The sequence below is a fragment of the Rhodoligotrophos appendicifer genome (genome assembly GCF_007474605.1).
GTDB classification, from domain to species: Bacteria; Pseudomonadota; Alphaproteobacteria; order Rhizobiales; family Im1; genus Rhodoligotrophos; species Rhodoligotrophos appendicifer.
The window spans coordinates 1-54486 of the sequence record NZ_VHKL01000015.1; the positions used below are offsets into that span (position 1 = coordinate 1).

59 protein-coding genes, 6 pseudogenes and 1 riboswitch (1 of these 66 only partly in view) are annotated in these 54486 nt (G+C 60.1%); of the genes and pseudogenes, 47 read left to right on the top strand and 18 right to left on the bottom strand.

All coding sequences use genetic code 11. The features are described from left to right. The 3 genes and pseudogenes from FKM97_RS23975 to FKM97_RS27290 form a co-directional block, all read right to left on the bottom strand. The coding region (locus FKM97_RS23975; protein WP_144295001.1) for a PRC-barrel domain-containing protein at window positions 1-529 on the bottom strand (529 nt) is incomplete at its 3' end. Window positions 530-627: 98 nt separating this feature from the next. After that, on the bottom strand, window positions 628-771 hold the full coding sequence (locus FKM97_RS26805) for a hypothetical protein (RefSeq protein ID WP_246105247.1): 144 nt from the start codon (window positions 769-771) through the stop codon (window positions 628-630). 306 nt (window positions 772-1077) lie between these two features. Further along, window positions 1078-1248 (bottom strand): annotated as a pseudogene (locus FKM97_RS27290) (hypothetical protein); the annotation flags it as partial. 510 nt (window positions 1249-1758) lie between these two features. On the opposite strand from FKM97_RS27290, the gene FKM97_RS23985 reads away from it, so the two are divergent. The 3 genes from FKM97_RS23985 to FKM97_RS23995 all read left to right on the top strand — a co-directional run bounded on the left by FKM97_RS23985 (window position 1759) and on the right by FKM97_RS23995 (window position 3836). After that, on the top strand, window positions 1759-2460 hold the full coding sequence (locus FKM97_RS23985) for a lytic transglycosylase domain-containing protein (protein WP_170241117.1): 702 nt from the start codon (window positions 1759-1761) through the stop codon (window positions 2458-2460). A 70-nt stretch (window positions 2461-2530) separates the two neighbouring features. After that, the gene (locus FKM97_RS23990) at window positions 2531-2971 is read left to right on the top strand and encodes an MgtC/SapB family protein (protein WP_144295004.1); all 441 of its coding nucleotides are present in this window, start codon (window positions 2531-2533) and stop codon (window positions 2969-2971) included. Window positions 2972-3140: 169 nt separating this feature from the next. Further along, window positions 3141-3836, top strand: coding sequence for a TVP38/TMEM64 family protein (locus tag FKM97_RS23995; RefSeq protein ID WP_144295005.1), 696 nt, complete (start codon window positions 3141-3143; stop codon window positions 3834-3836). On the opposite strand, the gene FKM97_RS24000 is transcribed toward FKM97_RS23995, so the two are convergent. Both FKM97_RS24000 and FKM97_RS24005 read right to left on the bottom strand, forming a co-directional pair. Next, window positions 3817-5988, bottom strand: a complete 2172-nt coding sequence (locus tag FKM97_RS24000; RefSeq protein WP_144295006.1) for a pyrroloquinoline quinone-dependent dehydrogenase — start codon at window positions 5986-5988, stop codon at window positions 3817-3819. The two genes, FKM97_RS23995 and FKM97_RS24000, sit on opposite strands and share 20 nt — an antisense overlap. A 31-nt stretch (window positions 5989-6019) precedes the next feature. Next, window positions 6020-6409 carry a glucose dehydrogenase gene (locus FKM97_RS24005; protein ID WP_144295007.1) on the bottom strand — a complete coding sequence of 130 codons (390 nt, stop codon included), beginning with the start codon at window positions 6407-6409 and terminating at the stop codon, window positions 6020-6022. Window positions 6410-6762: 353 nt separating this feature from the next. Here FKM97_RS24005 and FKM97_RS24010 point away from each other — a divergent pair, with 353 nt between their 5' ends. The 6 genes from FKM97_RS24010 to FKM97_RS24035 are packed head-to-tail and all read left to right on the top strand — an operon-like array spanning window position 6763 to window position 13419. Beyond that, the gene (locus FKM97_RS24010; protein ID WP_144295008.1) at window positions 6763-7317 is read left to right on the top strand and encodes a cytochrome c oxidase assembly protein; all 555 of its coding nucleotides are present in this window, start codon (window positions 6763-6765) and stop codon (window positions 7315-7317) included. Then, window positions 7301-8428: a c-type cytochrome gene (locus FKM97_RS26815; protein ID WP_246105248.1), complete on the top strand. Its 1128-nt coding sequence runs from the start codon at window positions 7301-7303 to the stop codon at window positions 8426-8428. Before FKM97_RS24010 ends, FKM97_RS26815 begins: the two co-directional genes overlap by 17 nt. Then, entirely contained in the window at window positions 8425-9420 is a 996-nt protein-coding gene (gene coxB / locus FKM97_RS24020; protein ID WP_428977939.1) for a cytochrome c oxidase subunit II, read from the top strand. Before FKM97_RS26815 ends, coxB (FKM97_RS24020) begins: the two co-directional genes overlap by 4 nt. 8 nt (window positions 9421-9428) lie before the next feature. Next, window positions 9429-10493, top strand: coding sequence for a sodium:calcium antiporter (locus tag FKM97_RS24025; RefSeq protein ID WP_144295011.1), 1065 nt, complete (start codon window positions 9429-9431; stop codon window positions 10491-10493). 14 nt (window positions 10494-10507) lie between these two features. Then, window positions 10508-13039, top strand: a complete 2532-nt coding sequence (gene ctaD / locus FKM97_RS24030; RefSeq protein ID WP_144295012.1) for a cytochrome c oxidase subunit I — start codon at window positions 10508-10510, stop codon at window positions 13037-13039. Further along, entirely contained in the window at window positions 13036-13419 is a 384-nt protein-coding gene (locus FKM97_RS24035) for a hypothetical protein (protein WP_144295013.1), read from the top strand. The genes ctaD and FKM97_RS24035 overlap by 4 nt, the downstream gene beginning before the upstream one ends. 12 nt (window positions 13420-13431) lie before the next feature. Here FKM97_RS24035 and FKM97_RS24040 read toward each other — a convergent pair whose 3' ends face one another. Beyond that, window positions 13432-14472: an AI-2E family transporter gene (locus tag FKM97_RS24040; protein WP_170241118.1), complete on the bottom strand. Its 1041-nt coding sequence runs from the start codon at window positions 14470-14472 to the stop codon at window positions 13432-13434. A gap of 436 nt (window positions 14473-14908) precedes the next feature. Between FKM97_RS24040 and FKM97_RS24045 the strand changes: the two genes are divergently transcribed. The 12 genes from FKM97_RS24045 to FKM97_RS24100 are packed head-to-tail and all read left to right on the top strand — an operon-like array spanning window position 14909 to window position 26715. After that, window positions 14909-15577 carry a cytochrome c3 family protein gene (locus FKM97_RS24045; protein ID WP_144295015.1) on the top strand — a complete coding sequence of 223 codons (669 nt, stop codon included), beginning with the start codon at window positions 14909-14911 and terminating at the stop codon, window positions 15575-15577. A gap of 5 nt (window positions 15578-15582) precedes the next feature. Next, window positions 15583-18555 (top strand): TAT-variant-translocated molybdopterin oxidoreductase, encoded by a 2973-nt coding sequence (locus FKM97_RS24050; RefSeq protein ID WP_144295016.1) that lies wholly within the window; start codon window positions 15583-15585, stop codon window positions 18553-18555. Further along, window positions 18552-19904 (top strand): NrfD/PsrC family molybdoenzyme membrane anchor subunit, encoded by a 1353-nt coding sequence (gene nrfD, locus FKM97_RS24055; protein WP_144295017.1) that lies wholly within the window; start codon window positions 18552-18554, stop codon window positions 19902-19904. The genes FKM97_RS24050 and nrfD overlap by 4 nt, the downstream gene beginning before the upstream one ends. Then, window positions 19897-20457, top strand: a complete 561-nt coding sequence (locus FKM97_RS24060) for a DUF3341 domain-containing protein (protein ID WP_144295018.1) — start codon at window positions 19897-19899, stop codon at window positions 20455-20457. The genes nrfD and FKM97_RS24060 overlap by 8 nt, the downstream gene beginning before the upstream one ends. Beyond that, entirely contained in the window at window positions 20454-20987 is a 534-nt protein-coding gene (locus FKM97_RS24065; protein ID WP_144295019.1) for a c-type cytochrome, read from the top strand. The genes FKM97_RS24060 and FKM97_RS24065 overlap by 4 nt, the downstream gene beginning before the upstream one ends. Continuing rightward, window positions 20984-22048, top strand: a complete 1065-nt coding sequence (locus tag FKM97_RS24070; RefSeq protein ID WP_144295020.1) for a hypothetical protein — start codon at window positions 20984-20986, stop codon at window positions 22046-22048. Before FKM97_RS24065 ends, FKM97_RS24070 begins: the two co-directional genes overlap by 4 nt. After that, on the top strand, window positions 22045-22416 hold the full coding sequence (locus tag FKM97_RS24075) for a hypothetical protein (RefSeq protein ID WP_144295021.1): 372 nt from the start codon (window positions 22045-22047) through the stop codon (window positions 22414-22416). The genes FKM97_RS24070 and FKM97_RS24075 overlap by 4 nt, the downstream gene beginning before the upstream one ends. After that, window positions 22413-23201 (top strand): SCO family protein, encoded by a 789-nt coding sequence (locus FKM97_RS24080; RefSeq protein WP_144295022.1) that lies wholly within the window; start codon window positions 22413-22415, stop codon window positions 23199-23201. Before FKM97_RS24075 ends, FKM97_RS24080 begins: the two co-directional genes overlap by 4 nt. Continuing rightward, on the top strand, window positions 23198-24142 hold the full coding sequence (coxB, locus tag FKM97_RS24085) for a cytochrome c oxidase subunit II (protein ID WP_144295023.1): 945 nt from the start codon (window positions 23198-23200) through the stop codon (window positions 24140-24142). The genes FKM97_RS24080 and coxB (FKM97_RS24085) overlap by 4 nt, the downstream gene beginning before the upstream one ends. Continuing rightward, window positions 24139-25809 (top strand): cytochrome c oxidase subunit I, encoded by a 1671-nt coding sequence (locus FKM97_RS24090; protein ID WP_144295024.1) that lies wholly within the window; start codon window positions 24139-24141, stop codon window positions 25807-25809. Before coxB (FKM97_RS24085) ends, FKM97_RS24090 begins: the two co-directional genes overlap by 4 nt. Then, the gene (locus FKM97_RS24095; RefSeq protein ID WP_144295025.1) at window positions 25802-26437 is read left to right on the top strand and encodes a cytochrome c oxidase subunit 3; all 636 of its coding nucleotides are present in this window, start codon (window positions 25802-25804) and stop codon (window positions 26435-26437) included. Before FKM97_RS24090 ends, FKM97_RS24095 begins: the two co-directional genes overlap by 8 nt. 5 nt (window positions 26438-26442) lie before the next feature. After that, window positions 26443-26715 (top strand): cytochrome C oxidase subunit IV family protein, encoded by a 273-nt coding sequence (locus FKM97_RS24100; protein WP_170241119.1) that lies wholly within the window; start codon window positions 26443-26445, stop codon window positions 26713-26715. Between the two features lie 76 nt (window positions 26716-26791). On the opposite strand, the gene FKM97_RS24105 is transcribed toward FKM97_RS24100, so the two are convergent. The 3 genes and pseudogenes from FKM97_RS24105 to FKM97_RS24115 form a co-directional block, all read right to left on the bottom strand. Next, on the bottom strand, window positions 26792-28060 hold the full coding sequence (locus FKM97_RS24105; protein WP_144295027.1) for a cation:proton antiporter: 1269 nt from the start codon (window positions 28058-28060) through the stop codon (window positions 26792-26794). Window positions 28061-28547: 487 nt separating this feature from the next. Continuing rightward, window positions 28548-29060 (bottom strand): DUF305 domain-containing protein, encoded by a 513-nt coding sequence (locus FKM97_RS24110; protein WP_144295028.1) that lies wholly within the window; start codon window positions 29058-29060, stop codon window positions 28548-28550. A 21-nt stretch (window positions 29061-29081) separates the two neighbouring features. Continuing rightward, a pseudogene (locus FKM97_RS24115) lies at window positions 29082-29452 on the bottom strand (MauE/DoxX family redox-associated membrane protein); the annotation flags it as partial. On the opposite strand from FKM97_RS24115, the gene FKM97_RS24120 reads away from it, so the two are divergent. The 5 genes from FKM97_RS24120 to FKM97_RS24135 all read left to right on the top strand — a co-directional run bounded on the left by FKM97_RS24120 (window position 29418) and on the right by FKM97_RS24135 (window position 33724). After that, on the top strand, window positions 29418-29882 hold the full coding sequence (locus FKM97_RS24120; RefSeq protein ID WP_428977940.1) for a hypothetical protein: 465 nt from the start codon (window positions 29418-29420) through the stop codon (window positions 29880-29882). The pseudogene FKM97_RS24115 and the gene FKM97_RS24120 sit on opposite strands and share 35 nt — an antisense overlap. Window positions 29883-30123: 241 nt before the next feature. Then, entirely contained in the window at window positions 30124-32421 is a 2298-nt protein-coding gene (locus tag FKM97_RS24125; RefSeq protein ID WP_144295029.1) for an AAA family ATPase, read from the top strand. A gap of 67 nt (window positions 32422-32488) precedes the next feature. Continuing rightward, window positions 32489-32620, top strand: a complete 132-nt coding sequence (locus FKM97_RS26995) for a hypothetical protein (protein WP_281290140.1) — start codon at window positions 32489-32491, stop codon at window positions 32618-32620. A 20-nt stretch (window positions 32621-32640) separates the two neighbouring features. Then, window positions 32641-33288, top strand: a complete 648-nt coding sequence (locus FKM97_RS24130; protein ID WP_205015297.1) for a hypothetical protein — start codon at window positions 32641-32643, stop codon at window positions 33286-33288. Continuing rightward, window positions 33275-33724 carry a hypothetical protein gene (locus FKM97_RS24135; protein WP_144295031.1) on the top strand — a complete coding sequence of 150 codons (450 nt, stop codon included), beginning with the start codon at window positions 33275-33277 and terminating at the stop codon, window positions 33722-33724. The genes FKM97_RS24130 and FKM97_RS24135 overlap by 14 nt, the downstream gene beginning before the upstream one ends. On the opposite strand, the gene FKM97_RS26450 is transcribed toward FKM97_RS24135, so the two are convergent. Beyond that, a complete protein-coding gene (locus FKM97_RS26450; RefSeq protein ID WP_170241120.1) occupies window positions 33721-33876 on the bottom strand; it encodes a hypothetical protein in 156 nt (51 codons plus the stop codon). The genes FKM97_RS24135 and FKM97_RS26450 overlap by 4 nt on opposite strands. Window positions 33877-33940: 64 nt before the next feature. On the opposite strand from FKM97_RS26450, the gene FKM97_RS24140 reads away from it, so the two are divergent. Together FKM97_RS24140 and FKM97_RS24145 are read left to right on the top strand one after the other, a co-directional pair. Next, a complete protein-coding gene (locus tag FKM97_RS24140; protein ID WP_170241121.1) occupies window positions 33941-35938 on the top strand; it encodes a DEAD/DEAH box helicase in 1998 nt (665 codons plus the stop codon). Beyond that, on the top strand, window positions 35914-36498 hold the full coding sequence (locus tag FKM97_RS24145; protein WP_170241122.1) for a hypothetical protein: 585 nt from the start codon (window positions 35914-35916) through the stop codon (window positions 36496-36498). The genes FKM97_RS24140 and FKM97_RS24145 overlap by 25 nt, the downstream gene beginning before the upstream one ends. 191 nt (window positions 36499-36689) lie before the next feature. Here the strand turns inward: FKM97_RS24145 and FKM97_RS24150 are convergent, their stop codons facing one another. The 4 genes and pseudogenes from FKM97_RS24150 to FKM97_RS24160 form a co-directional block, all read right to left on the bottom strand. Next, window positions 36690-36935 (bottom strand): hypothetical protein, encoded by a 246-nt coding sequence (locus tag FKM97_RS24150; protein WP_144295034.1) that lies wholly within the window; start codon window positions 36933-36935, stop codon window positions 36690-36692. After that, window positions 36898-37713 (bottom strand): hypothetical protein, encoded by an 816-nt coding sequence (locus FKM97_RS24155; protein ID WP_246105249.1) that lies wholly within the window; start codon window positions 37711-37713, stop codon window positions 36898-36900. Before FKM97_RS24155 ends, FKM97_RS24150 begins: the two co-directional genes overlap by 38 nt. Window positions 37714-37806: 93 nt before the next feature. Beyond that, a pseudogene (locus FKM97_RS27295) lies at window positions 37807-37902 on the bottom strand (peptidoglycan-binding domain-containing protein); the annotation flags it as partial. 266 nt (window positions 37903-38168) lie between these two features. Then, window positions 38169-39035 (bottom strand): hypothetical protein, encoded by an 867-nt coding sequence (locus FKM97_RS24160; RefSeq protein ID WP_144295035.1) that lies wholly within the window; start codon window positions 39033-39035, stop codon window positions 38169-38171. A 474-nt stretch (window positions 39036-39509) separates the two neighbouring features. Between FKM97_RS24160 and FKM97_RS24165 the strand changes: the two genes are divergently transcribed. From FKM97_RS24165 to terL, 10 genes are all read left to right on the top strand, one after another. After that, the gene (locus FKM97_RS24165; RefSeq protein ID WP_144295036.1) at window positions 39510-40184 is read left to right on the top strand and encodes a S24 family peptidase; all 675 of its coding nucleotides are present in this window, start codon (window positions 39510-39512) and stop codon (window positions 40182-40184) included. A gap of 441 nt (window positions 40185-40625) precedes the next feature. Further along, window positions 40626-40898, top strand: a complete 273-nt coding sequence (locus tag FKM97_RS24175; RefSeq protein WP_144295037.1) for a hypothetical protein — start codon at window positions 40626-40628, stop codon at window positions 40896-40898. Further along, the gene (locus FKM97_RS24180; RefSeq protein WP_144295038.1) at window positions 40895-41080 is read left to right on the top strand and encodes a hypothetical protein; all 186 of its coding nucleotides are present in this window, start codon (window positions 40895-40897) and stop codon (window positions 41078-41080) included. The genes FKM97_RS24175 and FKM97_RS24180 overlap by 4 nt, the downstream gene beginning before the upstream one ends. After that, on the top strand, window positions 41080-41559 hold the full coding sequence (gene ssb / locus FKM97_RS24185; protein WP_144295039.1) for a single-stranded DNA-binding protein: 480 nt from the start codon (window positions 41080-41082) through the stop codon (window positions 41557-41559). The genes FKM97_RS24180 and ssb overlap by 1 nt, the downstream gene beginning before the upstream one ends. After that, a complete protein-coding gene (locus FKM97_RS26455) occupies window positions 41559-41720 on the top strand; it encodes a hypothetical protein (protein WP_170241123.1) in 162 nt (53 codons plus the stop codon). Before ssb ends, FKM97_RS26455 begins: the two co-directional genes overlap by 1 nt. Window positions 41721-41776: 56 nt before the next feature. Then, complete coding sequence (locus FKM97_RS24190) at window positions 41777-42031, top strand: helix-turn-helix transcriptional regulator (RefSeq protein WP_144295040.1); 255 nt, start codon at window positions 41777-41779, stop codon at window positions 42029-42031. Window positions 42032-42040: 9 nt separating this feature from the next. Next, the gene (locus tag FKM97_RS24195; protein WP_144295041.1) at window positions 42041-43111 is read left to right on the top strand and encodes a tyrosine-type recombinase/integrase; all 1071 of its coding nucleotides are present in this window, start codon (window positions 42041-42043) and stop codon (window positions 43109-43111) included. A 452-nt stretch (window positions 43112-43563) separates the two neighbouring features. Beyond that, window positions 43564-44964: a site-specific DNA-methyltransferase gene (locus tag FKM97_RS24200; protein ID WP_144295042.1), complete on the top strand. Its 1401-nt coding sequence runs from the start codon at window positions 43564-43566 to the stop codon at window positions 44962-44964. A gap of 5 nt (window positions 44965-44969) precedes the next feature. After that, the gene (locus FKM97_RS24205) at window positions 44970-45383 is read left to right on the top strand and encodes a DUF5681 domain-containing protein (RefSeq protein ID WP_144295043.1); all 414 of its coding nucleotides are present in this window, start codon (window positions 44970-44972) and stop codon (window positions 45381-45383) included. Continuing rightward, window positions 45380-46861 carry a phage terminase large subunit gene (gene terL / locus FKM97_RS24210; protein WP_144295044.1) on the top strand — a complete coding sequence of 494 codons (1482 nt, stop codon included), beginning with the start codon at window positions 45380-45382 and terminating at the stop codon, window positions 46859-46861. Before FKM97_RS24205 ends, terL begins: the two co-directional genes overlap by 4 nt. A gap of 40 nt (window positions 46862-46901) precedes the next feature. Here the strand turns inward: terL and FKM97_RS24215 are convergent, their stop codons facing one another. Continuing rightward, window positions 46902-47513 carry a hypothetical protein gene (locus tag FKM97_RS24215; protein WP_144295045.1) on the bottom strand — a complete coding sequence of 204 codons (612 nt, stop codon included), beginning with the start codon at window positions 47511-47513 and terminating at the stop codon, window positions 46902-46904. Between the two features lie 260 nt (window positions 47514-47773). Between FKM97_RS24215 and FKM97_RS24220 the strand changes: the two are divergent. Further along, window positions 47774-48058 (top strand): annotated as a pseudogene (locus FKM97_RS24220) (transposase); the annotation flags it as partial. 17 nt (window positions 48059-48075) lie between these two features. Further along, a complete protein-coding gene (locus tag FKM97_RS27300; RefSeq protein WP_144295046.1) occupies window positions 48076-48225 on the top strand; it encodes a transposase in 150 nt (49 codons plus the stop codon). Between the two features lie 448 nt (window positions 48226-48673). Here the strand turns inward: FKM97_RS27300 and FKM97_RS24230 are convergent, their stop codons facing one another. From FKM97_RS24230 to cueR, 3 genes and pseudogenes are all read right to left on the bottom strand, one after another. Further along, the gene (locus tag FKM97_RS24230) at window positions 48674-49072 is read right to left on the bottom strand and encodes an invasion associated locus B family protein (protein ID WP_144295047.1); all 399 of its coding nucleotides are present in this window, start codon (window positions 49070-49072) and stop codon (window positions 48674-48676) included. Between the two features lie 138 nt (window positions 49073-49210). After that, window positions 49211-50204, bottom strand: a pseudogene (locus FKM97_RS24235) (cation:proton antiporter); the annotation flags it as partial. Between the two features lie 626 nt (window positions 50205-50830). Continuing rightward, window positions 50831-51223 carry a Cu(I)-responsive transcriptional regulator gene (cueR, locus tag FKM97_RS24240; RefSeq protein ID WP_144295048.1) on the bottom strand — a complete coding sequence of 131 codons (393 nt, stop codon included), beginning with the start codon at window positions 51221-51223 and terminating at the stop codon, window positions 50831-50833. A 122-nt stretch (window positions 51224-51345) separates the two neighbouring features. Here cueR and FKM97_RS26825 point away from each other — a divergent pair, with 122 nt between their 5' ends. From FKM97_RS26825 to FKM97_RS24275, 7 genes and pseudogenes are all read left to right on the top strand, one after another. Next, entirely contained in the window at window positions 51346-51576 is a 231-nt protein-coding gene (locus FKM97_RS26825; protein WP_144295049.1) for a hypothetical protein, read from the top strand. Window positions 51577-51606: 30 nt separating this feature from the next. Then, the gene (locus FKM97_RS26830; protein WP_144295050.1) at window positions 51607-51768 is read left to right on the top strand and encodes a DUF305 domain-containing protein; all 162 of its coding nucleotides are present in this window, start codon (window positions 51607-51609) and stop codon (window positions 51766-51768) included. Between the two features lie 129 nt (window positions 51769-51897). Next, a riboswitch (Fluoride riboswitch) is annotated at window positions 51898-51959 on the top strand. Window positions 51960-52128: 169 nt separating this feature from the next. Then, window positions 52129-52416 carry a CrcB family protein gene (locus FKM97_RS24255; protein WP_342783576.1) on the top strand — a complete coding sequence of 96 codons (288 nt, stop codon included), beginning with the start codon at window positions 52129-52131 and terminating at the stop codon, window positions 52414-52416. Next, window positions 52416-52849, top strand: a pseudogene (locus FKM97_RS24260) (EamA family transporter). The gene FKM97_RS24255 and the pseudogene FKM97_RS24260 overlap by 1 nt, the downstream one beginning before the upstream one ends. Window positions 52850-53065: 216 nt before the next feature. After that, window positions 53066-53329 (top strand): hypothetical protein, encoded by a 264-nt coding sequence (locus tag FKM97_RS24265; RefSeq protein ID WP_144295051.1) that lies wholly within the window; start codon window positions 53066-53068, stop codon window positions 53327-53329. A gap of 15 nt (window positions 53330-53344) precedes the next feature. After that, a complete protein-coding gene (locus FKM97_RS24270; protein WP_246105250.1) occupies window positions 53345-54160 on the top strand; it encodes a COG4705 family protein in 816 nt (271 codons plus the stop codon). Between the two features lie 140 nt (window positions 54161-54300). Beyond that, a protein-coding gene (locus FKM97_RS24275; RefSeq protein ID WP_144295052.1) for an SAM-dependent methyltransferase crosses the window boundary here: on the top strand, window positions 54301-54486 show its 5' end (the start). It continues 720 nt past the right edge of the window; only the first 186 of its 906 coding nucleotides appear in the window; the start codon lies at window positions 54301-54303; its stop codon lies off the right edge, out of view.

A 54486-nucleotide genomic window follows, 5' to 3' on the forward strand; every position in this document is an offset into this window, starting at 1 on the left:
ACAGGCGAATGGACGGAGCCCGTTGCTGCACGATGATGCTGCCATCTTCGGCTTGGCGGTTCTCCGCACTCCGCTCGCGATACTGGCCGAGAGAAACCTGCTGCTCATCGCTTGCATCGCTCATGCCTTGCTGATTTTCGTCATAGGCAGCAAGATTTCTGATCTGGTTCGGCTCTGTGCGGAACATGTAGACATAGTCGTTCTGCAGGCCGAGTTGGTTGAGCGCGACCAGCCGCGGCTCCTCGCCAAGGCCGAGGGAGTTCCTGAACACGATGACAGCCTGGGGCTGGTTTCTGTTGTTGACGATGACGCCGTCGATCCGTCCGATTGTCTCGCCATCGGGATCATAGACCATCTGGCCTCTCAGATCCGAAACGCGGGCCTGTCGTTCCCAGCTGGCGGTGTTGTTGTTGGCGTTTGCGTTCTGCTCCGTGCGCTGAGCCTGGCTCGTGTCATTGGCCGTCTGTGCCATGGCCCCGACGGGAAGCAGCATTGTCGAGGTTAGGAGAAGGACTGGAAAGATCTTCATTGAGATGACTCCCGTTAGATTTATGTATTTTGAAGCGTTTCGATGAACGCCTTGCGGTGATCAGCGGTCGATCGCTGTATCCATTCTTCAGCATCCGCTCAGTTGGCGGCGCTGGCCGAATTTGAGCTGCCGGATCCGGACTTGTTCCGCTGCTGCTCGATCACATCGGATGCGCGTTGATCCGGTGCCTGTTGGCAGGCCACGACGGTCTCCTTCACAGGGATCTCGAAATAGCCGCTCATGGCCGCGATCTGAGGAGATGCACTGCCGCTCGAGGCTGAGCCTGTGGTCCCTGCTGAGGAGGAGTTCGCCGCCGCGTTGGGTTTGGACGTATCCGAGGAGCTCGCCTGGGAGCCCGTCGATGCGCCCGAAGAGCCGCTCTGTGAGCCTGTGGCTGACGAGCCCGTGGCTGAAGAACTCGTTTGCGTATTCGTCGGGCCTTTACTGGACTGATTGTCGCCAGTGGAGCCCGACATGGATCCCGACGAGCGCTTCCCTTCGTTATATCCACTCACGAAATACAACACGCCCGCCACGGTTCTTGTGTCCATGGCGGTGATTTCCCGGCATGTGATGTCGCTCGCTTGACGCTCCGTGGACGCCGCTGAGCTCGTTGTTGAGCTGGATCCTGAGGCACCGGAGTTCGAGCTTTGGGCGAAGGCTGCCGGCATGCTAGCCACCAGCGCGGCAGCAGATATAGCAAAAAGGTACCGTGACATGGCATTTCTCTCCTAATAATTGAGGTTTTTTTGAGCCTGCATTGGGGCGACTCAATGGTTCAACAGGAGAACTCCTCCTCCGTTCCAATTTCACGAGAAAAATCTGATGTCAAAAAAATGTTACCTCATATTTATATTAGATAATTCTTGTTATTATCTTTATGTTATTTGTTTTTTGGTCAGTAACTTATACTTTTATGCACGTATTGATTATAATCAGTTAAAAAGACTATCTTATACTAATCTCTAATTTATGTTACTTTAGTGAACCGACGGCGCAGCGATGCCCAGAGCCAGGTTAGAACGTTCCGCTCGGTCGCTCAGGCTTGCAATTTCTTCCGGATGTTTCAGCGACGGGTACGTTTCGCCTCGCCCGTAATCGGCGCCGATGGTGGTGCATCTCCCGGTTATACTTTGATGTCCTTCGCTTCGACCTGGAACCAGCATCGGCAAAGTCTCTTCTGTCTATGACGGGGGTGACGGAAACCAAAATTGAAAGAAGGAATGAGGATGACGGCTCGACGGATACTCTTACCCTCGCTGCTGACGGGACTGGCTTTGCTGGCGCCGATCCCTGCGCAGGCGAACTCGTGCGGCGCTCAGACGAAGGCGGCCGCAGGTGAAACAATCCAGGCGATTGCTGTGCGCTGCGACGTGGCGCTGGACGACCTGCAAGGCGCCAATCCGAATCTGCAGAGTGGCCCATTGGCAGCGGGCATGGTCGTGGACATGCCGGGGTTCCTCGGCGGCTCCCTGTCCGAGAACGCGCGCAACGCCGTGCGCGAGGCCGGCGATCAAATCAAGGGTGCGGCAGGCCGCGCGGGAAAGTCGGTGTCGGATTTCTTGCGCGATGAGCCCGATCTCAACCGTGACATTCTGGAGTTCGGCGAGAGCCTGGGCTTGCCCGGTGTGAAGGCGCCCCCTCCGGAGACGGGAGCCGAGGCGAGGGTCACCCCGCAGTCAGGACGGCCTGGCGATCAGGTCGAGATCCGTGCGTCCGGATTTCGCGCCGACGTGGCGGTGAAGATCTACGCGACCTCCGCCGCGGGGCAACAGGAGCTCCTCGGCAGCGCCGTTGCCGATGCCGCAGGCCGCGTGGAGCAGAAGGTGACGGTTCCCAACCGCCCGGTCGGCGATAAGCTGTCGTTTGCAGTCGAGACGGAACGGATGCGGCTGTCGACGGAGCCTTTCGCCGTGACCGCGGCGCCTTGAGGAAGAAGCCCGCCGCCGTACGAAGCCCTTTGGATGATCAGGCAAGCGGTCCGTTTGTTTGGAGGCCAATATGGATCTTTTTGATTTGCAGTGGCACCGGCTCCTGGAGGATCTGGTCACCGTCGCCGTCGCCTTCGTTCTCGCACTGCCGCTAGGCTGGCATCGCGAGGGGGGCAAGATTCGCGCAGGCTTGCGCACCTTTCCAGTGGTGGCCATGGCCGCCTGTGGATTTGCGCTCATTGCCCGCTACGATCCAACCTCGAGCGCCGAGACTCGTGCGCGGATTCTTCAGGGGATCATTACCGGGGTGGGTTTCATCGGTGGAGGCGCGATCCTGAAACGGGGCGACAACGTGCAAGGAGTGGTGACCGCGGCCAGCATCTGGAACACCGGCGCCATCGGCGTCGCCGTTGCCTATGCCCGGCTCGAGATTGCCATCGTGCTCAGCCTCATCAACTTTGTCTCCCTGATCCTTCTCACCCCCATGATCGACGACGACACCTCGACCTGACCGCTCCTCGCGCGGAGGGCGCGCGGGTGATCGAACGGCTTGCAGTGTAATGGCTCGATTTCATCGGACAAGCGGAACCAAAAATCCTCGAGTCCTTTAGCAGTCGCGAGGACACATCGCCCGAGGGGCGGAGCTTAGATCGTTGCCTGGTCGCGCTGAAGGAGGAGAAGTGTCCACGAGCAACAAGACGATACTGAAGTGGACCGTTCCGGTGATCGCCATCTGCTGTCTTGCATTGGCTTGGTACTTTGTCCCGCTGAGGGAATGGGCGATCGCCTTCAGCAATTGGGCCGAGGACATGGGAGTCGCAGGGATCGCCCTTCTGAGTATCGCCTATGTGATTTGCACGCTCCTTCTCGTCCCCGGCGTTCCCCTCACCCTCGCCGTGGCTTTCGTCTATGGCTGGTGGTCGCTGGCGATCTGTTTTCTCGGCGGCATGACGGCCGCCCTGATTGCATTCTTAGCCGGCAGGTATCTGGTTCGTGATCTGATTACGCGTTTCATCCGACGCCATCCCATGCTCAAGGCAGTGGACGCGGTGGCGCGCGAGGAAAGTTTCAAAACGATCCTCCTCGCCCGGCTGACGCCGGTCACGCCCTTTGCGATGGAGAACTACGCGTTTGGGATCACCGGCGTGCGTCTGGTTCCCTATTTGGCGGCAACGGCAGTCGGCATCATCCCCGGCACCATCCTGAATGTCTGGGTGGGGGTCATCGGCCGAACTGCGGCGCGCGGCGGCGCCAGCGTCCTGGGTTGGAGCCTGCTGGGAATCGGATTGCTCGCCAGCATCGTCCTTGTCGTCTGGATCACCCGAAAAGCCAGGCGGAAGGTCCACCAGCAGAAGATCACGGAAGCGCGTAGCTGATCACATAATCGCCGATAGGCGTTTCCATGAAGTGATGGCCGCCCGCCATGAAGCCGATATACTGCTTGCCGTCCACCTCGTAGCTGATGGGATTGGCCTGCCCGCCGGCGGGCAAGACATCCTCCCACACCACCTCTCCGGTCTTGATGTCCATGGCCCGGATCAGGTCGTCGGTCGCTGCCGCGATGAAGACCAGTCCTCCCGCTGTGATCAGGGGCCCGCCATTATTGGGCGTTCCGATCTGCACGTTGATATAAGTCGGCAGGCCGAAGGGACCGTTTCTGCGGGCTGTGCCGAGAGGGTGGTTCCACAATGTTTCGCCCGTCTTGAGATCGATGGCGCGGATGCCTCCATAAGGGGGTTCGGTGCACGGCATGCCCGTGAACGGCGCGCGCCAGCCGGCATTCACGTCGATGGCGTAGGGCGCACCTATCTGGGGATCTCCTTCGCCTTCGGCGCGGCCTTCCTCATCTGAGCGATCGTTGCGCTCATAGATCGGCGAAAGGTTTCGCCTCTCGGCCTCCTCCCGGGGCAACAGCCGGTTGAAGTTGGGGATGTTATTGTAGTTGGAGATGATGATGCCGCGCTCACGGTCGATGGCGATGCTGCCCCAATCCGCCCCGCCATTATAGCTAGGATATTGGATGTAATGGCGATCCGCCGTTGGCGGCGTGTAGATACCGTCATAGGACGCGCGCCGGAACTGAATCCGGCACCAGAGCTGATCGAGCGGCGTCATCCCCCACATGTCCTTCTCCTCCAGCCGGGGGAAGGCCAGGCTGTGATAGCGGGAGCGGGGCTGGGTCTTGGAGATCCAATCGGCTTCGACGCCGCCCGATGGGGCTTCGACTTCATCAACGGGGAAAAGCGACTCGCCGGTTCGCCGATCGAGCACGTAGATGTCCCCCTGCTTGCTCGCGAGGACGAGGGCCGGGACCGGTCCGCCATCTGCGGGGAAGTCCAACAGGGTGGGTTGCGATCCGAGATCGTAATCCCAGACATCGCGGTGGACGGTCTGGAAGTGCCAAACCGGCTTGCCGGTGGTGACGTCTATCGCCACCAGGGAGGTCGCGTATTCGTTCTCGGCCTCGCTCCTGTTGCCGCCCCAATAGTCGACCGAGGAGTTCCCCATGGGGAGATAAACGTAGCCGAGCTGTTCGTCTCCGGCCGCCACCGTCCACATGTTGGGTGTGCCGCGGGTATAAGTTTCACCTTCAGGCGGCAGGCCGGTGAGCGCCGGATTGCCGAGGTCCCATGCCCAGGCCAGCGCGCCGGTCATGGCGTCGAAGCCCCGAATCACGCCCGAGGGAGCGTCCTCCGCCTCGCCGTCCTTCACTTGCGCGCCCGTGACGATGATGCCGCGCACGATCGTGGGCGGCGCCGTGACGGCATACCAGCCCGGCACCTTTTTTCCGATGCCCTGCCACAAATCGACGGTTCCGTTCGGTCCGAAGTCGGCGCAGGGTTCGCCGCTTTCCGCATCGACGGCGATCAGCCTGGCGTCGAGGGTCGCCTCGATGATCCTCGTACCGCAGGCCTGACCTGCTGATGCATCGGGGGCACGATAGTAGCTGACGCCGCGACAGCTGGCCCCATAGGGAATGGCTGCATTGTCGACCTGAGGATCATAGCGCCACTGCTCCTGTCCGGTGGCGGCATCGAGGGAGATCAGGATGTTCATGGCCGAGCAGAGGTACAGACGGTTCCCCACCTTCAGAGGAGTGGTCTCGGGTGCATATTTGCCTTCAGCCGAGCCCGTGGGCATGTCGCCGGTACGGTAGGTCCACACCTTTCTGAGCTGGCCGACATTGTCGCGCGTGATCTGGCTGAGAGGGGAATACCGGGTGGCGTGTTCATCGCCTCCATAGAAGGGCCAGTCCGCACCGACTTCGGGCTGCACGGCCGGAGGACGTGCTGCTGCGGCGGTTGGGATTTGCACCCCTGGACTTGGGGTTTGCACCCCTGGCGCCGCGTCCTGCTGTTCGATCGGGGGTGCCGCTTCGGGCGCGGCCCCGGGGGCCTGCAGCGGTGGTGCTGCGGGGGCGTTCTGGGCGGGCGGAACTGCAGGAGCATCTTGGGCGCTCACAGGGGGACCGAAAACCAGCACGCAGGCGATTGCTCCGAGAGGGATGATTTTGGTTGCCTTGAGCATAGGCGTCTCCTCAGGCCGTGTTCCAGGATGATTACAATCTGCCGTCGCGTTTGTGTCTCGAGCACCGCCTCAGGATCGGAAGGCAGATCAACACGAGCAAGAGAACGACCGTGGGAGCGACCAACCGTGGAACCTGAGCCCACCAATCGAATCCCTTTTCCCACAGCGCCCACACCACTGTGCCTGCATAGGTAACGAGATAGACCCAGAGCGCGGCCATCGATGGGCGAAAGAGGAAGTAGGCAGTCAGCAGCAGGCCGAGCCCGGCAAAGCCGTAATACCAGGAGCCACCGAGCCCGATCAGCCAGAGTCCGCCGAGAAAGATCGGGAGGCCGAAGGCGATGACGAGAAGACCCAGCGCGAACAGCCAGAGATAACCCGATGACCCTCCTGCCGCATGGTCCCGTTGGATGGGCGGCATCGGCACCTCCTATGTAGTTCCTCACCAGCAGATTTTTCTGCGTCTTGTATTGGCTAACTTTCCAGGCAGGGAACCGTTCCGGCCGAAACGCAAATCATCGCGGAGTCGTTTTTATTTGAGGGTCTGCGACACAGCCTTTTCCGAACCTCCCTGCCTCGGTTGACCTGCGAGCAGACACTGGGCGGAAGGAGGTCAACAGGAATCGCGGATGTTGCCCGTTGGCTCCGCTGCAGGAATTCGTTCCGGGGGCCAGGGAACTCCGGCACTGAAAATGCGTTCGCTGGAGGTGAGGGAACGCGGCTCCTTGCCAGAGACACCGCGCACATCGATAGGCAACGACCGGGAGAGTCGGGATGGCGGGAGGCCTTGGCCCGTTTGCAATCCACATGCTGCAGCACATCCTGGCGATGAATGTTGCTGCACCCTTGATCATTCTCGCGCTGCATCGCCGCCTGCCGACGGACCTTTGGCGCTTCTGGCCCGTGGCGACGATCTGCCAGATCGGTCTCCTATGGGGCTGGCATGCGCCGCCCGTCATGGCGTCTGCCATGGCGCATCCGGGCCTGCTGTTTGCCATGCATGGCTCCCTGTTCGTGTCTGCGCTGCTCTTCTGGGGCGCGCTGGCGACCATGCCGCAAGACAACCAGTGGCGGTCGATTTTCGCCTTGCTGGTCACAGGCAAGCTTTTCTGTCTCCTGGCTGTGCTTCTGGCGTTTTCGCCCCGGCTCCTGTTCGGGCATCTGCACGCTATTGGTGGAGATGGCGCGATGCTGGCGGACCAGCAGCTGGCCGGCCTTTGGATGCTGGTCGCCTGTCCTCTGACATATGTTTTGGCGGGAATCATCATTTCGTGGCGGTGGCTGCGGGATCTCGAGACGCGATACGAGAGCGATGGCGGAACAGCCTGATCATGTCACTCGACTGACGCGATGGCAGCGGATCGGGATCGCGGCCCTCGGTCTGCTCTGCGCGGGGTTGGTCGGTGCCGTGCTCTTCATCTGGTCCGGCTATTACAACGTGGCCGCCGGTCGCGAGCATCTATCGTTGACGACGTGGATCCTTGAGCAGGTTCGGGATCAGTCGATCAAATCCCACAGCGACGACATCGAAGTCCCGGAGCTGGATGATCCGAATCTCATCCGTCTCGGCGCCGCTCATTATCAAGGGGCCTGCGTGTTCTGCCATGGGAGCCCCGATCAGCCGCGCAATCCCATCGTAGCGAACATGCTGCCGGCGCCGCCGGATCTGTCGGCCTCCAGCGAATATTCACCGGCGGAAGTCTACTGGATTGTCCTGAATGGCTTGAAATATACCGGAATGCCGGCTTGGCCCGCCGAGGGCCGCGGCGATGAGGTTTGGGCGCTCGTTGCTCTAATCGAGAGCTTCAAGACCTCTGCCGGCGGATCTGGCCATGGGCTGGCGAATGACGACCGGCCGGCGGCGAAGCCGGGGCACGCACTTGCGGAAGGCAGTGAGCCGCCGGTTCTGACCGATTGCGTTCGCTGTCATGGCGACGAGACGGCCGCACCGATCAGTAATCTGGTGCCCAGCCTGTCCGGGCTGTCGAAAGACTACATCATGCGCTCACTTGAGGAATACCGCAGCAATCGCCGGCAGAGCGGGATTATGGAGCCCGTGGCCTTCGCGCTGACGCCTGAGGTCATGGAGAAGCTCGCAACCTATTACGCATCTCTCACGCCGCTGCCGCTGCCTGAGATCAACGCGCCGGAAGCGATCGACAATGGCAGAAGGATTGCCGCAGAGGGTGTGCCTGAGGCGGATGTCCCTGCCTGCCTCGCCTGTCATGGTGCCAGTCGGAGCAATAATTTCCCCGCGCTGGATGGCCAGCCCGCGGCCTATCTGGAGGCGCAGCTACGACTATGGCACAGCGGCGGTCGCGCCTTGACCGGCTACGGTGCGATCATGGCGCCGGTGGCTCGGCGCATGACCGCGCAGCAGATCCGCGATGTGAGCCTTTATTTCCAGGCACGCTCGGTACAGGGAGGGTCGTCGCCGTGAGCCTGCGCCGATGGCTTGCCACCAGCCCTGTGGTTGTCGCCCTTGCAGCGAGCGGATGCGCCGGCAACCAGTCTGCCTTCGCCCCGACGGGAATAGATGCCGATCGCATCAACCTGTTGTTCTGGATCATGACCTTGGCGGGGGGCGTCATCCTGCTCGCTGTCATGATTTTGACGGCCCTTGTCATCGCCCGGCCCGCGTGGTTTCGCCGGCGCATTGCAAATGACCGCTTCGTCATCGGCGCAGGAATCGTCTTCCCCATGGTGACTCTGACCGTCCTGCTCACCTACGGGCTTCTGATGATGCGCGCCGGCGCTCCCCTCGCCGCAGGACAGGAGACACTGCGGATCGCGGTGAGCGGCGAACAGTGGTGGTGGCGGGTCACCTATCGGGATTCCCGGGGGCAGCAGATGGAGAGTGCCAACGAAATTCGCATCCCCGTGGGTCGCCCCGTCGCTCTCGAACTGACGACGGCGGATGTCATTCACAGCTTCTGGGTTCCGAACCTCGCCGGCAAGCTCGACATGATCCCGGGTCGCACCAACGTGCTGACCCTCCAGGCGACCGAGAAAGGGATCAGCCGCGGTCAATGTGCCGAATATTGCGGCGGTGCCCACGCGATGATGTCCCTTCACGTGGTGGCCTTGCCGGAGAACGAGTTCCAGGATTGGTGGCTGCGGGAGGCAGCCCCCGCATCCGGCCCCGATTACGCGGAACAGCAATGGGGTCGGCAGGTCTTCCTGGAGAGCGGCTGCGGCAGCTGCCACACGGTTCGGGGCACGCCGGCGCAAGGCAAGATTGGTCCGGATCTCACCCATGTCGGCAGCCGCCTGTCGCTGGCGGCCGCCACGCTCCCGAATGATGCGGAAGCTTTCGCGCGCTGGATCAGGGACAACCAGCACATCAAGCCGGAGAACAGGATGCCGGGCTACACCATCTTCTCCGTTGAGCAGCTCGCGGTTCTCGCCGCCTATCTCGAGGGGCTGAAATAGCGAAGCCGATGCTCGATTTCACTCAGCTCAATCTCGTCATCAATCTGCTGATCTTCGCATCGGCGGGCGTTGCGGTGTGGATGGCGGGAGCGCGGATCACGTCCTATGCGAACTCGTTCAGTGTCAAGACCGGCATCGGACAGGCGACTGTGGGATTGCTTCTCCTCGGCGGGATCACCTCGCTGCCGGAAATCGGCGCCACTGTCACGTCCGCGTCCATCGGCGCAGCCAACCTCGCCCTGAACAATCTGTTCGGCAGCATTGCCTTTCAAGTCGTCATTCTGGTCATCGTGGATTTTGCTATAGGCCGGCAGGCTCTCACAGCGGTGGTGCCGGACCCCATGGTGATGCTGCAGGGCGGCCTGAACATTCTTCTGCTCACCCTCATGACGGCAGGAATGATCACTGGCGACATTGCCGTCCTCGGGATCGGCGCCTGGGCCTGGGCAGGTCTTCTCGCCTATGTCTTCAGCGTCTATCTGCTGGCACAGTCTCAAGACCGCAGGTCCTGGTTGGCGGCAGACCGGGGGCAGCTCAACCGAAGTCTCCAACGAAAGCAGGACGATGCACAGAAAACCGCCGATGAGGCGCATCAGGCCATCAGCCTCCGCAGAACGATCGCCTGGATCGTCGGCCTTGGCGCAGTCATCCTCGTCGCTGGTTATTTTCTCTCCTTGACCGGCGATGCCATGGCAAAGCAGACAGGACTGGGCGGCAGTTTCGTGGGCTTCGTGCTCCTCGCCGGGGCCACCTCCCTTCCGGAGTTTAGCACCGCGCTGGCGGCGGGGCGGCAAGGGCTCTACACCCTCGCGATCTCCGACATTCTCGGCACCAATCTCATCAATATTGGGCTCGTCTTCCTCGTCGATGCGATCGCAGATGGAGAACCGGTTCTCAACAGCGCTGGTCCTTTTGCGGCCTTCGGCGCTTTGCTCGGGATCGCCGTCACCACTTTGTTCGTGATCGGGATGGCCGAGAGGGGCGATAAGACCATCGCTCGGATGGGGCTCGACTCCCTAGCGGTGCTGATCACCTACGGGACCGGGCTCGTCATTTTGTTTTTCCTGCGCTGAGGGAGGAGAAGCTCATGGCCCTACCCAATGTCGGCCCCCGCCCCGAAGGTGAGTTGGAAGAACTCAAGCGCATCTGGGCTACTCCGCGGGGTTGGCGCATCCTCACGGCCGTCAACAATACTGTGATCGGCATCCTCTATATCGGTGCCGCCTTCGCCTTCTTTTTGGCGGCGGGCGTTCTGGCCCTGCTCATGCGCACTCAGTTGGCGGTCGGGGACAATGATTTTCTGAGCCAGGATGTCTACAACCAGATCTTCACCATGCATGGAACCACCATGATGTTCCTGTTCGCGGTGCCGGCCGTCGAGGCTCTGGGCGTCATGCTTCTGCCGCAGATGCTGGCGGCGCGCGATCTGCCCTTCCCGCGGCTCAGCGCATATGCCATCTGGGCCTACATCATCGGCGGCACGGTTTTCTTCTCCACGGTCTTCTATGGGCTTGCCCCAAAAGGCGGTTGGTTCATGTATCCGCCGCTCACCACGCTCGAGTACTCGCCCGGCGATAATGCCGATTTCTGGCTCCTCGGGATCGGCTTCATCGAGATCTCCGCCATCGCCGGCGCCATCGAGATCATCGTCGGCACGCTGCGCACCCGACCGCCGGGGATGACGCTGGCGCGGATGCCGATCTTCGCCTGGGCCATGCTCATCTTTGCCGCCATGATCGTCTTCGCCTTTCCGGCCGTAATCCTGGCGACGATGCTCCTTGAGCTGGAGCGTGCCTTCGGCTGGCCCTTCTTCTCGTCAGACAAGGGCGGCGACGCCCTGCTCTGGCAGCACCTGTTCTGGTTCTTCGGCCACCCGGAAGTCTACATCATCTTTTTGCCGGCTGCGGGGCTGGTCTCCATGATGATCCCGACCATGGCGCAGACTCCCCTCATCGGCTATCGGCTGATCGTGGTGGCCCTTGTCGGCACCGGCTTTTTCAGCTTCGGCCTGTGGGTCCACCATATGTTCACCACCGGCATCCCGGCCCTGAGTCTGGCCTTCTTCTCGGCCGCCAGCATGGCGGTCGCCGTGCCCTCCGGAATCCAGGTCTTTTCGTGGATCGCCACCATGGCGGCGGGCCGAGAGCGCTTCCGGATCACCGTGCCGTCGCTGTTCATTCTCGGCTTCCTGTTCATCTTCGTTCTGGGCGGGCTCACCGGCGTCATGGTCGCCATGGTCCCTTTCGACTACCAGGCGCACGACACCTATTTCGTCGTCGCCCATTTCCATTATGTGCTGGTGGGCGGGATGGTGTTCCCCCTCTTTGCCACCTTCTATTACTGGGCGCCCATGGTGAGCCGAAACATGCTCTCCGAGCGTTTGGGGCGCTGGGCCTTCTGGCTCATGTTCTCGGGCTTCAACATCGCCTTCCTGCCCATGCACATCACCGGTCTGGCGGGAATGCCGCGACGGGTCTGGACCTATTCCAGTGGTATGGGTTGGGACACGCTGAATTCGATTTCCACTGCCGGCGCCTTCATCATGGCAAGTGGCGTTCTCGTCTTCGTCCTGGATTTGATCCTGAACTTCCGCACCGGTGAGGGGGGTCCGGACAATCCTTGGAACGCCGGCACATTGGAGTTCCTGCCGAACGACGTCTACTCCACCCGCAGCATTCCTCACGTCACCAGCCGGGAGCCCTTGTGGGACAACCCGGACTTGGCGCGCGAGGTGAAGGAAGGGCTTCACTACCTTCCCAACGCCCCCACCGGCGGCCGCGAGACGATCGTCACCTCGGTGGTGGATGCCAAGCCGCAATACATCATCCAGATGCCTGGTCCCAGTTGGACCCATCTGAGCGCGGCCGTCTTTACCGCCGCCTTCTTTCTCCTTCTGACCGTGAAGATGGTGACGCTGGCAGTCAGTTGCGGTGTTCTCGCGGTCCTGTCCTGCATCGTTTGGGCCTGGCAGCTCGACAAGCCGTCACAGGGCGATGTCGAGATCGGCTCCGGTATCAGGATCCCCACCTATATGACCGGGCCGCAATCCCATAGCTGGTGGGCCATGGTCGTGCTGATGCTCGTCGCGGCCTCGCTCTACCTCGCCTATGTCTTCTCCTATTTCTACCTGTGGGTCGTCTCGCCCGAAGTCTGGGCTCCGGCCGGATCCCCCGCCCCTCCGTCACTGGGATTTCCCTTGGGTTCGGCAGCTCTGCTCCTGGGTGGCTGCCTTGTCTTGTTCTTGACCGACAAGGCGTTGCCGCCGTCGGGCCGGCGCAGCGGACCGGTCGTGGGCGGCCTCATGATTGCGGCAGTCGCCCTCGGAGCGGCCGTGGTCCTGGAGATCTGGGGACACTGGACGACGGGATTGCGCCCGGATGCGAGTGCCTACGGCGCCATGGTCTACCTAGCCGCCGCGCTCACCGGCCAGGCCGCCGCTGCGGTGATCATCATGTGTCTGTTCGCCTGCGGCCGCATGGTCGCCGGGCAGCTCGATAAGGAGCGCAGGATTACCTTCGACAATGCGAAGCTGTTCTACGTTTACACCGCGGCACAAGGCCTCGTTGGTCTGCTCCTCATTCACGGCTTCCCGCGCTTGGTTGCTGAGGCCACGCCATGACCGAGGATCTGCGCGGCGAGCGCCCGATGATGGGAGTGTTCGTCTATCTGCTATGGGGACCGCTTCTGTGGTCGCTGCACTTGCTCTTGGTTTATGCGAGTCATACCGGGCTGTGCCGGATGGAGCTTGCCGACTGGCATGGTCTCCCTCTCGTTCAGGGCATCATCATTGGGGTTACGGTTGCCCTGGCTGCGGCGGCGACAGCGCTTCTGATTTGGCCGAAGACCTTTTTTCGAGCCTTCGTGGGCAGCCAGCCTGGGGCCGATCTCGACACCTTCATCATGCGCACCATGCGCCTCCTTGCGGTTCTGTCGATCGGCGGCATTCTCTGGTCCGGGATGGCAGCCATTGTCCTGCCCTCGTGTCTGCAGCTGCGATGATCCGGCCGGCCTTCACTCCGCATCATCCCCCGGAACGTCTACCGGCTCCTCGAGCACCTCTCTCACATAGAGAAGTTTCACCATCACGAAGATGACAACGGTCAAGGGCATGCCGAACAGGAACCCCAGGGGACCGAACAGCAGGCCCAACGCCAGGACGACGAACAGGCCCAGCACCGGCGGCAGGTCCACCGTCTGCCTCTGGACCAGCGGAACGACCACGTTGTTCTCGATTTGCTGGATGAGAAGATAGAGGCCCATCACCCAGTACACGGTCGTATCTCCCACGGACAGCGCCACGAGGATCGCCGGAATCGCGCTGAGGATAGGACCAAAATAGGGGATGAATTCGAGCAGCCCCGCCAGGATCCCCAGCGTGAGCGCGGAAGGGACGCCGATGATGAAGAGCCCGATGGTCGTCGCCACCCCGACGAACAGCATCGTCAGCAATTGGCCCAGGAGCCAGAGCTTCAGCGCCTCCCCGGAATGGTCGAGTGCAGCACGGGCGTGCTTCCGGCTTTCGCGCGGAAACAGGGTGACGAAACCACGTTTGTAAAGGTCTGGATCCACGGCCAGATAGGCGCCCGCCACCAGGATCAGGATACCGCCCGACAGCGCGGTGACGACGTTGGATGTGTATCCCGCGATGCTCCCGAAGACCCCGCCGCGGTTGAGGATCTGGGTTGCCTGCTCGCCCAGCCTGTCCCAGAGATCGGGAATTCCAACTTGGTGTCCTACGGACGAAATCATGCTTGGAAAGGTCTGGATCAGAGCCATGACCTGGGCCTGAATCTGGCTGCCGAAGACAAACAGGAATCCGCCGATGCTGACGGCGACGAGGATGAGGACGATAGCCAGCCCCGCCATCCGCCCGATCGGCGTGTACTTCTCCAGGAACTGTGACGCAGCCACCAGCAGCGATGCGAAGATGATGGATCCGAAAACCAGCAGCAGCAGCTGCGACAATTGGTAGATCAGCAGGATGGCGACGAGCGCCAGAGCGGTCCCCAGGGTCTGCGTGATAAACCGCCTCGAGGGCTGGAGATGGTCCACTGTGTATCCGCCGCGATCTGACTGCCATGGCAATGAGGGTGATGGTCGAACTCCTCGGCGACGCTGCCTGAACTCTCCCAAGGCTTAAAAAAGCAGTTCCGGGAACTTCTACAAGACAGGAAACGTGTCAAGAAAGCAGATATTGTTGTGATCTCCTCTTTCGCGAGCTCGTTATCCGACTGCCGATAACGCCGCTCCATCCGGCGGGGTGAACGGTTCCGACCATGAGCAGGCGAGCATCTCGGGCAGTATTCAGCAATCGCGTCGTCCTCGATTGTTCACTGTGGATGTTGAGCCTGAAGCCTTTGCTCTGGATGCTGCGATCGTTCTGTGGTGTCCGCCTCACCGCGCGGGGCGCAATGATCGACCCGGCGGTGCAACCATTCTGCCGCGTCTCTGTTTCAAAAGGGCAGTGTACGAACGCGAAAGCCCTTCCATGCCGCAGATCTTCACGGCGTCGGCGGATACGTGGCTCCGAGCCATGCTCCTGCTGGCCGTGCTTGTGATCTGTGCAGGGATCCTGCTCATCGGCGGCTACATGGACTCGAGCTACGCCACGCTGGTGGGGTGGGTACGCGATCAGCCGGTGCCCTTCAGTCACGAACACCATGTGCGCGGCCTTGGCATCGATTGTCGCTACTGCCACACCTCAGTCGAGATTGGGCCGCAAGCCGGACTGCCCGCGACCCATATCTGCATGACCTGCCACTCACAGGTCTGGACGGGCGCTCCCATGCTTGCACCGGTGCGCGAAAGCCTAGCCAAGGACACGCCCTTGCAATGGCATCGAGTCGCGCGTGTGCCCGACTACGTCTATTTCAACCACTCGATCCACATCGCCCGCGGCGTCCCCTGCGTCACCTGTCATGGCCGTGTCGATCAGATGCCTCTGCTCGCCCGTGCGGAACCCTTTCAGATGCAATGGTGTCTTGATTGTCACCGTAACCCCGCACCCAATCTGCGCCCGCCCGATCAGGTGACGCGGATGGACTGGAGTGATTGGGACAATCATCCCGAACAGCACAAGGAGTATGGTGCACTCATGGTGAAGGCATATGGAATTGAGCCCTCGAAGCTCGATGACTGTAGCATCTGCCATCGATGAAACGGATGCCGCATAGGGATGCCGGGACATCTGTTCACCGCCTGCGCGACACTCGGGGGGAGCGGACCGGCCCGCGGTTCTGGCGTAGCCCCGATGAGTTGGCGCAGTCACCTGATTTCCGAGCCTTCCTCGAAGCCGAGTTTCCATCCTCGGCTCCGGCAGGCGCGGACGTCGATCGTCGTGCGGTCCTCAAGGCGATGGCTGCGTCCTTAGCGCTCACCGGTCTCGCCGGCTGCTCGGCCGAGGCCGATGACAATGCCTTGCCCTATGTAAATGCGCCTGAATTTGTGATCCCCGGGGTGCCCAGGATGTACGCGACGGCCGTCACTCTGTCAGGATATGCCCAGCCGGCAATTGGCAAAACCTATGTGGGGCGTCCCGTGAAGCTCGAGGGGAACGACGAGCATCCCGCCACCCGCGGCGCGACCGACCCCTTCCTGCAGGCAGCGATCCTTGGTCTTTACGATCCGGAACGGTCTCAGTCTCCCCTTTTTCTGGGACGCGCTACCGCCTGGGAGGCCTTCGATGCAACCATGATGGCGCAGGCGGGGGCGCACGATGGTCGCCGGGGCGAAGGATTTCGCCTGCTGACGGGAGCCGTCACCTCCCCGACCATGCTTCGGCAGATCGATGAATTGATGGCGCGCTGGCCCATGGCACGGTGGCATGTCACGGAGCCGGTGAACCAGGCTTCGGCTCTTGCGGCGACGCGAGAGGTGTTCGGGCGGCCGTTGGATCACCATCTCCAGCTTGATCGCGCCGAGCTCGTGATCAGCTTCGATCATGACGTCTTGGGCCCCGGACCCTGCCAGGCAGTCCACGGCAGGCGCTGGTCCGACCGCAGGCTCGCTGCCCAGCAGGGTCATGGAGGATCGCGGCTGTTCGTGGCCGAGCCGAGCTTGTCGATCACGGGATCGCGTGCCGAAGACCATCTGATCACGCGCTTCGAGCACACGGGTAAGCTCGTATACGCGCTTGCCGCGGCAGTGGGCGTCGCTGGCGCCAAGATGCCGGAATTGACTCCGCCGGAGCGCGTCTGGCTTGAGCGGATAGCCGATGCCCTTGATGGCCAGGCTGGGCGCGCTCTGGTAACCGTCGGCCCACAGCATTCAACGGAGATCCATGCCTGGGCCATCCTGATCAATGAGCGGATCGGAGCCCTGGGCAAGACGCTTCTGTACACCGATCCCATCGCCACCGCGCCCCCTGACGGAGAGCGATCGCTGGAGGCATTGGTCTCCGAAATGGCTGCCGGCCGGGTGACGACCCTGGCCATGATCGACGTCAATCCAGTCTATGCCACCCCGGCCGATCTCGGCTTCGCCGCCGCCTTGGACAAAGTCGGGCTGCGCATCCATGCCGGTCTCCATGCCGATGAAACGGCGGCCCTTTGTCATTGGCACCTGCCGCTGCAGCATGAATTGGAGAGCTGGAGCGATGCTCGGGCAGTGGACGGTACAGTCAGCATCATTCAACCGTTGGTGCGCCCCTTCTATGCCGTCCGCTCGCTTCATTCGGTTCTGCAAAACCTGAGCGGCTCCGGCAGCGGCGATCGCGACATCGTCACGAGCACCTGGCGTGCTGAATGGGGGCAGCAATTCGAGGCAAACTGGGCGGAAGCCCTGGTGCGGGGCTTCGTGCCCGACAGCGCGGCACCTTTAATCGCGCCCGACATCGCGACACGCTCGATCAATCCTCCTTCACAGGTCGAGGAAAGAGGGCTCGCGCTTGTGATCCGGCCGGATCCCACCATCTGGGACGGTCGCTTTGCCACCAATGCCTGGCTGCAGGAAACGCCGAAACCACTGACCAAGATCACCTGGGGCAATGCTATTCTGATCAGTCCGCAGCTGGCGACTGCCCGGGGCATTACCAACGGAGACGAGCTTTGCGTCGAGGCGGATGGTCAGACTGTGACGGGCGGTGCCTGGGTCATGCCCGGCCAGGAGCCGAACACGGTGCTCGTGACGCTGGGATACGGTCGCAGCCGCGCCACGCTGGCGAACGATCTGGGCGTCAACGCCTATGCGCTGTGCCGGCAGACAATGCCTTGGTACGTCGGCGGCGTCACCCTGACAGCGACGGGCGAGAGGCAAGTGATCGCCAGCACACAGCTGCACCAGGCTATGGACGGCTTCGACTTCGTACGTGTGGTGGATCGCGCTCGACCCGATGCCACAAAGCAACGCACCGTACCCGGTCCTGAAGACGCCCATCAGAACGGAGCGTGGGCACCCACCTTCTATCCGGTGCGAGAGTGGGACAGCCCTTCCTGGGGCATGTCCATCGATCTTGATCTCTGTATCGGCTGCAATGCCTGCGTCGTTGCTTGCGTCGCCGAGAACAATGTTCCCGTGGTCGGCAAGGAGCTCGTGGCCCAGGGGCGGGAGATGCACTGGCTCCGCGTCGATCATTATTTCGAGGGCGACCCCGAGGCCCCACGCTCGCATTTCCAACCTGTGCCCTGCATGCATTGCGAGCAGGCGCCTTGCGAAATGGGCTGTCCCGTGAACGCCACGGTTCACAGTTCGGACGGATTGAACCTGCAGGTCTACAACCGCTGCATCGGGACCCGTACCTGTTCGTCCTATTGTCCCTACAAGGTGCGCCGCTTCAACTGGTTCGACTTCACGGGCGATGACCCGGAATCGATGCGCGCCATGCGCAACCCGGACGTGACGGTGCGCAGCCGCGGGGTAATGGAGAAGTGCACCTACTGTGTTCAACGGATCAGCGAGGCGCGCATCGCCGCAAAGAAGGAAGGCCGCGAGTTCACCGGCGGAGAGGTGACGACTGCCTGCCAGCAGGCCTGCCCCACAAAAGCGATCGTGTTTGGCAACGTCGAGGATCCCGCATCGGAAGTGAGCGGACGTAAGGCGAGCCCGCGCGATTACAGCCTGCTCGAAGAAGCGAACACCTGGCCTCGCACCACCTATTTGGCGCGGATCGAGGACAGGGGTGGGAGCGGCACGCAATGACCGAGAGGCCAGCCGACGCGCGCCAGGACCATTACGCCGCCGTGACCGATGAGATTACCCGCCTCCCCCTCGCCTATCCCGATCCGCGCGGCTGGTGGATCTGCTTCGGATTGTCTCTTTGTCTGCTGCTGTTGTTTGCGGTCTCCGCCGGAGTGCTGTTCTGGTACGGCGTCGGCATGTGGGGCAACAACATTCCCGTGAATTGGGGGCTGGCGATTTCCAATTACATCTGGTTTCTCGGCATCGGCCACGCGGGAACCTTGATTTCAGCGCTGCTCTTGCTGCTCAATGCCCATTGGCGCAATTCTCTCAACCGTTTTGCCGAGGCAATGACGCTCTTCGCCGTCATCTGCGCCGGGCTGTATCCGATCCTTCATCTCGGACGACCGTGGCGCTTCTACTGGATGGCGCCCTATCCCAACACCATGGACATCTGGCCGCAGTTCAAGAGCCCGCTCACCTGGGATTTCTTTGCAGTGCTGACCTATCTCATCGTGTCGGTCTTGTTCTGGTATATCGGGATCGTTCCCGACCTTGCAGCCACCCGCGACCGGGCGCGCAAACGGTGGCAGCAGGTCTTCTACGGCCTTTTCTCGTTGGGCTGGCGGGGTTCGGCCCGGCATTGGGCGCGCTGGCGCCAATCCTACCGCCTGACCGCCGCCATTGCGGTGCCGCTCGTTGTCTCCGTGCATTCCGAGATCTCGCTCCTGTTTGCCGCCGGCCCTATCCCCGGGTGGAACTCGACCGTCTTTCCCCCCTATTTCGTCCTTGGTGCGGCTTTTTCCGGGTTTGCGATCGTCTCCATGATCGCGGTCATCCTGCGTGACGTTCTGCACCTTCGGGATCTGGTGACGCCGCGCCATCTCGATCTGCTCGGCAAGCTGCTCCTCGCCACCGGGCTCATGACCGCCTACGGCTATTTCGCCGAAGTCTTCGATGGCCTTTATGCCGGCGGCAAGCAGGAACTGGGCACACTTTCGGACAGGATGACCGGTGTCTACGCCTGGAGCTACTGGGGTGCCATCATCGCCAACTTCGTGCCCTTGCAGCTTCTCTGGTGGCGCTGGGCGCGGACGGCTCCCCTCGTGCTCTTCCTGATCGGCGTCTCGGTCGCCATCGGCATGTGGTTCGAGCGCTACATGCTGCTCGTGACGTCACTCTATCGCGATTATCTGGTCTCCTCCTGGGGTGAATATCACGCGTCCTTCTGGGAATGGAGCCTGTTTGCCGGCATGATCGGCGTCTTCCTTGTGCCTTTTCTTCTGTTTGTCCGCTTTCTGCCGGTGATTTCCTCCTTCGAAGTGAAAGAGGCCTTCTTCGAGGAGCAGCAGGAGCGCCGCCATGCGTGAACCGACGCCGCACGAAGAGGTCTTTGGCCTCCTGGCAGAGTTCGATGATCCCGATGCCCTCAAGAAAGCCGTCCACAAAAGCTGCGATGCAGGCTACCGGTGCATAGACGCCTATACGCCGTTTCCGATCGAGGGTTTGGCGGAAGCGATGGGCTTCAAGGATCGGCGCGTCGCCTGGCTGACACTCGCCGGTGGTTTCTTGGGCGCGGCGACCGGCTATGGGCTGCAGGTCTATACCAATCTGGATTTCCCGATCGACATCGGCGGCCGCCCGTTGATCGCCTGGCCGGCCTTCATGCTGATCACCTTCGAGGTCACCGTGCTGTTTGCGGTCCTGTTCTCGATATTCGGCATGTTGGCGCTCAATCACCTCCCGCGGCTCCATCATCCGATCTTCGACATTCCCGAATTTCACCTCGCCAGTTACGACAAGTTCTTCCTCGTGCTGTTCAGCACTGATGAGAAGTTCGACCGGGAGAGCACGCGCGGCTTCCTCGAAGGTTTGGATCCGGTGACCATCGTTCCGGTCGAGCATACGGAGGAGCCGGAATGAAGCTCCACCTGCTGGTCCTGCTGGCGGCGCTTGCTGTTTCTGCCTGCGATGAAATGAGCGACCAGCCGCGCTATGACGAATATGCGCCGAGCACCCTCTTTCCCGACGGCAAATCGATGCAGTCACCGCCCGCCGGCACCATGGCACGCGGTGACCCTGAACCGCTCACATCGCTGCGCGAACGGCCACCCATGAGTTTGGCACTGCTCAAGCGCGGCCAGGAACGCTTCGGCATCTACTGCACGCCATGCCATGACGCTGCTGGAACGGGGCATGGAACGGTCCCGTCGCGCGGCTTTCCAAACCCGCCGAGCTTTCATATCCAGCGTCTGGTCGATGCCCCCTCGCGCTATTTTGTCGATGTCATCACCCATGGCCATGGCGTGATGTACTCTTATGCGGATCGGGTGGTGCCCGCTGACCGGTGGGCGATTACGGCTTATATTCGCGCGCTGCAACTGAGTGCGAATACACCCGTCGCGGCTCTGAGCCGCGCGGAGCGGACACGGCTTCGCGAGGCTTCGCCATGAGAGCCTTCAGGATGCAGGGGCCACGACTTCAGCGGCTTACAGCCTTCGGGTCATGTGCTCTGCTGTTCGCACTAGTTCTCATGCTGGTCTCGCCCAAAGCGGCAGTGGCCGGGTGGCTCTCCGGCTTTGTCCTCGTCGGCAGCATACCGATGGGGGGGCTGGTCCTCACCATGATGATCCGCCTGATTCCTGGCGCGTGGGCGGCTGATCTTGCGCCGGACGCCGAGGCCACGCTCCTGTCTCTGCCACTGGCCTTCCTGGCCGCGCTGCCGCTTCTGTGGGGACTTCATGCGCTCTATCCTTGGGCGCAGGCTGCTCCCCAGAAGGCGTTTCAAGCGATCTATCTCACGCCGCTGTTCTTCGCCCTGCGGACGGTTGCCTTCTTTCTCGTCACGATTGCACTCGCCTATCTGCTGGTGTCCCGCCGCGATTGGTCGGTTCCCCTGGCATCGGGCGGTCTCATCGCCATTGTACTCATCGACACGCTGATCGTCACGGACTGGCTGATGTCGTTGGAGCCGAATTTCCATTCATCCGGGTTCGGCCTCTACATCCTGTCGATCCAGGTGACCATTGCGCTTGCCTCGCTCATCCTGTTCCGCCTCGCCCAAGGGCGACCGCCAGCGCGAACGGGAATACTGGGCGCGCTGTTGCTGACGGCCATCCTGGTCTGGGCCTATCTTGCCTTCATGCAATATTTCATTCTCTGGTCGGGCAACCTGCCCGACGGGGTGCTCTGGTATCAAAGCCGCAACGAAGGCATCTGGACAGTCACCGCCTATGCCATCGCCATTCTTCAGTTGGGCCCGGGTTTCCTGCTGTTGTTTCCCCCGATCCGCGCGGGCCGCTGGTGGGTGCTGATGCTCGCCGGCTCAGTGCTGGTCAGCAAATGCTTGGAGATTGCCTGGCTGGTATTCCCAGCGGTTGCGGCACCTCTTGGCACCGGCTTCTTGGTCATGATCCTGACCTCTGCTGGGCTCGTTCTGACCGGAGCGGCGTGGATCGGGATGGTCAGCCAATCTCCTGTGGCGCCTGTTTACAACAAGGCGGTGCATCGATGACCGAACGAGAAAATCCGTGCTTCGAACCGCGTGACATGCCGGCGCGGGGCGTGGTCTACGCTCTTGGTGGGTTATTCGCGGGCATTGGACTTGCGATCGCGCTGGTCGGAGGCTTGTCGACGGTGCTGACGCCTGGGGATCGCAGCCCATCCACACGGCTCGAGCGGCAACGCATCGTTCCTCCCCCGCCGCGGCTGCAGACCGATCCGCAGGCGGATCTCGTTCGCCAAGGGACCATGCAAGCTAAGCAGCTCGAGCGCTATGGCTGGACTGACAGGCTGGCGGGCCGGGCACGCATCCCCATAGAGCGCGCCATGGACCTGCTCGCCGAGAGCGGTTGGCCTGACTTCGACAGGAACCGCCCATGAGCCGGTTTCTCGCCTTGCTCATTCTGGTGCTTGCCGTCTGCCCTGCTGCCGCTTTCGACCCCTTTGATCGGGCCGGAATCGATCAGCGCCCCGGAGTTCAGGTCCCGCTTGACCTCACATTCCAGGACGAGAGCGGGAAGACGGTCACCTTGCGCGAAGTGGCTGGCGGAAAGCCGATCCTCCTTGCTCCGGTGCTGCATCAATGTCCCAATATCTGCGGCGTCACACTTGCGGGCCTCGCCCAGGCCATCGAGGCGCAGACATTCGTGCCCGGGCAGGACTTCGCACTCGTCGCCTTCGGCATTGATCCTAAGGAGGGCCCTCCGCAAGCAGTGGCGTCACTGGCCCGACTGCAGCAAGCATTCCCCTCGCTTTCTGGCGGGGTCGTGCACGCTGTCACCGGCATCAAGCCCAATATTGCCGCCGTGACGGACGCGCTGGGGTACAGCTATGCCTGGGACCCGCAGATCGGGCAATATGCTCACGTGGCGGCTGTCGCCGTGCTCACCGCGCAGGGCAAGCTGACACGCTGGCTCTATGGCGTTTCGCCTGGCCCTACGGACGTCAAGCTCGCATTGACGGAAGCCGGTGAAGGCAAGCTCGGCCGATGGAGCGATCAACTTCTCCTGCTCTGCTATCACTATGATCCACAAACGGGACGTTACGGCCCCGTCATCTGGGGAACACTCCGTGTTGCAGGAGCCGCCACCGTTGCCGTCGGCCTCGGGTTCATCGGCTTCTCCCTCCTGAGGGAACGGCGCAAGAATGGGCGGAGCGCGCCATGAGCGGTTTCGTCGCCATTTGGCCGGGTCAGGCCTCCGCCTATAGTGGTCAAGTCGACACGCTGATCCTGGCCTTCACGATTCTCATCATCGCGCTGTCCGCACCCGTATTCATCCTGATGCTGGTCTTCGCAATCAAGTATCGCCGCGGAAAACCCGCCGACCGCAAGCACCCGGTCAATCAGCGTGTCGGTCTCGAAATCTCCTGGGCCTTAATTCCCTTCGTGCTGATCCTCGTCTTTTTCGTCTGGTCAACGGACCTCTTCTTCGAACTCCACACCAATCCAGTCGATGCCCTGGAGATCGACGTCATCGCCAAGCAATGGATGTGGAAGTTCCAGCATCCGGGAGGCCAGCGTGAGATCGACGAAGTGCATGTGCCCGCAGGGGAACCGGTGAAGCTCACCATGGCCTCTCAGGACGTGATCCACAGCCTGTTCATTCCTGCCTTGCGCATCAAGCAGGACCTCGTGCCTGGCCGCTACACGAGCTTGTGGTTCACCGCCGACAAGCCCGGCAGCTATGCGCTCGCCTGTGCGGAGTTTTGCGGGGCGGAGCACTCCTCCATGGGAGGCAGGTTCATCGTTATGACGCCGACCGATTATTCCGCTTGGCTCGAGCAGTCGACGGTCGACTCGTCACTTGCCGAGCAAGGCGCCGCGTTGTTCCGCAGCCGTGGCTGCAGCGGCTGCCACGGTCCTTCCGCGACCGTCCACGCACCGTCCCTGGAGGGGCTCTATGGCAGTCCCGTGCCGCTGGAGGATGGTCAGGTGGTCACCGCGGATGAGCAATACCTTCGCGACAGCATCCTCCTGCCGCAGTCCCAGATTGCGGCAGGCTATCCACACATCATGCCAACATTTAAGAGTGTCCTGTCGGAGGAGGAGGTCCTGAAGCTCCTGGCCTACATCAAATCCCGAGCCGGCAAAGGGGGCCCGCAATGAGCGATCTGGCAACCTCCGATCATTATGGCCGGACCGCTGACGATGGCGGGGTATCGGAGACTGGCACACAGCGGCAAAGCTATCTACGCGCTGGCCACACCTTGCGCTCATGGCTCTTCACCACCGACCATAAGCGCATCGCCATCCTCTATTTGATTTCGATCACGACCTTCTTCTTCATCGGCGGCGCGGCGGCAGCCCTGATGCGCGCCGACCTGCTGACCCCGCAAGGCGATCTTCTGTCTGACGAGGGATACAACCGGGCCTTCACGCTGCACGGCGTGATCATGGTGTGGTTCTTCCTGATCCCCTCCATTCCGAACACCTTCGGCAATTTCCTGATTCCGCTGATGATTGGCGCCCGCGATCTGGCCTTTCCGCGCCTCAACCTGCTGAGCTGGTACATCTACATGCTCGGCGGGCTGTTCACCGTATATGTGCTGATCACCGGCGGGGTCGACACCGGCTGGACATTTTACACGCCGCTTTCTTCGATGTTTTCAAACGGCAATGTGGTGATAGCCGCGACAGCGGTCTTCGTCGTCGGCTTTTCCTCGATCCTCACCGGCCTCAACTTCATCGTCACCGTGCACAAGCTGCGTTGCCCGGGCATGACTTGGGGCCGCCTGCCGTTGTTCGTGTGGTCGCATTACGCCACCTCAATCATCCTTGTCCTGGCGACACCCGTGCTGTCGATCACACTCGTTCTGATCGCTGCCGAGCGCCTGTTTGGCCTCGGCATCTTCGATCCCAAGCTGGGAGGCGATCCGCTGCTCTATCAGCACCTGTTCTGGTTCTACAGTCACCCGGCCGTTTACATCATGGTGCTGCCGGCTCTTGGTGTCGTCAGCGAGTTGATTGCAGCCGCCGCCCACAAGCCGATCTTCGGCTACTGGTTCGTCGCCGGATCCTCGATTGCCATCGCGATCATCGGGTTTCTGGTCTGGGGCCATCATATGTTTGTTTCGGGCCAATCCATGTATGCGAGCGCGATCTTTTCCCTGCTCAGCCTCGTGGTGGCGGTCCCTTCCGGGATCAAGGTCTATAATTGGACAGCGACGCTCTACAAGGGCCATATCTCGCTCGATCCGCCGTTCCTTTTCGCGATGGGGTTCGTCGGGCTGTTCGTCGTTGGTGGCCTCACCGGCCTAATCCTCGCGATGCTGGCCATCGACGTGCATGTCCACGACACCTATTTCGTCGTAGCGCATTTCCACTACATCATGGTTGGTGGCACGGTTTCAGCGTTCTTTGGTGCTCTGCACTTCTGGTGGCCCAAGATGATCGGCCGCACCTATTCGCTTGTTTGGGGAAGAATCTCGGCCGCACTGATCTTCCTCGGCTTCAATCTCACCTTTTTTCCGCAGTTCATTCTTGGTTATCTCGGCATGCCGCGCCGGTATCACAGCTATGATCCCAGCTTTCAGGTCTTGCACGTATTCTCGTCGAGCGGGGCGGTCATCCTCGGTGCAGCTTATCTGCTGCCCTTCGCGTATCTTTTCTATTCGATGCGCTGCGGTGCGCCGGCGGAGGCAAACCCCTGGGATGCGCGCGGCCTCGAATGGACTGTTCCCTCACCCCCGCCGAGAGAGAATTTCGAGACGATCCCTGTCGTCACTCGTCCACCCTACGATTATCCTGTCGAGCGAGAGGGCGGAGATGACTGACCGAGTTCAGTTGCACGAGCCCTATAGTGACTCAGGTCAGCAGCACGAAGCCGACATGATGGGAATGTCGGTCTTCCTGGCCAGTGAGATCATGCTGTTCGGGGGGCTCGTGATTGCGATCCTGGTGATCCGGTACCTGCATCCGGCTGAGACGGTAGAAGCCTCGAAAAGCCTGCATCTGTGGATCGGCGCACTTAATACGGTTGTACTGCTGACTTCGAGCCTCCTGGTCGCCTTGGGCGTGACCGCCGCGCGCGCGGCCTCTGCGTGGTGGACGACGCGCTGTCTGTTCGGGGTCGCCATCCTCGGGCTGGTCTTTCTCGGCCTTAAAACCTATGAATATTCTCTGGAATATGCCGACGGCGTGTTGCCTGTGCTCAGCGATCCGCCCCGCTTTTCCGGTTCGATCGAGCACCTCTTCATGAACGTCTACCTGATGGCCACCGGACTACATGCTGTTCACGTCAGCATTGGCATCGCGCTGTTGGCGGGGCTCGCCTGGCGCGTCGGCCGCGGTGGTCTGCAACTGCCGCAAGAAACTGTGACGATTGAAGTTTCTGGCCTCTATTGGCATCTGGTCGACGTGATTTGGGTGTTTCTCTATCCCATCCTCTATCTTGCGCGATGAGGCTGATGAAACAGATCAGACCAATACTACTGACTTGGGCAGCGCTGCTGGGTTTGCTTGCCGCCACGGTCGGCGCCAGCTTCGTTCTGACGGGGCCGCTCAGCCTGGCCGCGGGTCTGGTGATTGCGGCAGCCAAGGCCGCATTGATCTACTGGGTCTTCATGCATCTGCGTGAGGAGAGCGGCCTCGTGAGGATCTTCGCCATGGGTGCCGGCGCGTGGCTGATGATTCTCTGCCTTCTCTCGATGAGTGACTACGTCACCCGCAGCACAGGATGATAATGCGAAACAATGTCTGGTTTGCCGATCCAAGCAGCGAAGTACCGTGCATCAAAAAAGATGCGGATCCAGGAGTTCAGCCGCCATTCCCGGTAGAGGCACTCACTCCGCGCCTTTTGACGAAGCGACCGAGGCTCAAGCCTTGGACGATGATCGTGAACAGCACAACCGCGTAAGTGCCGGCAAGGATCAGAGGGCGGGCCTCGGTGTCCGGCAAGGACAGTGCGAGGGCGACTGAGATGCCGCCTCTGAGTCCGCCCCAGGTGAGCACGGAGATCGTTCCCGGAACGAAGCGCTGCCAGCAGCTCAGGATGGTGACCGCAGAGGCGACGGAGATGAAGCGGGCCGCGGTGACGAGAGGAATAACGATCAACGCGATCCAGCCAAAGGAAGGATCGAAGCGCAAGACCAGCACCTCAAGGCCAATCAATAGGAACAGCACGGCATTGAGCATCTCGTCGATCAGAGTCCAGAAGCCAAAGACATATCGCCTCGTGACGTCGCTCATCGCATGCGACGCCCCGCGATTGCCGATCAGCACGCCAGCGACGACGACGGAGATCGGGCCGCTCATATGCAGCTGGTCGGCAATCGCGTAAGTGGCCGTTACGAGTGCGAGCGAGATCATCACTTCGACTGAGAAATCGTCAATAGCCCGCATGGCCTGATAGGCGACGATCCCGGTCACCAAGCCAAGCGCTGCACCACCCCCTGCTTCCAGGAGGAGAAGGCGAGCGATGGTGCTTGCGCCGAGGTCGTCTCCCCCAGCCGTTGCTGCCTGCAGAGCAATCGTGAACAGGACGACAGCCACGCCGTCGTTAAACAGAGACTCGCCCGAAATATCAGTCTCAAGCGATTCCGGCACCTTCACAGCCCTTATGGTCGAAAGCACGGCGACCGGATCCGTCGGGGCGATCAGCGTGCCGAACACGAGGCACCAGGCAAATCCGATCGGCAGGTTCAAGCCTCTCGCGGCCAGCCAAAGCCCGGTCGCAACGATGAACATTGAGATGACGACGCCCCCTGTCGCGAGGAGGCCGACCGCGGCAGCCCGAGAGCGCAATCGTCCCAGGTCTACATGAAGAGCACCCGCAAACAGCAGGAAGGCTAGCATTCCGTGCATGACGGCTTCGTAGAAATCGATCTGTTGCAAAGCGTTGGTGAGTACATTGTAAACTGGTGTGTTGGGGAAGAGCACTTCGATCGCAATCAGCACCAGGGAACTGCCGAGGCCCATCAATAAAAGCCCGATATTGGCCGGCAGGCTCAGAAACCGCTCGTTCAACCAGGCAAAGATGGCAGTCAGCGTCAAGAGGGCGGCGCTCAACTGAAAGAGCGTAAGCATAATCGGCCTCTGCGAGTGCCTCTCAAATGAGAGATCGCAATGTTTTCATCTGTGACTTCGTAGTCGATGAGCCCACCTCAGTCAAAGCCACAGGCGGTTGCTTTGACTTCGGAGATCGCCTCAGCAGGTCGACGGCAGCATTTAGACGCGGCCACACTGCGTGTACACACGGCGATAGATGTTGAACAGGCTCATTAGGACCCTCGACGCTCTCGATCAGCGCGATGGTGATCAGCGCGAAGGGAACATGACGGTCATAGCGCTTCACACTTCACACGGAGGCAGTGGTCATCGACAGGATGCACCCACAATCTCCAGAATCTGAGTGTTCGCTCGCGTATAGGTACGCTGCAGCGTTGATGCCTCCCGGCTGTAGTCCGCCCATTTTCCGATGCATTTTCGACTCAAGTCGCTTGAGCCTCTGCATGCATGGTGGTCCGCTTTGCAGCCTGCTTCACGAGCAGGAAAGCGATCGGCTCTGGGTTTCTCATTGCGCGGTCGCCGGTGCGCTGCGTTCGCGATAAGAGGGAAGGTCCGACGCATCATCGGGAAGGGGATGTGCCTCAAGATCCGCGATCAGCGATTCCATCTCCCCGATTTCGCGGACCTGCGTTTCAATAATTCCGTCGGCCAGCTTTCGCACGCGCGGATCCCTGATATGCGCGCGCTCGCTGGTCATGATTGCTATTGAGTGATGAGGGATCATCGCTTTCATGTAGCTGACATCGTAAACCGTATTCTGACTGCGCACGAGCCATAGCGACGTGGCAAAGATCACAATGCTCGTTGCGATAATGGCTGCGTTCAACGCCTTGTTCTTATACATCGACCACATGAACCCGATCATGATAATGGCCATTACGGCGCCCATCAGCAAAGCCATCCATGTCCTGGTCTGGCTGTAGGTCACGTGATCGAGAGCATAGGTATTCAAGTACATCAGTCCGAACATGACCACAGTCGAGGCGACGATCATGGCGGCGAAACGGCCGTAAGTCATAGCTGTCTTCCTTCTGTTATTTTACGAGCATCCAACGGCCACTGCGATCATCATCAGGTCTTCGGTCAGTGAGATGAAGCCCAGCGGGCCGTTGCTGTTGCCGCCAACGCAGGCGCATTTAAGCTCACGCCGGTCAATGTAGACGGCCTTGAACATTGAGACGGCACCGATCGTGGCGATCACGAGTGTGACAGGAATGGCGAGCCACAGAAGTACCCCGGCGATCATCAGGACGCCTGCCAGTGCTTCTCCAAAGGGATAGAGATAGGAATATCGCATCCCATCACTGGCAAGCAGATCATATCCGAGAAACATATTGGAGAAGCTCTCGACGTCGCAAGCTTCAAGATCGCCAAGATGCACATCGATATAGCGATAAGCCATTCAGTCGCTCAGATTGTCAGTAGATTTCCAAATGCTGCCCAAGCAAAGGCCAGGACGCCCGACATCCCAGCCGCCGACTACGTAGACGATCCGCGAGCGCAGGTGATCGCCGCTGCGGTGGCGCGGCTGAACGAGCTGTGCGAGAATTGGCTGAACCCTGCCGACCTGGCAATTCGGGAGCCCGAACCGGTCTCCGGCTGCCCCAATCGTGTCCTGCCGAAGGATGAGGGGGCTGCGAAGGAGCTAAAGAAGCGAACGCTCCCTAACCTCTACAACGCTCTCCCGCAATGGCTGGTGAACGCGTACGCCGCGCTCGATGCGGCAGTCGCTGATGCCTACAGCTGGGGAGAGGACTGTCGCACCGGCCGACTGGATGACGACGAAAGCCTCTCCCGCCTGTTCGCGCTCAACCAGGCCCGTTCCGCTGAAAGATGTTGATGTCGGCTGTTGCCCAGATACCAGTTTAGTTTGATCCGAAGCAGACATTCGGCGAGCCTATAAGGTAGAGGATCTTAAGTCAGAAGCCCCCGATTTGGACTGGAGTTGGCCCATTCCATCCTCATGGAAATAAACGACGTTCATTCAATATTTGGCAGAACGTAGGATTTCCAGTTCAATTCTAGCACGTACGGCTGGGATCGTCGTTGACAACGCCTCAGTTAGGCTGTGAATTTTCTACATGGGGATCATCACCAACATCCGGTCGATGCAGGGCATGGGCATCCATGCTGACCGGAATGCTCGATCTCCTTCACTTAACCTGCGCCAGTACAATCTCATCTACGGTTTCAACGGATCGGGTAAAAGCACCCTGTCGCGCCTGTTCTCGAGTTTTCAGGCGGGAGAGCGGCACGCGAAGTTGCCCGAAGGGTGTTCGTTCGAGGTGACACTGGATGACGGTGCCACGCATGGGTGCCCGACAAATCCGCGCGGCCTCGAACAGCGCCTGCTGGTCTTCAACAACGATTACATCGAGCAGAATTTGCAGTGGACCGCCGGCCTCGCGAATCCGGTTTTCTACATCGGTGCCGATCAAGCGGATGCGGCCACTGAGCTAATCAAAATCGAAGCTGCGATCGCGAAGGCCGAAACTGCCAAGGCTCTGGCGCTCGCGGCAGAGAAGGTTGCCGACAAATCCTTCGCGACCTTCAAGCGGGAGCGCGCCAAGTCAGTCGCGTCGCGTCTTCATCTGGGCAGCCGCAAATATGAGGCACCCGCTCTCGTCAAGGATTTCGAAGCATGGAAAGACGAAGTTGGCGCTGCGTTGACCGATGACGAACTTAGAGCGGCCGAAGATTCTCGGCGGCTGGATGAACCGATGCCGCGAGTCGGGCCGATCGCCTTCGATGCATCCAGTATCGGTACCGCTTACCGATTTATCGTCGACATCTGCAACCAGTCACTCACCACGGTCGCACTCGATGAGGTGCAGCGCTATCCCGACATGCTGCTGTGGCTAAAGCACGGCCAGGAATTCCATCATGCGAACGAGGTCGCCGACTGCCTTTATTGCGGCAACGCGATTTCGGACAAACGACGTGCCCAACTAACCGCCGCGCTCGACGACCAGGTCGACCAGTTCGTTGCGCGCCTCGCCAAGACTGCCGAACGCCTCGACGCTGTGATCGCGACACTCTCCGATATCGAAGAACGTGCGCCATTGAGGGATACGTTTGTCGCTGAGCTGCGGGAAAGCTCCGGCGAGCTAAGGAAGTTAGTCTCACAAGAAGTAGGAAACACGATCGCGCATCTTTCCGGCCTGCAGCAGGTTCTCGGTGCCAAGCGCGCGCGCCCCGCATCACCCGCGGATACTGGCAAACTTTCAGCCGAGGCCGACGTTGTCGCAACCGCGAACGAGTTGGCCAAGGCAATTGCGTCGATCAACGAGATGATAACGGCCCACAATGGCGTCGTGGACAATTTCGCCAAGCATAAGGACGACGCCGAGACGGAGATCCGTCGCCATTTCCTGCTCGAGTGCCGGAGCGATTTTGCCCAGCTGGCACAGGACTTGGCTGACGCGACCGCCAATGTCGTCAAGGAAAGCGATGCGCTGGATTCGTTGAAGTTGACCGCGACCGACCTGCGGCAGAAGATCAGGGTTCATGGCCCGGCCGCGACGGCGATTAATAAGCTCGTTGCAGCCTACCTCGGACATGCTGAGCTGACAATTCACCCGATGGAGGACGGCTACAAGCTTCATCGCCACGGAACGCCTATTACCGGAGTGCCGAGTGAGGGAGAGAAGACCGCGATTGCGATCTCGTACTTCCTGTCCTCGATCGAGGCGGACAATCGCAAGCTAAAGGACGTTATTGTCGTCATCGACGACCCCGTATCGAGTCTCGATACCAAGGCGCTCAACTTCGCGTGCTCGCTTGTGCGCGGCAGGCTCGACAAGGCCGGTCAGGTGATCGTGCTCACTCACAATCTCCAGTGCATGAACGAGTTTCGGAAGGCGTGGAAAGTCAAGGCACGTCCTCCCGAAGGCAAGGATCCGACAGCGACTTTCTTGTTCATCGACGTCGCCATTCCGGAAGGACAAATCAAACGATCATCGACGATCGTCGAGATGTCGAAGTTGCTGCGGGAATATGATTCCGAATATCATTTCCTCTTCAGCCATGTCCTTCGCTTCATCGAGAAGACCGACGCTTATGATGATCACGGTTATATAGTTCCCAACCTCATGCGTCGTGTGCTCGATGTCTTTCTCGCCTTCAAATGCCCCGGGAGCTCCGGTTTGGCAGGTCAAATGGCCAAACTCTACGCCGACTATCCAGAGCTCGATCGCGACAAGCTGATGGCGCTTGAACGGCTCGCACAAGTCGAATCGCATTCCGACAATTTGGACGACCTGCTGTCCTTTTCGTCAATGACACTGGAGGAAACTCGAGCCGCCGCAGGCGCGCTCGTCGAGATGATGGATCATGTTGATGCCAAGCATCTGGCGAGTTTGAAGCAGCTCTGTCGGTGAACAACAACGTCCTTATCCCTGCAACTGTCGCCAAGCGCAAACAGCAGCCCGCCGACAAGGTCGACGAATGACCCTAAGCGTTCTGCCCACCGCGACCCCGCCACAATGTCTCGGCGCGGACTGGACCGTAGCCGACGACGATGCGCTCGCCGAGGTCTGTGCGCAAATCATGATCGGTCGCGCGCTCCATGCAGCATGATTCTCGACGGCTCCCACCCCGTGGGCACACCGCCGATCATCAGCGCCGCGCTCAAGGAGAAATTGCGGATCGAACTTCATCCCACGAGCAGTCCCAAGATCTACCATCGCGACGGCCTGCTTTTCGAGATTATCAGCTGGGTCGCGGCACGCCTGACCGCGACGCCGAGTGATGCCATTTCCGATCCCCATCTGAAGGCGACCAACCAGGGCACCGATTGCGTCAAGGTGACCGTTGATCTGGTGACGCGAACCCTCACCCGGGCCACCGTCTACGAATATAAATGCACCACCAACTGGCGGCAGCTATTCTCCCAAGACGTGCTAACGGCGTTCCGAGAATATGTCTCGGGCGAACGCGACAACCAGCTCGCCCAAGCGGCCATCACCCTCCTGATCGAACTCGGCTTCACTCGTGACGAGCGCAATGCCGCCTATGATGAGTTGGTTCGCGCCCGGCCTCTTGCTTTCCAGGCGTCGCTGACCGTGGCGCCGAGTGGTTTTGGCGCCGCCGAGCGGCCTGCGCTTTTCGCAGGCTATGACGCGATCGCAGGCGACATCACCACACGCGGCGGCAATACGATGCCGCTAGACGATGTCCGCGGCTGGTTCACGGTCTTCGCCGCCCTCGTATGGATGAAGATCGAGGCGTTCGATGTTCGACGCTGAAACCGCTGCGCTGATCCGCTCGGCACCGCCGCTGCGCGGCGTCGATCCGGAAACCCTGCCGCAAGAACTCACCGCCATTTATGCCGAGCTCGCGGGCCTCCGCCTACGCGCCGCACAACTCGCTGATGCGCCCGAGTATCTTGCCCAGATTGAGCGCCTCGCCCGCATCGCAGCGGTTTGCGAGGCACAGGTCGACGACACGATCGATGGCGAGGCCCGTCGCGCCGCCGCTTTCGTCGCGGGCACCGCTTACCAAATCCTCGGCCGGGTCATGCCGATTGCGCCGGATCGTGCGGCTTTCTTGAGCGCCGGCGCCATCCATCCGCGCATCGCAGCACCTTTGCTGTTCCTAATCGCCGAGCAGAGCCCCGACGCCCGAGAAGCGGCGCGCGGACTTGGTGTCGGACGTCTCGGGGATATCCATCGGACGCCCTAGTCGAAAGTATCCGGGATCTGGCGCAGGAAAGGTTCACCTTGATTCTCGAACGCGCCGAGCGCCTCGCCCGACTCCAGCCGTCTCCCGACGATGATCTGACCGAACAGGCGACCCAGGGGCTTTACGGTCTCTGCTGGGCAGGGCTCACTCATCTTGTGGCGCGTCTGCTCGATCAGCCGCCGCCGGAGCTCGCCTATCCATTGCGGGAGACACCAATTGGCGATCGCCGACGTTGCCCCAGCCGCGGCCGGGGCCAGGTTGGTCTCGGCCTATGCCGGACCGCGCCACCTCGCGCGCTTGCTGCGCCATGTCGCCGACGGCCTCGAAGGAGCTGGCATCGCGAACCTGCCGGCACCGGCTGGAGCTGCGGAACCCGTCTGGCGGCGCTGGCTCCGTCACCGCGCCGATACCAAGCCCACCCTCTGGCCCAACCACCGGAAGGCAGTGGCGACCGGCCTACTCGACGCCGGAACGTCGGCGGTGCTGGAACTCCCGACAGGAGCGGGTAAGACCACTCTGTCCGAACTCAAGATCGCCGCGACGCTTAGCGCTGGCCGCAAGGTGATCTTCCTCGTGCCGACGCTCGCGCTGGTCGACCAGCTTCGACGATCTTCCGATAATTTCCCCAAGAGCCTCGCCAATTACGAGATCTCGGCCGATGGCGACCTTGTTGCCTTTATCTCTGGCCCCGAATTCGGTGCAATCGAGGTGATGACGCCCGAGCGCCTGCTCGCAGTGCTCAGCTTCGCCGACGCTGACGTCGCCGAGCTCGGCCTCATCGTCTTTGATGAATGCCACCTGTTGAGCCCGGCGGGCGGCGGCGCGCGCAGCGTCGATGCCATGTTGTGTCTGCTCCATGCGCTTCGTCGCGCTCCCCAGGCCGACTATCTGCTCCTCTCTGCGATGTTGCAGAACGCTCCGGATGTCGCTGAGTGGCTCGAACAGCTTTCCGGACGGCGCTGCATCAGCTTCGTCGATCCGTGGAAGCCAAGCCGTCAGGCGCGCGGCGTCGTGATCTACGCCAAGAATCAGCTCGACTGGGCCCACACGACTGTCCGCGCCGCAAACTTTGCGAAGCGGACCGACCAACCGGCCCACAAGCCGCCGCTTAATCTGACGCCGTTTGCCTTGTTCGGGCTGAATAATGCCTGGGCACGAAACGCGCCTCAGGATCGGCGGATCATTCGGCTCTCCGATGGCACTGTGTCGCTTAATTATGGCGTCACTGGCGCAACGCCAAATTCCAACGAGGTTGGCGCTTCCTTTGCCGCGTGCGCGGCGCGGGCCGGTCTTAAGACGATCATTTTCGTCAACCAGGCCGATCACGCACCGACGACCGCGAAAAAGATCAAGGCCCGCGTCCCGGCTGTCGGCGCACTGAACGAACTCGAGAATGACCTGTGGCAAGACATCATCGCCGAATTGGGCGGAGCGCAGCATTCGCTGCTCGATCCGACCGCACCCGCCTTGCCCCATAATGGCGACATGATTTCGATCGAGCGACGCATGGCCGAGTCGCTGTTCCGCAGGCGTGACGGCGCCAGCGTGATCGTCGCTACGCCGACACTTGCCCAGGGGATGAACCTCCCGGCTGAGGTCGCGATTCTTGCTGGCACGATGCGCCACGACGAGGACGGGCGCGAGCCGCTCAAGGATCATGAGATCCTCAACGCCGCCGGCCGGGCAGGTCGCGCCGGCCATCTGGCCAACGGTACCGTCCTGCTCATTCCGGAGCCGCCGGTCTCCTTCCGGATGGACTGGACACCGACTGGTGAGGCATTCGCCATGCTGGAGAAGGTCCTGCCTGGCAGCGACCAGTGCGTCATGATTGACGATCCGTTAACGACACTGCTCGACCGGATCCAGCTCGGCGACGTCAGCAGTCCGGATGTTCGCTATTTCCTCAGCCGGCTGCGGGCCGGCGAGGGCGAGGAAGCGGATCCTGATCGACCAATCCAAATGATGGATCGATCCTTCGCCGCCTTCCAGGCTCGCAAGACGGGCGCCGAGGCCGCGTTCGACGTGAAGCTCGTGTCACTGAAAAGTGCGTTTGCCGCCGACGCCCAAGCTACCGAAGTCTCGACCCTCAAGATCGCCGTCTTCAGCGGCATGCAACTTGAGCCATTAACCGCACTCGCTTCCAAGATCGTAGCCGAGATCGACATGCTGCCGACCACGATCATTGAATGGTGCAATGGCTGGTCGATTTCCTGATCGCGGATCGCGCTAGCTATGCACTGTTGTTCGGCGGGGATGTCGAGACCGTCAAGGCTGTCACCCGCGGCAAGAAGACCGGAGGCGACAGCACTGTTGCCGAAATCGCGTTGCTTAAGCCCGCACTGCGTGCCTGGTTGACCGGTGCGCCGTTTGCGTCAATCGAGGCGGCGCTCGGTGTCGCCCCGTCCAAGTTCAAAACCTGCAAGCGCTCCCGCGATTTCGTGCTCAAGCTGATGAATCGTCGCTTCTACATGATCGCTGGCGCACTGGCCGCCCTGGTTCAGCATGCGCTTCAGGAGGCTGGGAAGGTGACTGCTAATCCAGCAGCACTAGAGGTTATGGCGGTGGCGATACGCAAGGGCTTGGACTCCCCCGACAAGATAGCCTTCGCCCATCGGTCCACGGCGATCCGTTCTCCCGTCATCCTGCACCGCTCCTATGCAGACCGCTTTCCTAATCGGGAGGATCAGATGGGTACGGACTTTCAGACAATCCTGCGATCGATCGACGCGCATTTGGCGTTTGCAGATTTAGGGCTGAGCACTTCTCGCGTCTGACCTTCCCAGCCGTTCTAGGAGGAAGGTTCGACGATAACCACCTTCATAGTTACCTGAGCAGACGACCGCTTTCAGCGCCGGGGCGCGAGAGCCTGAATGGAGACAATTATTGCTTTGATGCCAATGCTGGAGCCGCACGCAGATCAACTGGAGCGCTGCGGTAGAGATGGTGAGGAGCGGCAAAGCACACATCACTCGACTCCCGCCAACCCTCTCTGAGCATCACCATAGAACCCCTGCCACCCTGCCCGCTTGCTTTCGCAATTGGCGATCTCGACCAGCGCCTCGCCCAGCAGCGCCTTGGCATTGTCGCCTGGCTTGATGTCGGGGCCGACGCACTTCTCCCGCAGATGTGAATCCACTCGCTCGACCCGGGGCAAGCTGATCAGGCGACCGATGTCACCGGTAGTTTCGCCGCCGCCGAGCGTCGTCATCATCGAGAGCGCAAGGATCGACAGCACAGCGCGACAACGGCTGGGTCGCCGACGACCGGCCGGCATGGCCCGGCTTTGCGCCCGGGATGGGCACGCGGCGCTCGACGGTTTCAGGTTCACCGTCACGGGCCTTTGCCAACGTGCCGCTCTTCTCCGCCAATTGCCGCCTGTATTCATGGGCATCCTCCTCGAGCTGCTTTAAGCGGTTGCGGTCGGCGCTGATGCGCGTGCCGAGACGGCTCTGCGCTTCCTCGACGACGACTTTGATTTCGGCCACCACGCGAACCCGCTCGGCGGCATGCCAGCGTTCCCAGCGGCCATCCATCCAGCGGGCGCCGGTGATGAAGGCGATGCTTCCGATGAGGATCGCCCAGGTGAAATATCTGACCGGGCCGGTGAACAGTAGGCGGAGGGCGAGGCCGATGACTTGGCCGCCCGGGATGAGGCTGAGGAGCATGGTCACCCCCCCAAGGTTCCAGCCGTCTGCGTGATCCTCGACGCGCGCCTTGGTGATCCGCATCGCCGCCCACCACACCAGGCCGCCAGCCGGCAGGCTGAGGATCCACCAATTGTCCGCGATGAACTGGCCGAGGCCGGCAAAGGCCTCATGGAGACCTCGGAAGCGGCTCGCCAGGCCGATCGCGGTGTCGACCTTGTCGAGGATGCCATCAGCGCCGGAGACGATGTCGCCGGGAAGACCCGTGGTGTCCTGCGCGGCAGCTACGCCCGAGACGACGGCGGTCACCCCACCGACCACCTTCGGGATATCGGCCTTCTCCACGATGTTGGATCCGGCCTGGCGCAGCGTCTCCGCTGTCGTCGACGCGCGCTTTTCCGAGAGCAGCCGATCGCCGGCGATCGCGATCGCCTCGAGGAGGGCTTTGTCAATCAGGCCGGTCTTGGTCAGGCCATTGTACGCCTGGAAGGCGAGGATCGCGTCGCAGTTCAGGTTGCCATATTTGCCGTCGATATCCCGACTGGATAACCTTGTCTGTCAGCACGTCCTAGACCCGCGCATTCCGTCCCAGTCCGATGATCGTGGGTCCGCGGATCTTGCCCTCGGCAAGCCACCGCGACACGCGGCCCGGCGTCACCTTCAAAAGGCGCGCAAGCTCGCCCTGGTGACGACTCCATTTGCTTTGTTCACGCTCAAAAGTGTGCCTCGTGTTTAGGGGATAAAGTCGAATGTTTAGGCTTCTGGAAAGCCGTCAGACTGGTGAACACTCGCCGCCCGAATTACCCGCAGGAGCAATATCTTCCAGGGGCCCCGTCACCGCATCCTAGCTGGGGCCTGCGCGATCGAGGCTTGGAAAGAGTGCGATCCGTTCTGGCCAACCGGGCAGCGACGATCCCGAAGGAGTGGAAGCGCGGCGTGTCGCACACTTTGGCGACGAGGATCAGGACGGGCGCGATCGTGCTTCCCACTCCAAGGCTCACTGACGAGCCATTTCGCAAGCGGCTGACCCTTCTCAGCCATACGGTCGTGAAGGGCATGAGACAGTCCCCGAGGCGGTCGACCCTCGCATCGGCTTCGGCATGCGCCTTGCTGATCTCCTCGACGGAATAGCCGACAAATTCGACGAGGCAGATGTAAGGCTCGTGCGTGCGAGGGTGCCTCAGCATCTTCGGCTTCGGCCCGGCACTGGTCTGGCGCAGCACCGGGCGGCACTTCAACGGCGGCAGCTTGACCACCCGGCTTGGCATCTCGCCCTTCTCTGCGTGATCCACGATCAGCCAGTAACCGTGGCGGGACAGGTTCCGAACCCAAGCATCCACGGCAACCGCATCCTCATGCACCTGCAGCCAGCCATTGATCAGGCCGCCGCGACGCTCCGCCATGCACAGGGAGGAGCGCTCATGCCGCAGCGACCAATCCTCGGTGCCGCCGGCCGCTGCCCTTACGCACTCGTCCTTGTAGGGCCACACCAACAATGACCAGGCATCGATCTCTCGCCGCAGATCCGCCTTGCGAGGGTTGCGAGGGTCATGCGAGGGTTTCGGATCAACCCTCGCAGCACTTTTTTCTTTTGATTTCAGATCGTTATAAGTCTCTTGCGAGACTTGCGAGGGTTTTTCTCCCGTGTGTGTATAGAAACTTTTCATTCCATCCTTCCTCTAAGACTCTCTCATGCGTGACGCGCGCGAAACCCTCGAAACCCTCGCAACCCTCGCAGAGCTCCTCTAAGTCATTCGTGCGAAACGATTTTCAGCCGCGCGAGGGTTTGTCCAATCCCTCGCAAAGCCTCGCAACCCTCGCAGCATCAGGCGTCATCGGCCGGATGCGGCGGCTCAGGCGCACGGCCCTCGTTCCGCGCCGGCACATCATGCAGCCGCACATCGAGGTAACGGCGGATGCGTTCCGACGTCTTGAGGAAGCCCTTCTGCGAGCATCACCCGTCCGAAGGTCGCCTCTTTCCCCGGCCGTCCTTTATGGGGCGCCTTCGAAACAAAAATCCGTCGATCACGAGCCTACCGGCTCCAGTGCGATTCCTCGTAGTCTAAATTGCGATAATCGCGGCATTCCGTCAATGCGATTTTCGCGATTTCATTCTGCGCGAAAATCGCAAAGATTACGCGATGAATGAAAATGATCGGATACGAGATTGGCTTGAGGGCCAGGTGGCAAAGCGGGGCCGCGGAGCAAAGGCGGCTCTCGCAGCACATTTGGGAGTGCGGCCAGATGCCATAACGAGAATGCTCAACCTTGGCGGAAAGGAAACGCGCCTCATAAAGGCGCATGAACTCTCGAGAATTGCCGAGTTTTTTGGAACACCCTTTCCGGAGCAGTCTCAACGATCGCTGGCGTCTAACGCCACACTACCTCCCAGCTATCGCCCGTTCCCCGATCGGGCCCTACCGGTCTTTGGGCAGGCAGAAGGCGGCATTGACGGCCGCTTCGTGCTGAACGGTCAGCGGGTCGCGAGCGTTTTTTGTCCACCGGTCCTTGCCGATGTGGAAGGCGCCTATGCCGTGTATGTGCACGGTGACTCTATGGCGCCAAAATTCGAAGCGGGAGAGACCGTTTGGCTTCACCCTTACGTGCCCGTGAAGAAGGGCGACTACGTCGTTGTCCAGCTGACGATCGGAGGAGACGAGATGCTGCATGGATATGTCAAACAGTTCATCTCGAGAAATTCAAAACACTTGGTGCTACGGCAACTCAATCCGCCGGAGGGTGAGGAGGAAATTTTCCAATTACCCACAAGCCAAGTTTTTTCTATTCACAAGATCGTCTTTTCGCAGCTGCTTTAAATCAACCCCTGCATAGTCTTCAAGGGTTCTCCACCGTGGGCGAATTGTGAGGTTTCTATTCCTCACAGGTAGCCGCGGGCACTCGCCACACCGAACTTTGCGGCACAAATCCCCATATGTGTGAATACCTAGGGCCTGGATCTCCCTCAGTCGGCTGATCGATATCTCGCGCTCTCGTCCGCAATCATCACACGCGACATAAACGCTGAGGATCTCCGATAACAGCCGGCGCGCATCGGGTGGAAGCCTATGCATGACACATCCTATGTTCTCTTATTGTTCTCATTGATTCCCGATTTTCCCGGCGGAGTCCAGAATTGATTCTGCTCGAAGAAATCGGGCATCTGCAAAATAAATTGCGATTACCACAGATGGCGCCGTTGACCTTTAATCGCGATTATCGCAATTTACCTTCGGTGAAACTTCGTGGGTCCTGGACGAATGAACCTCAGCGTCCGCCTGTCCGCTCTTGATAAACTGCGTCACTTCGGTGCGCCGGCAAGCCCCGGCATATGGGCCGAGGTCAAAACCTATGACCGAGCCCATCCCCGCCCCAGCAAGCGCTGCGCGCTGAGTGTCGGCAAGTTCACCCTCAAGCAGACGTTCGGCCTCGGTCTGATCGACGACGGTGAAGCCGCTGCCCTGCCGATCTTCCTCCATCTTGGGCCCATCGAGCTTTGGGCTGGCATCGTTCGTCCGGAGGCGCGGCATTGATCAGCAATTTGATCGATATCGCCGTGCAGGTCCGCCATACGACGGAGCGGGCCGCCCTGGTGCACGAAGGCGCCCGCGAAGCCTGGATCCCGCTGCCCAAGGCAGAACTCATCTCCAATGGCGACGGCACACACACCCTCACCTGCCCGGAATGGCTGGCGAAAGACAAGGGATTGATGTGATGGCAGGCTCGCTCAATAAGGTCCAGCTCATCGGCCACCTCGGCAAGGCCCCCGAGATCCGGCACACCCGTGATGGACGCGGCGTCGCCTCGTTCAGCCTCGCCAAGTCCGAGAGCTGGCGCGACAAGACCACCGACGGGCGCAAGGATCGAACGGAGTGGCACAATATCGTCGTCTTTACCGACGGCTTGGTGAAGATCGCCGAGCAATATCTGAAGAAGGGTGGGCCGGTTTATGTCGAGGGCCAGCTGACGACGCGAACATGGCAGGATCAGAGCGGCAATGATCGCTGGTCGACGGAGGTGGTGCTGCAGGGTTTCAACGCCACCCTGACTATGCTCGACGGAAGGCGCGACGATGGCGGCCGATACGACCCCGAGCAGCGCGGCCTGGATCCCGATCGCACCGCCGGCCGCAGCACCACCACAGCGCGGCCAAGCTCGATCCATGAAGAACTCGACAATGAGGTGCCGTTCTGATGCGCCACTGGTCACCCGCCGAATTCTTCATCGTCGCGCTCTGCGTCACCATCGCCCTGCTCCTGGCAGTCATCGGCGACTTAGCCGAGCAGGCCCGGCTTATCCGCAGCTGGTCAGCCATGCGGAGACCATCAACGGCAGGCTGCCGGCCATTCGCGTGATGCCGTCCAAGGAAAAGGTGATCGGCCGTGGTAAGTCGACATATGGAGGGCAGAGAATGACCCGCGCGAAATCCACCATCGCAGCACGCCTGACCATCCGGCGTGGGCTTTCAGAAGCGGAGGCGGCTCTGTATGTCGGGCTTGGCTCGACGAAGTTTCGCTTTCTCATCGCTGAAGGTCTGATGCCCGAACCCCGGATCATCGGCGGCCGAAGGCTTTGGGATGTCGATGACCTCGATGCTGCCTTCCGCTCGTTTCCACTGGAGGGTTCCGATAAGCTCGGCCAGCAGGAAGAAAATCCCTGGCATTAAAGGTGGGCAATGACGCGTCTAAAGTTGCGATATATCAAGGCCTATACCGACAGAATCGGGAAAACCCGTCGTTACTTCAACAAAACCGGGTTCGCCAAAACCCCACTTCCTGGCCTCCCTGGATCGATTGCCTTCATGGAAGTTTACCAGAGGTGTTTAGCCGAAGTTGAGGCTACGAAACGCAGCACCGCATCTGTCTCAGAAGCAGTGAAGCCGGGCTCGTTCGCCGATTTAGTGCAGCGTTATTATGGATCTTCATCGTTCAAGACGTTGAGACCCATTACCAAATCGACTTACCGCAACGTCATCAACCATCTTGTCAAGGAAAACGGCGATAAGCCCGTCGATCGGCTAGATCGAAAGGGCATTATGAAGTTGGTCGACCAGAAATCGGAGACCCCTGGCACCGCAAACAAAGTGCTCCGGACGCTCCGAATGCTAATGCGCTTTGCGATCAAACAGGAAATGCGAACGGACGATCCGACCGCTGGGCTGGCGAAGCTGCGAGTCAGCAAAGAGGGGTTTCTTGCGTGGGATGAAGATCACATTCGCCTATTTGAGGGCCATCATCCGATCGGATCGAGAGCTCGGCTTGCCTTTGCCCTGCTGATCTTCACCGCTCAGCGGCGAAGCGACGTGATCCGGCTTGGCCCGCAACATATTCGAAACGGCAGGCTGAGTTTGCGGCAGCAAAAGACTGGCACCTTCCTGGATATCCCCGTTCACCCCGAGCTCGCGATGATCATCGATCGCTCAGCGGTGAGCGATATGACCTTTCTTAGGACGGAGCAGGGAAAATCATTTGCGCCAGCAGGTTTTGGAAATTGGTTCGGCGATTGCTGCCGGCAAGCTGGGCTGCCCTTAGGATTCAATGCACATGGCTTGAGGAAGGCGGCAGCCCGCCGCCTGGCTGAAGCCGGAGCGACGACGCAGGAGATCATGGCGATCACGGGCCATCAGTCGATCTCAGAAGTCGAGAGGTACACACGGGCGGCAAATCAGCGGCATTTGGCATCGAAAGGGATGTCGCGCCTAACAGAACTTTCTAACGATCCCAAAGTTTCCGTTCTAACCCGTTGAAAAACAATGGGGGTGGTGGTGGTTTCAGTCACTGCCGAACCAGTCTCCGAATTCCCTGCTCTGAGGGAATTCTGCAGGGAATTACTTCGTCAGAGGCGAAGCCGCGATCGCCGCAATCCGAATGTCCTAATACAACTTATGGTTGATTTTGGCCCGGAACTTATCCGATAGCTCCTGGTCGTTCTCGTGCCTAGACACTTCGCGCGCGGACCAATGGTGAACCTGGGTTCGCGAGCGGAAAGACTCTGACGAGCCACTTCGGCCATTGCTCTTCGATCTGCATCTGCTTAACGCAAGATTTTGTGAATCGTGCCCTTGATGTTTTCCCCACCATTCTGGTAGATCTTTTATTAGTTGGTCATATCGGCAGTCGACATATATTTCTATAGACCAAAGATCGGGTCGACCCTAGTGACGATGTACTTACTCATTTCTTGATTTGGAGTGTTGTAATGAGCGGGGATAGTAAGTTGGGGAGCGCCGAGAGGGCCCTCTCTCCAGAACGATTGCGGCTGGAGACTACAGATGTTCCAGTTGAAGCCATCAAGACCTATGCACGCAATGCGCGGCGGCATACGAGAAAGCAAGTAGAGCAGATCGCCGAGTCTATTCGAGCGTTCGGCTTCGTATCGCCCCTGCTCATCGATGAGCAGGGCGTCATCATCGCCGGCCATGGCCGCCTGGCTGCCGCCAAGAAGCTGGGGTATTCGACGGTGCCCGTGGTGCGGGTCGAGCATCTCGATGATGCGCAGAAGCGGGCACTCAGGATTGCCGACAACAAGCTGTGTGAGCTCGCCGGCTGGGACGAAGAGCTCCTGAAGCTCGAGTTCTCGGACCTTTTGAAGATCGACTTGAGGCTCGATTTGAGCTTCGACCTGGAGATTACCGGCTTTGCCAGTGCCGAGATTGACCGTCTCGTCAACGATAGCGCCGAAGATCCAGATGACGACAAAAGCCCTGAGCTTCCAGCGCAGGCGCCAGTTACGCGTCCAGGCGACCTCTGGATCCTAGGAGGTCACCGCTTGATCTGCGGGGACGCCCTGGAAGAGGCAACCTATGAGAAGCTCATGGGCGAAGACACAGCTCAAATGAGCATCTCGGATCCTCCTTACAACGTGCCTATAGGAGGCCATGTCTCCAGGACCGGCAGACATCGTGCTTTCGCCATGGCATCGGGTGAGATGAGCGAAGACGAGTTTACCCGATTCCTTCAGACTTACCTCACCCATGCCACGAAGCGTTGCGATCCCGCTGCCATCCATCTGACATTCATCGACTGGCGGCATATGCGCGAAATGCTGAATGCCAGCCGTCAAGCAGAGCTTGAGCTCAAGAATCTTGTCGTGTGGGACAAGGGCTCAGGTGCCATGGGTTCGTTCTACCGCAGTCAGCACGAGCTAGCGTTCATTTTCAAGTCGCCAGGCGCATCCCACAAGAACAATGTCCAGCTCGGCAAGTTCGGTCGCAATCGGACGAATGTATGGAGCTATCCGGGAGCTCATAGCCTTCGCAAGGAGCTGGAGCTTCATCCAACGCCGAAGCCGGTTGCGCTGATCGCGGATGCGATCCGGGACGTGAGCGACAGGAACAACCTTGTGCTGGATTGCTTCGCCGGCTCTGGCACCACAATCATTGCCGCCGAGAAGGTGGGTAGGCGGTGCCGGGCGATCGAGCTTGATCCCGGCTATGTCGATGTCGCAGTCAAACGATGGCTGCTACGGACAGGTGAGACGGCGATCCATGCCGATACCGGGCTTTCCTTTGCCGACAGGGCCAAACAAATGGCCGGCAAGCCTTCACGGATTCGGAGGCGGCCCACTCCCTTTGTCCTTAATGCCGCAAATGGGGAGTAATGATCATGAACAAGAAAAAAGGATCCGACTCGCAAGTCGGCTATGGCAAGCCTCCCAAAGGATCACAGTTCAAGCCGGGTCAAAGCGGCAATCCCGGCGGGCGCAAAAAGGGCAGCCTTGACTACAAAACCATGGTCGAGCGAATAGCGGATACCGAGATTGAGATATCGGAAAATGGCACAAAACGCAGAGTGCCTGTCGTGGAGGCGCTCTTTCGTGTCCAAGTTAGAGAAGGATTGAAGGGCAACATCCGAGCCTCCGACAGCCTGCTCAATCGGTTCGAGCGGCTAATGAGCGATGGAGATGTGCACTATGAGCTGCCGGAAGAGGATCGCGAGTTGCTCAATTGCGCCTTGAACCAACCAGCAGCTGTGCGCCCGGCACCCAACCGTAGAGCGAGGGGAGGAGGAGGACGATGACTGATGACGCTCGCCTCCTTCGGGCCCTTCTGCGGCAGAGACTATCCGTCTTTGTCCAGAAGTCCTTTGCAACCTTGGAGCCCGGAACCCCCTATCTGCACAATTGGCATATTGATCATCTCTGTTGGAAGCTTGAACAAATCGAACGCGGCGCAATCAAGCGTCTCATCATCAATGTGCCTCCGCGATCCATGAAGTCGATCACGGTGTCCGTTGCCTTCTCCGCCTGGATCCTGGGCAAACATCCCTCGCACAAGATCATCTGCGCCTCCTATGCCGATGATCTCGCGCGCAAACTCTCCTCCGATACCCGTCTTCTCATCGAGAGCGACTGGTATAGAAGCCTCTTCCCTCAGTTGCGGCTGAACTCGCGGCGGCCAAGAACACACGAACTCACCACCACCCAAAGAGGATACCGGTTTGCTGCCGGCCTCAATGGTTCTATCCTGGGACGTGGTGCCGATCTCATCATCATCGATGATCCTATCAAAGCCACTGATGCGATCTCCAAAGCCGAACGACGGCGTGTAAACGAGGCCTTCGACAACACGCTCTATACCCGGCTCAATGACAAGCAGAACGGCGCCATCGTCATTATCATGCAGCGCCTGCACGAGGAGGACCTCGCCGGTCACGTGATCTCCCGAGGCGAGTGGGACATCATCTCCCTCCCCGCCATAGCAACCGAGCCGCAGAACTTCCAGCTCAGCGATGACCCCGAGCATCTCTACGTCCGGCCAGCCGGCGAACTCCTGCATGAGGAGCGTGAACCCCGGGAGATCCTCGAGCAGCTTCAGCGCGCTCTGGGAAGCCTCACCTTCTCCGCGCAGTATCAGCAGGCGCCGCTGCCGTTAGAGGGCAATGTGGTCAAGCGGGAGTGGATCCGGTTCTTTGAACAGGCTCCTACCCCCTTCGATCTCGTCATTGCGAGTTGGGACACGGCGAGCACCATCAGCGAAGAAGCAGATTATTCTGTCGGCACTGTCTGGGGCGCCAAGGGACTCGACTTCTATCTTCTCGACCTCGTCCGAGGCAGATTCGAGGTGCCGGACCTGCGCCGCAAGGTCACCGAGCTTGCAGCAAAATGGGAGGTCGACCAGACCATCATTGAGGACACAGAGCTTGGCCGGGCCATCAACCAGGACCTGCGTCGCTCCGGGCAATACAGCACCTATCTCCACAAGGTTCGGATCGACAAGGAGGCTCGCTTTCTCGCCCAGTCCGCACGCTTCGACAATGGACAGGTCTATGTTCGCGAGAACGCCGCCTGGGTTGCAGAATGGCTAAACGAGCTCCTCGCCTTCCCCAATGGCCGCCACGATGATCAAGTCGATTCGACTAGCCAGGCTCTGCATTATCTGACCCGCAAGGTGACACCGCTGCACAGGAAGCGGCTAAATCAGCAATCGAGCCAGCGCCCCTCCCGGTCTAAGCCTCTAAGAAGTCGGAGGAGAACCCGTATCAAGCAAGCTGCGTGAGGTGAGATCCAATCGGATCGCTTACCACTACTGCTTCAGATCACTCGCTCTTCGATGCCGCAGGCTCAACCGTGAACCAAAGACCCAATCCAGAGGTCCTTGTCAGACTATAAGCGACGCCACCCTGCCGCTCCTCGTGCTTGCCACTGTCCATCGTGCCTTCAACCAACGCACTCATTAGTTCACCGCGCTGATTGGCAGTGAGCTCGGGAGAGAAGATGGCGATCAACAAGCCGAACGCATTTGCGGCGTTCACCGCATTGTCGTGGGCCGAAGTTTGATCCGCAAAGATCATGAAGTAGCGAAGCGCATTGCTCTCTGGACTTGCAGCCCAGCTGCTTCCGACGAGATATTCTTCCAGTTGAAACTTGCAGGTATGCGGCTCCGCGCCCTCGCAGTCGCCTGGCAGCATGCGCAACTCTGACTTGGCTCTGCGGGCAAGGGCATTGAAGCGTTTGTTGATGTCGTGAATCGGCACGCCAAGTGTTGCCGCTTCGGTCAGCTGTTGCTCCGACGCCTCTGCAAAAATGCCAAATGTTTGCAGGATTAAAGACAATGCAAGCGCAAACCTAATAGATGACCTGGGCATTTCTCCAGAATATTTCACTGATTTTTTGAATATTTTTTGAACCTTTTTAGCAAACGCGACCATTCTGTCCTCCACATATAATTTACAGGACAGCTGTCGCTCCGTTTCGCAAAACAGTCGAGCGGAGATTCAAACAGTTAGTAAGTTATAAAACGACCAGGGACCGTGGCAGTTCATTGGCTCCAAGCCTCCTCCCGCGTTCGAAAGGCTCGAAGACTCCACGGGTGCGGCGCGATCGGCAAGGTGGGTCGGCGACGACGCTTCCTCTCAAACACACCAACACCATAGCTCGGTGCTGGCGGGAGGGGCGGGCCATTCCATAAAAGACGGGCCATGCAGCCGAACAGGCACGCAAAGACGTTGCTGCCGCCCGACAATCCTGGTTCGACAGCCAGCTCGATCTCGCCCCCGAGAAGCTGATCTTCATTGACGAGACCGGGGCTTCCGCGAAGATGGCCCGCTTGCGCGGCCGCGCGCCGACGGGCGAGCGCTGCCAAGCCAGTGTCCCCCATGGCCACTGGAAGACCACGACATTCACCGGCGCCCTTCGCCTGTCGGGGCTGACCGCCCCCATGGTACTCGACGGGGCGATGAACGGGGTGGCCTTCTCTTGAGCGAGCGCCCGATGGCGCGGATTAAGCCGTATTTCCCTTTGGAACGCGGCGTTCCGTGCGTCGATGATCGACGGGTCGTCAGTGGCTCCGTTTACGTCATCAAGCATGGCCTGCAATGGAAGGATGCTCCCAAGGAATACTGTCCGCACAGGGCGGATTGAACTCAAAGCTTCACACCGTCTGCGACGGTGACGGCCGTCCATCATCATGCTCTTGAGCGAGGGTCAGATGAACGATTACAAAGGTGTAGGCCTCGTGCTGTATGCCTTGCCGTCAGTCAAGACGTTGAACTCAGCCATCTCAGTGTTTCTGTCCATAGATTGCGCTTCTACAACCGCAATCCTTCAAAACAGAACTCTGAACCAAAAATCGATCCACCAAATGCCGCATCAGCGGCATCGTTCAATCTCTCGAGAGTCAGCGCATGCAGCTGTTGGTCTTAGGCTCGGGACGCCATGTTGAGCCTCACTTTGCCTTGCCGAGGGCAGCGGTGAGCGCGGCGAACCCCTCCTGGAGCCCGTTCAGACTGATCGGGACGAGAAATCCTTATCGTCAAGGGATCGGTAAACGATGCTCAGCTTCTTGGCCTCGAGCAGCACCGTCGTAACTTCAGGCGTCATTGCAAAAGCGGGCCTCGCAATACTCGGCGCCACAACTGAAATAGGGCACCGAATATTTCTCCGGCCCATCGATCAGCAGCCTGATGGGTGCGGCAAGCGCGATCGGCTGGGGGACCTGGATCGCGGAGACCGTCGCGGCCTTTTCGCCCGGAATGATCGTCCACATCACGACCATGCGCCCCGACTTGGTATCGGCCAGACGCTGAAAGAGCAGGCAGTCGCGAGGGCGCGGCCCGGGCTTTTGGCTGCGATTGCATTGCAGAGCCCAGGATTGAAAATCCGTCCGGTCCGTCGCTGCGGTGGTAGGCGCATTTGATTGCGCATGGGACGGCACGACCAGGCCCAGGATGACCAGCAGCGCCGCGCCACATTGGCCCAATGCACTCATGACCGCTCCGTAGTTAAAAGCGGCGCCCACTTCTCAGGCCAAAAGCGAAGAAACGCGGCTGGGGGGAACCAAGCCGCGTCTCCTCTCTCGCTCCCCCAGCTAAGAGCTCTATCGCTTCTCTTCGAGGCGCGAAAACGCCCAAACCCACACGAAACGGAGCGCGACCAAGCCGGTATAGATGGCCAGAACGAAGACCAGCAGCCACCATGACTCGTGATGACCGGCCAACCTGACTGTTTCGGCCGCTTTCCCGAGGATTGAAGGCAGCTGCTCACCGAGAAGCACGAAAATGACGCCATTGGCGGCAAACTGGATTGTATCCCACACCGTATTGCGGCGCATTCGAGTTACAGCCATTGCTTGGCCTGAGGCTTCGACAGAACTCATGGTCAGACCGGCCGCCACCGCGGCAAGAATTCCCGAGCAATGAAGCCTCTCGGCGAGCAGATAGGCTGCGAACGGAAGCAGCAAGCTGATCAGGATCTGCGATCCGCTTTCTTCCCCAATGCGACCGGCAATCCATTCCTTCCCCTTCGCGGTCAGCCATGTGATGGCGACGCCGACCGCAAGGCCGCCGAGCGCAATCCATACGAAGCTGAGCGCAGCATCGGAGAATGAGAACGTACTGGTCAATGTAGCGGCGATCGCGAATCGGAGACAAACGAGGCCGGACGCGTCGTTGAGAAGCGATTCTCCTTCCAGGATGTGCATCAAGCGTCTTGGGACAGGGACACGCGCCGCGATGGCTGAGACGGCGATCGGATCGGTCGGCGACACCACCGCCGCCAGAGCGATGCGACGGTCAGAGGCATGGCCGGGATCATCCAGTGCACAAAGAAGCCGATGCCGATCACGGTGAGAAACACGAGGCCAGTTCCAGGACTACCGTTCTGTCCTTCAGCAGTTCATCGTTCGGAATGCGCCAACCATCAAGGAACAGCAGCGGCGGAATGAAGAGGAGAAAGAATATCTCGGGATCGAGCTCGACGCGCAGGTTGGCGGCAAGGCCGATCATCCCGCCCATAACGATCTGGACCAGCGGTCGGGGAATCGGAAGCGGCAGCATGCGGGATACGAAGCCGCTCACGACCACCGCGACGAGGAGGACAAGAACAGTTGTAATGGCTTCCAATGGCTCGCCTTATCCTTGCTGTCCTCCGAGCCATCATTCTAAAGCGGTTCACGGCATTCGTCCTCCAATGCCATACTTCCTTCTTGATATTGCCTGCGGAGATTTTCGCAGAAACCTGAATGAGAAGCAGGTTTGCTCCCCAGGATGGACAGCCAGGGGTACCCCTCACAACAGAGATTTGGGTGAAAGCATTTTGGTTAGCAAGCTGAACGTTAGGGAGGATGGATCCGCCGTAGCGCTCATTACATCTGGCAAGCCGAATGTTGGCCGAACGGCAGCGCGACCCTCTCCCCCGCGGGCGACCTCGCGCTGCACGCCGCGCTCGCTCTTGCTGGTGCGCGTAGCGACTGCGGCGGTGAAGCGGTCGCCCCGTTCTTCCGGGTTGCCATTTTGGCGACCCGACGGGCGACCTTTTTGAGGGCCGTCTCGTATTTTTCCTCTCAGGATGCTTCGCCTCATAGAGCGCCTTGCGCCGGGCCAACTGGCGTGCCGCTCTGCCGGCGACAGTCGGCGCGAGATAGGTTCTCGTCCATGATCGATCGGTGTGTTGTCATCGTCCAGGTCGCTTACGATGGCGGGGCTTAGTTTCAAAGCCAGGGCGCAGAGCCTCGACGCAGTGTGGCCGCCTAAATCGGATGTTCCAAGCCTCGGAGAATCGGGCAATTCGGACGCGCGTCGCCTTCGCAAGCGTCAGCAAGTTTCCGCAGGAGATTTGCCATTTCGTGCAGTCGCTGGGACTTTTCTTCCAGCTCCTGCACATGGTTTAAGGCAAGGGCTTTCACGTCGAAGCTGGTGCGGTCCTGGTCCTCCCACAGTTTGAGCAATTCCGAAATCTGCTTTAGGGAAAAGCCAAGGTCGCGTGACCTTCGGATGAAACTCAGACGCGCCACATCCTTCGGTCCATAATCGCGATAGTTGCTGTCCCTCCGATCCGCGGCGGGTACCAAGCCGATTCCTTCGTAATTTCTGATCATCTTTGCCGAAACGTTAGAGACCCTAGCCGCTTCTCCGATCTGCATGGCCACCTCCATAGGACTTGACCTTACCGGTATTGGAAGGTGCAGAGCTTTCATGGGGCAAATATGTCCCGTGCGCCTCAAGAACAAGCGGCGGCCATGATTGCGGGCGCGCCGAGCATTCGATGAGCGCGAGCTTGCTAACAGACATTTCGATTGATGAAACAGGAGACAATATGAAAACCGTTTTGGCGCTCGTTTTATGCTTGTTGATTGCCGTTCCCGCTATCGCTCAAACCGTTCAATCAGGCGCCATGGACGGCACGTCCATGCCAATGAGCAGTGCCTCAAGCCCAGCTACGAAGGCGTACATGCAAGCAATGCAAGGGATGCATCAGCAAATGATGGCCATGTAGCCCACCAATGATGCAAGCCAGGACTTCGTCATGATGATGAAGCCGCACCATCAAGCTGCTGTCGACATGGTGGAAGCCTATCTCAAATACGGTTCTGATCCCCAGCTGAAAAAGATGGCGAAGGACATAATCAACAGCCAAAATAAAGAAATCACGCTCATGAATGATTGGGAAGCTAGGCACGGCATGTAATCCTGATGCTCTGTATTGTCGGGTGAGTTTGGTGAAGGTGCTGGTCAGACATTGCACACGGGACGCCAGCTGCCGAGCGAGTCGGGGACCCAGGAAGTCACTTCCAAAAAATTAAATTTGGCCCTACCCTCGGGCCACGGGGATGGGGTTCCCCCGAAACCGCCGTCATGGCTGATGACTCCTACTGCAACAGGCGCTTGCGGTCTGTCGACAGTAGGATGGTAAGTCCCGCTCCGGCAGTCCTGATCGCCAAACCATGAAGGCGACGATGGGCTACATATACGTCTTTATCGGTGCCGGGCTCGGCGGCATGGCGTCAATCTCGCGGCTGGCCGGCTAATCCAAGATGGAGGGTTCCCATTGGGCACTCTCTCCATCAATGTCCTCGCCTCGCTCTTGATGGGCGTAGCGGTCGAATATTTTGCGTTCCGGAGCGGATTGAGCCAACATTTCTGCCTTCTTGTGACGACCGGAATCCTGGGCGGTTTCACAACCCTTTCGACCTTCTCGCTTGAGACAGCCTCGCTTTATGAGCGCGGTGAAGCGATCGCGATCTTCGCCTATGTTCTAGCCTCGGTCATCGTCTCGATCGGAGCACTGTTCGCGGCCATGGGCGTTTTCCGTATCCTAATTAGTAGGAGCAACTGATGAAATCCGGGCTATTAACTTGGCAGTTCTGGGCCCTGCTCTCCGCTGGTTTCGCGGCATTGACCGCCATCTTCGCAAAGATCGGCGTCGGGAACGTCAATTCCGATTTCGCAACCCTCCTGCGCACGGTCGTCATCCTCTGCGCCTTGGCGTTGATCCTGGCGAGCACCGGTCAATGCCAGCGCCTTGGGTCAATCTCCGGCCGCAGCTATGCTTTCCTGCTGCTGTCCGGGCTCGCCACGGGGGCCTCCTGGATCTGCTATTTTCGAGCTCTCAAGATTGGCGATGCCGCACGGGTCGCCCCCGTCGACAAGCTCAGTGTCGTCCTGGTAGCGGTCTTCGGCGTCATTTTTCGGGTGAGCGCCTGTCGGCGGCCAATTGGGCGGGCGTGGTCTTCATCGCGGCAGGCGCAATTTTGGTGGCCTGGCGATAAAGCCATGACCCCCCACTGGTGGCACTGGTCGGGCCGGACCCCACGAGCCTAGGCGTATGTCCGGCAGTCCGCGATTTCTTACAAATCCGTATAGCTGGCGAGAGGGTGAGGCAAACAGCGAGGGCTTAGAAGAGCGGCATCGATGGGGCCGTCATTGATTTGCGCCCCGTTAGTTTCCGCCGCTCAACGCGCGGCGTTACCGCATGAGGTAAGCCCATGTTCAAGGAAATCTTGCTTACAGCCCTGCTGCTTAGCGCATTCCACGGGATCCAAACGTCCGAGGCAAAAGCGGACGCCATCATCCCCTGCGAGACCATGCTGAGGCAACTCCGGACGGGGAAAGCCGATGCCAGGATCAGCGACGCCGACATGACCAAGGTAGTCGTGATCGAGAATAAAGGCATCGAGCGCTGCAACGCCGACGACGACAAGCGTGCAGATGATTTCTTCGCGCAGGCCCTCAAGATCCTTGGCAAGTGAATGGAGGCCTCCACCATGATCACTCAAGGAATCGCAGCTTCTCGTTTCGAGACCATGAGCCTCGTGTTCCAAACCAACAGGGTCCCTCCCGTCACCCCGGATTTCTGGCTGGTCAAGCTGTTGGCCGTGACAGTCGGGGAAACGGCTGCGGATTATCTCGCGGTCAACATGGGTATCGGGCTCACGACCACGTCCATCATCATGACGCTCGTGCTGTGTCTCGCTCTTACAATACAGTTTGCCCAGAAGCGCTACGTTCCTGCGCCGTATTGGATCACGGTCGTCCTGATCAGCATCGTCGGCACCTTGGTAACGGACAACCTTACGGACAACTTCGGCGTCGCTCTGCTGTCTTCGACTGTGTTTTTCAGTGCCGGTCTGCTGGCCATTTTCGCCGTCTGGTATTTCGTTGAAGGAACGCTCTCGATCCATACCGTCTTCACGGCGCGCCGCGAGGCCTTCTACTGGCTGGCGATCATGTTCACCTTTTCGCTCGGGACTGCGGTGGGCGATCTTCTGGCTGAATCGATGGATCTCGGATATTTGGCCACCGGTTCAATATTTGCAGCCTCGATCGCATTGATTGCCTCTGCCTATTACGTCCTGGGCATGAATGGCATCCTGGCTTTCTGGATGGCCTATATCTTCACGAGGCCGTTGGGCGCTTCTCTGGGCGATTTGCTGTCGCAGCCCACCGAATATGGCGGCCTCGGCTTCGGGACGATAGCGACGAGCCTCCTGTTCCTGATCTGCATCGCGGCCGTCATTTTCTACATGACGCTCACCTACAAGCGCGACGGCCGGGCCAGGAAGGTCGCGCGCCGCGCTTAAGCGGGCCGGCCGAGAAACCGCCCACGCCTGGCAGCCACCTCTGCCCCCTCATCGTCGGCGCCCGCTGACAGGCCGAGCGCTCCATCACGCCTTCCTTTCACAATGGTTCGATCACCGTGAGTCAAGAAATGATGCAGCACATGCTGAAATCGAGAACGAGCCTTTTCACCCGCCACGGAATTGTCGCCGCATATCGCCGGGTCGCAACGATCGTCGATACCGTTCGGTTCTCGGAACATCGGGGGATCGGCTTGCGAATGGCCGTCTTGGCCAACAATATCAGTTGGAAATTCTTTCGGTTGCGGAACCCGGACGCGACTTTCGCG

What these genes read in the sequence shown, in the direction of transcription:
- FKM97_RS24205 (WP_144295043.1), top strand. Translation starts at nt 44,970, where the DNA reads ATGAACAAGAAAAAAGGATCCGACTCGCAAGTCGGCTATGGCAAGCCT.
- FKM97_RS24080 (WP_144295022.1), top strand. Translation starts at nt 22,413, where the DNA reads ATGAGCCGGTTTCTCGCCTTGCTCATTCTGGTGCTTGCCGTCTGCCCT.
- FKM97_RS24150 (WP_144295034.1), bottom strand. Translation starts at nt 36,935, where the DNA reads ATGATGACGACGCTCGGCGGCGGCGAAACTACCGGTGACATCGGTCGC.
- cueR (WP_144295048.1), bottom strand. Translation starts at nt 51,223, where the DNA reads ATGCAGATCGGAGAAGCGGCTAGGGTCTCTAACGTTTCGGCAAAGATG.
- FKM97_RS26805 (WP_246105247.1), bottom strand. Translation starts at nt 771, where the DNA reads ATGAGCGGCTATTTCGAGATCCCTGTGAAGGAGACCGTCGTGGCCTGC.
- ssb (WP_144295039.1), top strand. Translation starts at nt 41,080, where the DNA reads ATGGCAGGCTCGCTCAATAAGGTCCAGCTCATCGGCCACCTCGGCAAG.
- FKM97_RS26995 (WP_281290140.1), top strand. Translation starts at nt 32,489, where the DNA reads ATGACCCTAAGCGTTCTGCCCACCGCGACCCCGCCACAATGTCTCGGC.
- FKM97_RS24195 (WP_144295041.1), top strand. Translation starts at nt 42,041, where the DNA reads ATGACGCGTCTAAAGTTGCGATATATCAAGGCCTATACCGACAGAATC.
- FKM97_RS24135 (WP_144295031.1), top strand. Translation starts at nt 33,275, where the DNA reads ATGTTCGACGCTGAAACCGCTGCGCTGATCCGCTCGGCACCGCCGCTG.
- FKM97_RS23990 (WP_144295004.1), top strand. Translation starts at nt 2,531, where the DNA reads ATGGATCTTTTTGATTTGCAGTGGCACCGGCTCCTGGAGGATCTGGTC.
- FKM97_RS24215 (WP_144295045.1), bottom strand. Translation starts at nt 47,513, where the DNA reads ATGGTCGCGTTTGCTAAAAAGGTTCAAAAAATATTCAAAAAATCAGTG.
- coxB (WP_144295023.1), top strand. Translation starts at nt 23,198, where the DNA reads ATGAGCGGTTTCGTCGCCATTTGGCCGGGTCAGGCCTCCGCCTATAGT.
- FKM97_RS24125 (WP_144295029.1), top strand. Translation starts at nt 30,124, where the DNA reads ATGGGGATCATCACCAACATCCGGTCGATGCAGGGCATGGGCATCCAT.
- FKM97_RS24050 (WP_144295016.1), top strand. Translation starts at nt 15,583, where the DNA reads ATGCCGCATAGGGATGCCGGGACATCTGTTCACCGCCTGCGCGACACT.
- FKM97_RS24265 (WP_144295051.1), top strand. Translation starts at nt 53,066, where the DNA reads ATGTTCAAGGAAATCTTGCTTACAGCCCTGCTGCTTAGCGCATTCCAC.
- FKM97_RS24045 (WP_144295015.1), top strand. Translation starts at nt 14,909, where the DNA reads ATGCCGCAGATCTTCACGGCGTCGGCGGATACGTGGCTCCGAGCCATG.
- FKM97_RS26450 (WP_170241120.1), bottom strand. Translation starts at nt 33,876, where the DNA reads ATGAGTGAGCCCTGCCCAGCAGAGACCGTAAAGCCCCTGGGTCGCCTG.
- FKM97_RS24200 (WP_144295042.1), top strand. Translation starts at nt 43,564, where the DNA reads ATGAGCGGGGATAGTAAGTTGGGGAGCGCCGAGAGGGCCCTCTCTCCA.
- FKM97_RS24065 (WP_144295019.1), top strand. Translation starts at nt 20,454, where the DNA reads ATGAAGCTCCACCTGCTGGTCCTGCTGGCGGCGCTTGCTGTTTCTGCC.
- FKM97_RS26455 (WP_170241123.1), top strand. Translation starts at nt 41,559, where the DNA reads ATGCGCCACTGGTCACCCGCCGAATTCTTCATCGTCGCGCTCTGCGTC.
- FKM97_RS24095 (WP_144295025.1), top strand. Translation starts at nt 25,802, where the DNA reads ATGACTGACCGAGTTCAGTTGCACGAGCCCTATAGTGACTCAGGTCAG.
- FKM97_RS24230 (WP_144295047.1), bottom strand. Translation starts at nt 49,072, where the DNA reads ATGAGTGCATTGGGCCAATGTGGCGCGGCGCTGCTGGTCATCCTGGGC.
- FKM97_RS24120 (WP_428977940.1), top strand. Translation starts at nt 29,418, where the DNA reads ATGCACATCGATATAGCGATAAGCCATTCAGTCGCTCAGATTGTCAGT.
- FKM97_RS24105 (WP_144295027.1), bottom strand. Translation starts at nt 28,060, where the DNA reads ATGCTTACGCTCTTTCAGTTGAGCGCCGCCCTCTTGACGCTGACTGCC.
- FKM97_RS24035 (WP_144295013.1), top strand. Translation starts at nt 13,036, where the DNA reads ATGACCGAGGATCTGCGCGGCGAGCGCCCGATGATGGGAGTGTTCGTC.
- terL (WP_144295044.1), top strand. Translation starts at nt 45,380, where the DNA reads ATGACTGATGACGCTCGCCTCCTTCGGGCCCTTCTGCGGCAGAGACTA.
- FKM97_RS24000 (WP_144295006.1), bottom strand. Translation starts at nt 5,988, where the DNA reads ATGCTCAAGGCAACCAAAATCATCCCTCTCGGAGCAATCGCCTGCGTG.
- FKM97_RS27300 (WP_144295046.1), top strand. Translation starts at nt 48,076, where the DNA reads ATGGCGCGGATTAAGCCGTATTTCCCTTTGGAACGCGGCGTTCCGTGC.
- FKM97_RS24025 (WP_144295011.1), top strand. Translation starts at nt 9,429, where the DNA reads ATGCTCGATTTCACTCAGCTCAATCTCGTCATCAATCTGCTGATCTTC.
- FKM97_RS24075 (WP_144295021.1), top strand. Translation starts at nt 22,045, where the DNA reads ATGACCGAACGAGAAAATCCGTGCTTCGAACCGCGTGACATGCCGGCG.
- FKM97_RS24100 (WP_170241119.1), top strand. Translation starts at nt 26,443, where the DNA reads ATGAAACAGATCAGACCAATACTACTGACTTGGGCAGCGCTGCTGGGT.
- FKM97_RS26825 (WP_144295049.1), top strand. Translation starts at nt 51,346, where the DNA reads ATGAGCGCGAGCTTGCTAACAGACATTTCGATTGATGAAACAGGAGAC.
- FKM97_RS24270 (WP_246105250.1), top strand. Translation starts at nt 53,345, where the DNA reads ATGATCACTCAAGGAATCGCAGCTTCTCGTTTCGAGACCATGAGCCTC.
- FKM97_RS24175 (WP_144295037.1), top strand. Translation starts at nt 40,626, where the DNA reads ATGAACCTCAGCGTCCGCCTGTCCGCTCTTGATAAACTGCGTCACTTC.
- FKM97_RS24060 (WP_144295018.1), top strand. Translation starts at nt 19,897, where the DNA reads ATGCGTGAACCGACGCCGCACGAAGAGGTCTTTGGCCTCCTGGCAGAG.
- FKM97_RS23985 (WP_170241117.1), top strand. Translation starts at nt 1,759, where the DNA reads ATGACGGCTCGACGGATACTCTTACCCTCGCTGCTGACGGGACTGGCT.
- FKM97_RS24110 (WP_144295028.1), bottom strand. Translation starts at nt 29,060, where the DNA reads ATGACTTACGGCCGTTTCGCCGCCATGATCGTCGCCTCGACTGTGGTC.
- FKM97_RS26815 (WP_246105248.1), top strand. Translation starts at nt 7,301, where the DNA reads ATGGCGGAACAGCCTGATCATGTCACTCGACTGACGCGATGGCAGCGG.
- ctaD (WP_144295012.1), top strand. Translation starts at nt 10,508, where the DNA reads ATGGCCCTACCCAATGTCGGCCCCCGCCCCGAAGGTGAGTTGGAAGAA.
- FKM97_RS26830 (WP_144295050.1), top strand. Translation starts at nt 51,607, where the DNA reads ATGATGATGAAGCCGCACCATCAAGCTGCTGTCGACATGGTGGAAGCC.
- FKM97_RS24190 (WP_144295040.1), top strand. Translation starts at nt 41,777, where the DNA reads ATGACCCGCGCGAAATCCACCATCGCAGCACGCCTGACCATCCGGCGT.
- FKM97_RS24070 (WP_144295020.1), top strand. Translation starts at nt 20,984, where the DNA reads ATGAGAGCCTTCAGGATGCAGGGGCCACGACTTCAGCGGCTTACAGCC.
- FKM97_RS24010 (WP_144295008.1), top strand. Translation starts at nt 6,763, where the DNA reads ATGGCGGGAGGCCTTGGCCCGTTTGCAATCCACATGCTGCAGCACATC.
- FKM97_RS24160 (WP_144295035.1), bottom strand. Translation starts at nt 39,035, where the DNA reads ATGAAAAGTTTCTATACACACACGGGAGAAAAACCCTCGCAAGTCTCG.
- FKM97_RS24165 (WP_144295036.1), top strand. Translation starts at nt 39,510, where the DNA reads ATGAATGAAAATGATCGGATACGAGATTGGCTTGAGGGCCAGGTGGCA.
- FKM97_RS24005 (WP_144295007.1), bottom strand. Translation starts at nt 6,409, where the DNA reads ATGCCGCCCATCCAACGGGACCATGCGGCAGGAGGGTCATCGGGTTAT.
- nrfD (WP_144295017.1), top strand. Translation starts at nt 18,552, where the DNA reads ATGACCGAGAGGCCAGCCGACGCGCGCCAGGACCATTACGCCGCCGTG.
- FKM97_RS24090 (WP_144295024.1), top strand. Translation starts at nt 24,139, where the DNA reads ATGAGCGATCTGGCAACCTCCGATCATTATGGCCGGACCGCTGACGAT.